This window comes from Paenibacillus glycanilyticus NBRC 16618, from assembly GCF_004000805.1.
GTDB lineage: Bacteria > Bacillota > Bacilli > Paenibacillales > Paenibacillaceae > Pristimantibacillus > Pristimantibacillus glycanilyticus.
In genome coordinates this window covers 1-57,671 of sequence record NZ_BILY01000031.1, presented here as the reverse complement: position 1 = coordinate 57,671, position 57,671 = coordinate 1, and the positions used below count along the sequence as shown (strand labels likewise).

General features: G+C 51.4%; 53 protein-coding genes (1 of these 53 running past the window's edge). 8 read left to right on the top strand and 45 right to left on the bottom strand.

Annotation, left to right across the window (positions count from 1 at the left end; translation table 11 throughout):
- From PGL01S_RS21910 to PGL01S_RS21875, 8 genes are all read right to left on the bottom strand, one after another.
- On the bottom strand, nt 1-425 hold the start of the coding sequence (locus tag PGL01S_RS21910; RefSeq protein WP_127496703.1) for a bifunctional 2-methylcitrate dehydratase/aconitate hydratase. The gene continues 1,018 nt to the left of window position 1, outside the view; 425 of the gene's 1,443 nt are visible here — the first part of the coding sequence; its start codon is at nt 423-425; the stop codon falls past the left edge of the window.
- Nucleotides 426-460: 35 nt separating this feature from the next.
- Nucleotides 461-1,579, bottom strand: coding sequence for a citrate synthase/methylcitrate synthase (locus PGL01S_RS21905; protein WP_127496702.1), 1,119 nt, complete (start codon nt 1,577-1,579; stop codon nt 461-463).
- A complete protein-coding gene (prpB, locus tag PGL01S_RS21900) occupies nt 1,580-2,488 on the bottom strand; it encodes a methylisocitrate lyase (protein ID WP_127496701.1) in 909 nt (302 codons plus the stop codon).
- Nucleotides 2,489-2,499: 11 nt separating this feature from the next.
- On the bottom strand, nt 2,500-3,624 hold the full coding sequence (locus tag PGL01S_RS21895) for an acyl-CoA dehydrogenase family protein (protein WP_127496700.1): 1,125 nt from the start codon (nt 3,622-3,624) through the stop codon (nt 2,500-2,502).
- Nucleotides 3,625-3,651: 27 nt separating this feature from the next.
- Nucleotides 3,652-4,515, bottom strand: coding sequence for a 3-hydroxyacyl-CoA dehydrogenase family protein (locus PGL01S_RS21890; protein ID WP_127496699.1), 864 nt, complete (start codon nt 4,513-4,515; stop codon nt 3,652-3,654).
- 33 nt (nt 4,516-4,548) lie between these two features.
- Nucleotides 4,549-5,727 carry an acetyl-CoA C-acetyltransferase gene (mmgA, locus tag PGL01S_RS21885; RefSeq protein WP_127496698.1) on the bottom strand — a complete coding sequence of 393 codons (1,179 nt, stop codon included), beginning with the start codon at nt 5,725-5,727 and terminating at the stop codon, nt 4,549-4,551.
- Nucleotides 5,728-5,740: 13 nt separating this feature from the next.
- Nucleotides 5,741-6,838 (bottom strand): acyl-CoA dehydrogenase family protein, encoded by a 1,098-nt coding sequence (locus PGL01S_RS21880; RefSeq protein ID WP_127496697.1) that lies wholly within the window; start codon nt 6,836-6,838, stop codon nt 5,741-5,743.
- A gap of 150 nt (nt 6,839-6,988) precedes the next feature.
- Nucleotides 6,989-7,756, bottom strand: coding sequence for a MerR family transcriptional regulator (locus tag PGL01S_RS21875; RefSeq protein WP_127496696.1), 768 nt, complete (start codon nt 7,754-7,756; stop codon nt 6,989-6,991).
- A gap of 154 nt (nt 7,757-7,910) precedes the next feature.
- Between PGL01S_RS21875 and PGL01S_RS30945 the strand changes: the two genes are divergently transcribed.
- Nucleotides 7,911-8,048, top strand: a complete 138-nt coding sequence (locus tag PGL01S_RS30945) for a hypothetical protein (RefSeq protein WP_164775555.1) — start codon at nt 7,911-7,913, stop codon at nt 8,046-8,048.
- A gap of 39 nt (nt 8,049-8,087) precedes the next feature.
- Here the strand turns inward: PGL01S_RS30945 and PGL01S_RS21870 are convergent, their stop codons facing one another.
- From PGL01S_RS21870 to PGL01S_RS21845, 6 genes are all read right to left on the bottom strand, one after another.
- Nucleotides 8,088-9,089, bottom strand: a complete 1,002-nt coding sequence (locus PGL01S_RS21870; protein WP_127496695.1) for an ABC transporter ATP-binding protein — start codon at nt 9,087-9,089, stop codon at nt 8,088-8,090.
- A 30-nt stretch (nt 9,090-9,119) separates the two neighbouring features.
- Nucleotides 9,120-9,896 (bottom strand): ABC transporter permease, encoded by a 777-nt coding sequence (locus PGL01S_RS21865; protein WP_127496694.1) that lies wholly within the window; start codon nt 9,894-9,896, stop codon nt 9,120-9,122.
- Nucleotides 9,893-10,702 (bottom strand): ABC transporter permease, encoded by an 810-nt coding sequence (locus tag PGL01S_RS21860; RefSeq protein WP_127496693.1) that lies wholly within the window; start codon nt 10,700-10,702, stop codon nt 9,893-9,895. The genes PGL01S_RS21865 and PGL01S_RS21860 overlap by 4 nt, the downstream gene beginning before the upstream one ends.
- Nucleotides 10,699-11,886 carry a serine hydrolase domain-containing protein gene (locus tag PGL01S_RS21855; RefSeq protein WP_164775554.1) on the bottom strand — a complete coding sequence of 396 codons (1,188 nt, stop codon included), beginning with the start codon at nt 11,884-11,886 and terminating at the stop codon, nt 10,699-10,701. Before PGL01S_RS21855 ends, PGL01S_RS21860 begins: the two co-directional genes overlap by 4 nt.
- A gap of 28 nt (nt 11,887-11,914) precedes the next feature.
- A complete protein-coding gene (locus tag PGL01S_RS21850) occupies nt 11,915-13,069 on the bottom strand; it encodes a serine hydrolase domain-containing protein (protein ID WP_127496691.1) in 1,155 nt (384 codons plus the stop codon).
- Between the two features lie 202 nt (nt 13,070-13,271).
- On the bottom strand, nt 13,272-14,843 hold the full coding sequence (locus PGL01S_RS21845) for an ABC-F family ATP-binding cassette domain-containing protein (protein WP_127496690.1): 1,572 nt from the start codon (nt 14,841-14,843) through the stop codon (nt 13,272-13,274).
- A 124-nt stretch (nt 14,844-14,967) separates the two neighbouring features.
- Between PGL01S_RS21845 and PGL01S_RS21840 the strand changes: the two genes are divergently transcribed.
- Nucleotides 14,968-16,401 carry a DEAD/DEAH box helicase gene (locus PGL01S_RS21840; RefSeq protein WP_127496689.1) on the top strand — a complete coding sequence of 478 codons (1,434 nt, stop codon included), beginning with the start codon at nt 14,968-14,970 and terminating at the stop codon, nt 16,399-16,401.
- Between the two features lie 74 nt (nt 16,402-16,475).
- On the opposite strand, the gene PGL01S_RS21835 is transcribed toward PGL01S_RS21840, so the two are convergent.
- The 4 genes from PGL01S_RS21835 to PGL01S_RS21820 form a co-directional block, all read right to left on the bottom strand.
- Nucleotides 16,476-16,781, bottom strand: coding sequence for a DivIVA domain-containing protein (locus PGL01S_RS21835; protein ID WP_127496688.1), 306 nt, complete (start codon nt 16,779-16,781; stop codon nt 16,476-16,478).
- A gap of 165 nt (nt 16,782-16,946) precedes the next feature.
- The gene (locus tag PGL01S_RS21830) at nt 16,947-17,273 is read right to left on the bottom strand and encodes an L-rhamnose mutarotase (protein ID WP_127496687.1); all 327 of its coding nucleotides are present in this window, start codon (nt 17,271-17,273) and stop codon (nt 16,947-16,949) included.
- A gap of 420 nt (nt 17,274-17,693) precedes the next feature.
- Nucleotides 17,694-18,944, bottom strand: coding sequence for a TolB family protein (locus tag PGL01S_RS21825; protein ID WP_127496686.1), 1,251 nt, complete (start codon nt 18,942-18,944; stop codon nt 17,694-17,696).
- Entirely contained in the window at nt 18,941-19,921 is a 981-nt protein-coding gene (locus PGL01S_RS21820; RefSeq protein WP_174806588.1) for a VanW family protein, read from the bottom strand. Before PGL01S_RS21820 ends, PGL01S_RS21825 begins: the two co-directional genes overlap by 4 nt.
- Nucleotides 19,922-20,030: 109 nt before the next feature.
- On the opposite strand from PGL01S_RS21820, the gene PGL01S_RS21815 reads away from it, so the two are divergent.
- Nucleotides 20,031-21,179, top strand: a complete 1,149-nt coding sequence (locus PGL01S_RS21815; RefSeq protein WP_127496685.1) for a hypothetical protein — start codon at nt 20,031-20,033, stop codon at nt 21,177-21,179.
- Nucleotides 21,180-21,237: 58 nt separating this feature from the next.
- Here PGL01S_RS21815 and PGL01S_RS21810 read toward each other — a convergent pair whose 3' ends face one another.
- The 4 genes from PGL01S_RS21810 to PGL01S_RS21795 form a co-directional block, all read right to left on the bottom strand.
- A complete protein-coding gene (locus tag PGL01S_RS21810) occupies nt 21,238-21,771 on the bottom strand; it encodes a LysM peptidoglycan-binding domain-containing protein (RefSeq protein ID WP_127496684.1) in 534 nt (177 codons plus the stop codon).
- An 83-nt stretch (nt 21,772-21,854) separates the two neighbouring features.
- Nucleotides 21,855-22,928: a glucosaminidase domain-containing protein gene (locus PGL01S_RS21805; protein WP_127496683.1), complete on the bottom strand. Its 1,074-nt coding sequence runs from the start codon at nt 22,926-22,928 to the stop codon at nt 21,855-21,857.
- A 299-nt stretch (nt 22,929-23,227) separates the two neighbouring features.
- Nucleotides 23,228-23,845 (bottom strand): PadR family transcriptional regulator, encoded by a 618-nt coding sequence (locus PGL01S_RS21800; RefSeq protein WP_127496682.1) that lies wholly within the window; start codon nt 23,843-23,845, stop codon nt 23,228-23,230.
- Nucleotides 23,846-23,850: 5 nt separating this feature from the next.
- Nucleotides 23,851-25,419 carry an MDR family MFS transporter gene (locus tag PGL01S_RS21795; protein WP_127496681.1) on the bottom strand — a complete coding sequence of 523 codons (1,569 nt, stop codon included), beginning with the start codon at nt 25,417-25,419 and terminating at the stop codon, nt 23,851-23,853.
- Nucleotides 25,420-25,606: 187 nt separating this feature from the next.
- On the opposite strand from PGL01S_RS21795, the gene PGL01S_RS21790 reads away from it, so the two are divergent.
- Entirely contained in the window at nt 25,607-26,440 is an 834-nt protein-coding gene (locus PGL01S_RS21790) for a sugar phosphate isomerase/epimerase family protein (protein ID WP_127496680.1), read from the top strand.
- A 55-nt stretch (nt 26,441-26,495) separates the two neighbouring features.
- Here PGL01S_RS21790 and PGL01S_RS21785 read toward each other — a convergent pair whose 3' ends face one another.
- Nucleotides 26,496-27,509, bottom strand: a complete 1,014-nt coding sequence (locus tag PGL01S_RS21785) for an SDR family oxidoreductase (RefSeq protein WP_127496679.1) — start codon at nt 27,507-27,509, stop codon at nt 26,496-26,498.
- Nucleotides 27,510-27,631: 122 nt separating this feature from the next.
- Between PGL01S_RS21785 and PGL01S_RS21780 the strand changes: the two genes are divergently transcribed.
- Nucleotides 27,632-28,663, top strand: a complete 1,032-nt coding sequence (locus PGL01S_RS21780) for a ParB/RepB/Spo0J family partition protein (RefSeq protein WP_127496678.1) — start codon at nt 27,632-27,634, stop codon at nt 28,661-28,663.
- Here the strand turns inward: PGL01S_RS21780 and PGL01S_RS21775 are convergent.
- Genes PGL01S_RS21775 through niaP form a run of 5 tightly spaced genes read right to left on the bottom strand, consistent with a single transcriptional unit; the run spans nt 28,660 to nt 33,959 of the window.
- A complete protein-coding gene (locus PGL01S_RS21775; protein ID WP_127496677.1) occupies nt 28,660-29,751 on the bottom strand; it encodes a GerAB/ArcD/ProY family transporter in 1,092 nt (363 codons plus the stop codon). The two genes, PGL01S_RS21780 and PGL01S_RS21775, sit on opposite strands and share 4 nt — an antisense overlap.
- Nucleotides 29,752-29,791: 40 nt before the next feature.
- On the bottom strand, nt 29,792-30,022 hold the full coding sequence (locus PGL01S_RS21770; RefSeq protein ID WP_127496676.1) for a hypothetical protein: 231 nt from the start codon (nt 30,020-30,022) through the stop codon (nt 29,792-29,794).
- Nucleotides 30,023-30,059: 37 nt separating this feature from the next.
- Nucleotides 30,060-31,265 (bottom strand): Ger(x)C family spore germination protein, encoded by a 1,206-nt coding sequence (locus PGL01S_RS21765; RefSeq protein WP_127496675.1) that lies wholly within the window; start codon nt 31,263-31,265, stop codon nt 30,060-30,062.
- Nucleotides 31,262-32,707: a spore germination protein gene (locus PGL01S_RS21760; RefSeq protein WP_127496674.1), complete on the bottom strand. Its 1,446-nt coding sequence runs from the start codon at nt 32,705-32,707 to the stop codon at nt 31,262-31,264. The genes PGL01S_RS21765 and PGL01S_RS21760 overlap by 4 nt, the downstream gene beginning before the upstream one ends.
- Nucleotides 32,708-32,735: 28 nt before the next feature.
- Complete coding sequence (niaP, locus tag PGL01S_RS21755; protein WP_127496673.1) at nt 32,736-33,959, bottom strand: MFS transporter; 1,224 nt, start codon at nt 33,957-33,959, stop codon at nt 32,736-32,738.
- 146 nt (nt 33,960-34,105) lie between these two features.
- Here niaP and PGL01S_RS21750 point away from each other — a divergent pair, with 146 nt between their 5' ends.
- Nucleotides 34,106-34,306, top strand: a complete 201-nt coding sequence (locus PGL01S_RS21750; protein ID WP_127496672.1) for a hypothetical protein — start codon at nt 34,106-34,108, stop codon at nt 34,304-34,306.
- A gap of 13 nt (nt 34,307-34,319) precedes the next feature.
- Here PGL01S_RS21750 and PGL01S_RS21745 read toward each other — a convergent pair whose 3' ends face one another.
- The 11 genes from PGL01S_RS21745 to PGL01S_RS21695 all read right to left on the bottom strand — a co-directional run bounded on the left by PGL01S_RS21745 (nt 34,320) and on the right by PGL01S_RS21695 (nt 46,349).
- On the bottom strand, nt 34,320-35,255 hold the full coding sequence (locus tag PGL01S_RS21745; protein WP_127496671.1) for a glycerophosphodiester phosphodiesterase: 936 nt from the start codon (nt 35,253-35,255) through the stop codon (nt 34,320-34,322).
- Nucleotides 35,256-35,424: 169 nt separating this feature from the next.
- Nucleotides 35,425-37,092, bottom strand: a complete 1,668-nt coding sequence (locus tag PGL01S_RS21740; protein ID WP_127496670.1) for a thiamine pyrophosphate-binding protein — start codon at nt 37,090-37,092, stop codon at nt 35,425-35,427.
- Nucleotides 37,093-37,118: 26 nt separating this feature from the next.
- Nucleotides 37,119-38,909, bottom strand: a complete 1,791-nt coding sequence (locus PGL01S_RS21735; protein WP_127496669.1) for a GAF domain-containing sensor histidine kinase — start codon at nt 38,907-38,909, stop codon at nt 37,119-37,121.
- Nucleotides 38,910-38,931: 22 nt separating this feature from the next.
- The gene (locus PGL01S_RS21730; protein ID WP_127496668.1) at nt 38,932-39,828 is read right to left on the bottom strand and encodes a GGDEF domain-containing response regulator; all 897 of its coding nucleotides are present in this window, start codon (nt 39,826-39,828) and stop codon (nt 38,932-38,934) included.
- A 21-nt stretch (nt 39,829-39,849) separates the two neighbouring features.
- The gene (locus PGL01S_RS21725) at nt 39,850-40,896 is read right to left on the bottom strand and encodes an HD-GYP domain-containing protein (RefSeq protein WP_127496667.1); all 1,047 of its coding nucleotides are present in this window, start codon (nt 40,894-40,896) and stop codon (nt 39,850-39,852) included.
- A gap of 123 nt (nt 40,897-41,019) precedes the next feature.
- Nucleotides 41,020-41,694 (bottom strand): DUF4166 domain-containing protein, encoded by a 675-nt coding sequence (locus PGL01S_RS21720; protein WP_127496666.1) that lies wholly within the window; start codon nt 41,692-41,694, stop codon nt 41,020-41,022.
- Nucleotides 41,691-42,608, bottom strand: coding sequence for a DoxX-like family protein (locus tag PGL01S_RS21715; RefSeq protein WP_127496665.1), 918 nt, complete (start codon nt 42,606-42,608; stop codon nt 41,691-41,693). Before PGL01S_RS21715 ends, PGL01S_RS21720 begins: the two co-directional genes overlap by 4 nt.
- Before the next feature lie 135 nt (nt 42,609-42,743).
- Entirely contained in the window at nt 42,744-43,373 is a 630-nt protein-coding gene (locus PGL01S_RS21710) for a response regulator transcription factor (protein WP_127496664.1), read from the bottom strand.
- A 15-nt stretch (nt 43,374-43,388) separates the two neighbouring features.
- Nucleotides 43,389-44,708, bottom strand: a complete 1,320-nt coding sequence (locus tag PGL01S_RS21705; RefSeq protein ID WP_127496663.1) for a sensor histidine kinase — start codon at nt 44,706-44,708, stop codon at nt 43,389-43,391.
- A gap of 3 nt (nt 44,709-44,711) precedes the next feature.
- Entirely contained in the window at nt 44,712-45,773 is a 1,062-nt protein-coding gene (locus PGL01S_RS21700; RefSeq protein WP_127496662.1) for a M42 family metallopeptidase, read from the bottom strand.
- A gap of 18 nt (nt 45,774-45,791) precedes the next feature.
- Nucleotides 45,792-46,349 (bottom strand): GNAT family N-acetyltransferase, encoded by a 558-nt coding sequence (locus tag PGL01S_RS21695; protein ID WP_127496661.1) that lies wholly within the window; start codon nt 46,347-46,349, stop codon nt 45,792-45,794.
- Nucleotides 46,350-46,492: 143 nt separating this feature from the next.
- Between PGL01S_RS21695 and PGL01S_RS21690 the strand changes: the two genes are divergently transcribed.
- A complete protein-coding gene (locus tag PGL01S_RS21690) occupies nt 46,493-47,710 on the top strand; it encodes a chloride channel protein (RefSeq protein ID WP_127496660.1) in 1,218 nt (405 codons plus the stop codon).
- A gap of 146 nt (nt 47,711-47,856) precedes the next feature.
- On the opposite strand, the gene PGL01S_RS21685 is transcribed toward PGL01S_RS21690, so the two are convergent.
- Nucleotides 47,857-48,735: a radical SAM/SPASM domain-containing protein gene (locus PGL01S_RS21685; protein WP_127496659.1), complete on the bottom strand. Its 879-nt coding sequence runs from the start codon at nt 48,733-48,735 to the stop codon at nt 47,857-47,859.
- Between the two features lie 100 nt (nt 48,736-48,835).
- Here PGL01S_RS21685 and PGL01S_RS21680 point away from each other — a divergent pair, with 100 nt between their 5' ends.
- Nucleotides 48,836-49,039, top strand: coding sequence for a hypothetical protein (locus tag PGL01S_RS21680; protein ID WP_127496730.1), 204 nt, complete (start codon nt 48,836-48,838; stop codon nt 49,037-49,039).
- Nucleotides 49,040-49,079: 40 nt separating this feature from the next.
- Here PGL01S_RS21680 and PGL01S_RS21675 read toward each other — a convergent pair whose 3' ends face one another.
- From PGL01S_RS21675 to PGL01S_RS21655, 5 genes are all read right to left on the bottom strand, one after another.
- Entirely contained in the window at nt 49,080-49,283 is a 204-nt protein-coding gene (locus PGL01S_RS21675) for a hypothetical protein (RefSeq protein ID WP_127496658.1), read from the bottom strand.
- 128 nt (nt 49,284-49,411) lie between these two features.
- Nucleotides 49,412-50,725: a stalk domain-containing protein gene (locus PGL01S_RS21670; protein ID WP_127496657.1), complete on the bottom strand. Its 1,314-nt coding sequence runs from the start codon at nt 50,723-50,725 to the stop codon at nt 49,412-49,414.
- Nucleotides 50,726-50,898: 173 nt separating this feature from the next.
- Nucleotides 50,899-52,695 carry an ABC transporter ATP-binding protein gene (locus tag PGL01S_RS21665; protein ID WP_127496729.1) on the bottom strand — a complete coding sequence of 599 codons (1,797 nt, stop codon included), beginning with the start codon at nt 52,693-52,695 and terminating at the stop codon, nt 50,899-50,901.
- Nucleotides 52,696-52,744: 49 nt separating this feature from the next.
- On the bottom strand, nt 52,745-54,493 hold the full coding sequence (locus PGL01S_RS21660) for an ABC transporter ATP-binding protein (RefSeq protein WP_127496656.1): 1,749 nt from the start codon (nt 54,491-54,493) through the stop codon (nt 52,745-52,747).
- Between the two features lie 34 nt (nt 54,494-54,527).
- Nucleotides 54,528-57,671 (bottom strand): Lhr family ATP-dependent helicase (locus tag PGL01S_RS21655; protein WP_127496655.1); only part of this gene is annotated, 3,144 nt, incomplete at its 5' end.

The following is a 57,671-nucleotide window of genomic DNA, read 5'->3' as shown; positions in this document are numbered from 1 at the left end:
CGCATGGCGAGCGGGGCTTTGCCCTCGGCTCTATTCTTGCGGCTGATATAATCGGCGGCAGCCAGAATCCCGCCAAGATTATCGGAGGGATGGCCCCATTCGGCGGCCAGCCAGGTGTCGTTGTAGTCAAGCCAGCGGATCATGCAGCCAATCTGGAAAGCGGCCGTAACCGGGTCTGTCGCAGTTGAAGTGCCCGGTACACGCGCGCCGTTTGGCACAACGGTTCCCGGCACAAGCGGACTAAGAAGCTTGGCGCATTCCGGATAACGGAGTGCTAAGAGTCCGCAGCCAAGGGTATCCATCAGGCATAACCTAGCCGTGTTGTAAGCTTCCTCGCTGGCGAGCTCTTTATGAAGAACATAATCCGCAATATCGACCAGCAGCGGATCGGGATCCGGTCGATTCGCACTATAGGTTACGGACATTTAAGTTGTGCACCTCCCTGACGGTCAATCTTTCATTAGCGCTGATCGAGCGGCAGCCACTCTTGCGGCTCAGGCCCGATATAATCGGCGCTTGGACGGATTATCCGGTTCCCTGCCCGCTGCTCAATGACATGCGCCGACCAACCCGTGAGGCGGGACAACACAAAGACGGGAGTAAATAACGGAGTGGGGATTCCCAAGTGGAAATAAGCCGAAGCGCTGTAGAAATCCAGATTGGGAAACAGCCTTTTTTCTCGGCGCATGACCTGTTCGATTCTCTCGGAAATCTCGTACAGCTTCCTGTCTCCTGCCTGTTCGGACAGGGCAAGCGCCCATTCCTTAATCACATCGGAACGAGGGTCAGAGACCGAGTAAACGCGGTGCCCAAATCCCATGATCAGCTGCTTTTGCCGGAGAGCTTCCAGAATACCCGCTTCTGCGTCATCCGGATTGTCGTATCGTTCGATGAGTGCCATCGCCGCTTCATTGGCGCCGCCGTGCAGCGGTCCGCGCAGCGTGCCCACTCCGGTCGTGATCGCCGAATAATAATCGGATAACGTAGAAGCCGTAACCCTTGCCGCAAACGTAGAGGCATTGAATTCATGCTCCGCATACAGCGTAAGGGAAACATCCAGCGCTTTGGCATGCTGCTCCTCCGGCTCTCTCTGATGCAGCAGCCCCAGAAAATGAGAAGACGTGTCGCCGCCGCTGCCTTCGGTATCAATCCGCTTGCAGCTATTGTGGTAGTGATACCAATACAGCAGAATCGATGACGTACAGCCAATCAACCGGACTGCAATATCCAAGGCGGAACGCCCTTCCTCCTCCGGCTCGAACGAAGCAAGCGCGGAATAGCCGGTCCGGAGCACATCCATCGGATGGGTGCTGCCCGGCAGCAGTTCGAGTATGCCGGTTAAGGCCGGCGGCAGCACCCGGCTGGCCGCAAGCTGCTTGCGGAATTGGTCAAGCTGCACGGCATCCGGAAGCCATCCGTACAAGAGTAAATAGGCAGTCTCCTCAAAGGCTGCGAATCGGGCCAAATCGTAGATGGAATAACCGCGGTACGATAATCCCTTCCCTTCCTTGCCGACCGTCGAGATTCGAGTCTGGCCGGCAATAACAGCCGCAAGGCCGCCTTGCTTTGGTTCCGGCATTTACCCCTCTCCCTTCTCCTCCTTCAGCTCCTTCTGCTCCATTCCAAACAACGCATCAAGTTTATATTCGTAATCATAATAGTGAAGAAAATCGTAAAGCTCCGCCCGCGTCTGCATCAGATCTACCACCTTCTGCTGCGAGCCCTCTTCACGGATCGTGCGGTACACGCGCAGCGCCGCCGCGTTCATGGCCCGAAACGCCGATAAAGGGTACAGGGCAAGGCTGACTCCCGCATCCCGGAGCTGCTCTATGGTGAACAGCGGCGTTTTCCCGAATTCCGTTATATTCGCCAGAATAGGTACCTGCACGGCATCGGCAAACCTTTTATATTCGTCCAGACTGCCAACCGCTTCGGGAAAAAGCATATCCGCCCCTGCTTCGACATACCGGCTGGCGCGTTCAACCGCGGCCTCAAGCCCTTCCGAAGCCAAGGCATCCGTTCTGGCCATAATGACAAAGCTGCTGTCGGTCTTTGCGTCTACCGCGGCTTTGATCCGGTCGACCATCTCATCGGTTCGCACCATTGCTTTATTCGGACGGTGCCCGCATCTTTTCTCCGCCACCTGATCCTCGATATGGACAGCCGCAACGCCGGCTCTCTGCATTTCCTTAATCGTTCTGGCGATCTGAAAGGCACCGCCAAAGCCCGTATCGATATCGACTAACAGCGGCAGCTCCGATACGTTCGTGATCCGGCGGATATCCTCCAGCACATCCTGAAGCGTGGTAATTCCAAGGTCAGGGAGGCCAAAGGAAGCATTGGCGACTCCCGCGCCGGATAAATAGAGCGCGCGGAAGCCAACCTGCTCCGCCATCATGGCGGCATACGCGTTAATCGCCCCCGCCACCTGAAGGGGCTGCTCCTCCTGGATCGCGTCACGAAGCTTAAGTCCGGGGCTACTTCTCATAAAAGTCACCTTCATTTCATCATTCTTCCGCTGATTACAAGGCGATGGATTTCATTGGTACCTTCGTAGATTTGCGTTACTTTCGCGTCTCTGAACAGCCGTTCGGCGGGATGCTCCTTGGATACCCCCTCTTCGCCCAACAGCCGGACGGCAGCTCCGGACACCGCAACCGCGGTATCGGAAGCAAACATCTTGGCCATTGACGCTTCCTTCGTGCATGGCCTTCCCTCCTGCCGAAGCGAAGCGGCACGGTAGACAAGCAGCCTGGCGGCCGCCGTTCGTGCAAGAAGCTCCGCCAGCTCGGTGTCACGGGACGTATACGGAGCGCCCTTTGACGATCCAAAACGCTCACGCAGAAGCTCAATCGAGGCTTCGGCTATTCCTAGCGCTTGCGCGGCAATGCCGATCCGCCCGCCGTCAAGCGAGCCTTTTGCAATCGCGAAGCCTTCGCCTTCCCGTCCCAGCCGGTATTCCTCGGGAATACGCAGCTGTTCGAGATAAAGCTCGCAGGTATTCGAGCCGTGAAGACCCATTTTCCGCTCGGGCTTGCCGATATGAAGCCCCTTCGTGCCTCCCGGCACAATAAATGCGGTAATGCCGCCGGCACGCTTCGTCCCGTCCGTAACGGCAAACACGACATATACCCCGGCCGCTCCTGCGTTGGTAATAAACAGCTTGGAGCCGTTTAGCTCATAATAATCGCCTTTCAGCTCGGCTGCTGTCCGTATAGCGGCAGCATCCGAACCGGCATGCGGTTCCGTTAACGCAAAGGCACCGATCCATTCGCCGGAAGCCAGCTTTCCGACGAAATGTCGACGCTGCTCCTCCGTTCCGTAGTTCAGAATGGGAAGTGTGCATACGGAGGTGTGCACGGATAAAATAACGCCAACCGCCGCGTTAACCCTCGACACTTCGTTAATCGCGATAATATAGGAAATAAAATCCAATCCTGCCCCGCCCCACTGCTTGGGTATCGGGATTCCCATCCACTCCCGCTCCGCCATCTTTCGGATGATATCCGCAGGAAAGCGCTCCTCGGATTCCATCCGTGGCACGGCTGACGCTATTTCCTCATTGGCAAACCGTCTTATAGCCTCCCTAATGGCTTGCTGCTCCTTCGTAAACCGGAGTTCCATGGACAATCGCTCCTTTCGGGTGCGATTCTATTCGTAGCTGTAAAAGCCCTTCCCGGTTTTCTTCCCTAACCAGCCGGCCGATACATAGTTGCGCAGCAGCGGGCACGGCCGGTATTTCGAATCGCCTAGCCCCTCATGCAGCGTCTCCATAATGTACAGGCAAGTATCCAGCCCGATGAAATCCGCGAGAGTAAGCGGGCCCATCGGATGATTCATGCCTAGCTTCATAATTTGGTCCACCGCTTCGGGCGAAGCCACGCCTTCATAGACGGCATACACCGCCTCGTTAATCATGGGCATGAGAATCCGGTTCGAGACAAAGCCCGGATAATCCTCAACGCGAACGGCCGTTTTCCCAAGCGATTCGGCAAGAGCAACCGTCGTTGCCAGTGTATCGGCCGAAGTAGCCAGACCCCGAATGACTTCCACAAGCGTCATAACCGGAACCGGATTCATAAAATGCATGCCAATCACCTGCGAGGGGCGCTTTGTCACTCCGGCGATGGCTGTTATAGAAAGCGAAGAAGTGTTTGTCGCCAGAATGGCATGCGGCGGACAGATCCGGTCCAATTCCTTGAACAGCTTCCGCTTAAGCTCCAGCTGTTCGGGGATAGCCTCAATAACAAAGTCGGATACCCGGCAGGCTTCCAAAGTAATAACCGGCGTCAGCTTCCGCATGGCGGCTTCCTGCTGCTCCTTCGTCAGCTTTCCCTTCTTGACAAATCGGTCAAGCGAGCTCCCAATCGCGTACATCCCGCGCTCAACCGCCGCTTCGGTAATATCGTAAAGCGCGGTCTCGTATCCGTACTGCGCCAAAGTCTGGGCAATGCCGCTCCCCATCTGCCCGGCTCCCAGCACGGTTACCTGGCGGATCTCCTGTACCTGGTCCATCCCCTTCACCTCGGTTCTCGTTCAACCATCCGATCACGCATCAACCTGAAGCAGAATCGCGTCGCCTTGCGCTCCGCCGCTGCAAATCGCGGCGATGCCTAGTCCGCCGCCCCGCCGCTTAAGCTCGTGAATCAGCGTCAAAACAATGCGGGCGCCGCTTGCTCCAATCGGATGCCCAAGCGCGATCGCTCCGCCGTTGACGTTTACTTTTTCGGGATCCCAGCCTATCATCTGCCCGCTGATCAGCACAACCGAAGCGAAAGCTTCGTTCACTTCGAATAGATCAATCTTCTCCAGCGGAACACCCGTCTGCTTCAGAAGTTTGCGGATCGCAAGCGCCGGGACGGTTGCCAGATACGCCGCTTCCGCGCCTGCCGAAGCATGCCCGAGTATGGTTGCTAGCGGCTTAGCGCCCAGACGGGCGGCTCCCTTCGAAGACATGACCGTCACCGCGGCGGCGCCGTCATTCACTCCTGGAGCATTGCCGGCCGTAATCGTCCCGGTCCGATCGAAGGCGGGCTTTAATTTGGCCAGCTTTGCCGCATCCGTATCCGGACGCGGACACTCGTCGACGCTAAGCTCCGTGCCGTCATCCAAGATAACGGGAACGATCTCCTCGGCAAAGCGCCCGCTCTGCTGTGCAGCTACCGCGCGGATGTGACTGCGGAGCGCCCAATCGTCCTGCTCTATACGCCCGATATTGAACTCGTCTGCCACCCGGTTGCCAAGCGAGCCCATCGGCACCTGGTGGAACGCGCAAAACAAGCCGTCATGATTCATCAGATCCACAAGCGCAGCATTGCCCATTCTAGCGCCCCATCTCGCCGTCGGAACGGCGTAAGGAGTGCGGCTCATGCTTTCCATTCCGCCTGCCACAACGATCTCGGCATCGCCGGAGCGAACCATCTGATCAGCCATCGTGATAGCCCTCATGCCTGATGCACAAACCTTGTTTATCGTCTCCGACGGTACTTCCCAGCTTAGACCCGCCAGCCTCGCGGCTTGCCTGGACGGAATCTGGCCGGCTCCCGCCTGAAGCACCATGCCCATAATGACGCCATCCACCTGCCCGGGCGAAATGCCTGATCTTTGCATGGCTCCCGTAATCGCGGCAGCTCCCAGCTGAACGGCCGGTACGGTTTTGAACTGGCCTCCATATTTGCCAAACGCTGTTCTTGCTCCGGCTACGATGACCGACTGACGATTAGACATCCGTCAGCTCCCCCTATTCCGCCTCCAGGCTTAAAATAGCCGAATACGAATGCTCCGAAGCTGCTTCCAGACTTTTGGCATCCCGCAAATAACGTTCAACGGGGTATTCGCGCATATAGCCGTATCCGCCAAAAATCTGTACGGCCTCAATAGCCGTCGCTACGGCGTGTTTGATCGCGTAAAGCTTTGCCATAGCTGCTTTCGCGCTGCTTGACAATCCTCTGTCCGTGGACCAGGCCGCATCATAGACAAGCCACCTTGACGCCTCTACATTTGCCGCCATATCCGCCAGCTTAAACGCTATGCCTTGCTGGCGTCCGATCGGTTTGCCGAATTGCGACCGTTCTTTCGCGTAGGCTAACGCGGCATCCAATGCTCCCTGGGCAATTCCCGTAGCTTGGGCAGCCGCACCAATATCCCGAATAACGTTAATGTCATTAAATACAACTTCCGCCCCTCGTTCCGAGTTTTCTTTAATCCCATTAAATAAAGAGAAATTTACCGATTGAAACCGCAGTTCCGCTCTTGGCATCGCCCGCAAACCAAGCTTGCTTTCCGAAGGCGCGCAGGTGAGACCGGGACTGTCACCCGAGATCATGCCGAGCGAGAATCCTCCGGCCCGATGCTTAATTAACCCTACGTAATGATCCGCTACGCCAGCCAGTTCGACGGACGGAAGAGATCCGTCAAGCTTATAGATGTCTTGGCCCATCCTTTTTCCTCTTAAAGTCGGATGGGAATAAGCAATGGTTCCAAGCTTTTTTCCTGTAGTTAACGGCATTAAATTTATCTCGCGCAAGCTATCGCTTCCATGCTTGGCGAGCACCCATGCCGCTGTCGTATGCATCCCCAGCATAACCGAGGTTGAAGCACATACGCGGGCAAGCTCCTCCAGGACAATCGAGTAGACGAGTAGATCGCTGCCCGCTCCGCCCCACTTCTCGGCAATCGGAATCCCCGTTAAGCCCATCGTCGCCATATTGTCGAACAAGCTGCGGTCAAATCGCTCAAGCTCATCTCTGTCAACCGTCCCCGGGGCAAGCTCGCTTTCCGCAAAATCCCTTACAGCCGCACGCGTCAGCTCGTATTCCTCGTCCAGCTGAAACCGCATCTCCCCCTCCCCCTTTCCGCAAAAGGACAACCTATTCGACGGATTCCGAGCCAATATCAATATATGAAGGAGCCTAACGCTAACATGCCGTAAGCCATAAAAAACCGCAGCCTGTATGGCTGCGGCAGACAAAATATGAGTGTTCGACGGTTACGGCTGCTTCACGCCCGTATAAATATGAATGGCATCCCTCAAAAAAGCGGCCGCTCCGGGCTGGTCGGCATCGTAGTAGGCGGTGAACCGTTCGTCATCCACATACATTTGGGATAATCCGGCATGTGCCTCCTTCGAATACTCCTTCCAATAAAACATCAGCCAACGTTTGTGCAGCTCTGCCGTTTTCTGAGCCAGCTCGCCTGCGGGATCACCGGTTTTGATAGCTTCCGCCAAGGCTGCTTTGATCTCTTCCCCAAGCTTCGTTACTTCGTCATACTGCTCCTGCGTCATATGGCTCAGCTTCGCGTTGGACGCATTAACGGCATCGTCGCCGTATTTTCCCCGGATTTCCTTGCCGTATTTTTTCTCGTTCTCGTCAATCAGCTTTTGTTTGAAGCCTTCGAATTTTTGTTTGTCGGACATGTTCATTCTCCCTTCCGCATGCTCGATGGATTGCTCGACATTCCGGATAAGGACATCCAGCTGCCGCCTTCTGTCGAGAAGCTGCTCGCGGTGCTCCTTCAGCGCGGCCCTCTTATCAAAGGCGGGATCTTGAATGATTTGCCTGATTTGCTCAAGCCCCAAGCCAAGCTCGCGGTAAAATAAAATCTGCTGCAGCAGATCCACCTCCGCCTGCCCGTAAATCCGGTATCCGGATGAACGGACTCTTGCCGGCTTTAACAGTCCAAGTTCATCGTAATACCGCAAGGTTCTCGTGCTTACGCCCGCGAGCTGTCCCAGCTTCTGTACGGTATATTCCATATCTGCTCACCTCCCGACAACCTTACTCTACACCTTGACGCAACGTCAAAGTCAACGGCAGATTCCCATTTTTCTCAGCTTTTTATTTCCTTCATTATACAATGCATGAATTAACCAAAGCCCGCTCAATCTAGAAGGGTTGGAGGTGAAAAACATGACAGGACGCAACAACAAGCCCGACAATGACGGACCCGCTGCAAGCCCTTCGCGCCTTGACCAATTCGGCGATAAGCTTGCCGACAATTCCGGATCGGTTCCGAAGAAGAACAGCAACAACAATACTTGCAAATAACTCAAAAAAAGGACTGCCGGCAAAGGCAGTCCTTCCTGCTTATGACTTAGCCGCAGCAGACTCTTCGGCCGCTTCCGCCATATACAGCTCCTTCATAATCGATTCGATCGGAATGGCGTCAATCGCCATGTCCACAATGCCATAAACCTCGTTAAACTCCCGGATAAAACGTTTCAAAGGCAATACGCTCGTATCAATCTCCAGCGCAAGCTCTAGAGGCCCTTTCCGCTCCGTAACCGTAATACCCTGGATACGGATATCCGGAACAACGGTTTCCATCGTCAGACGAACCGACTTCTTGTCGCCCAGCCTGCTTCTTAACATGGCAAGCGAATCATCCACCACAATCTCGCCGTGATTGATGACGATCACCCGCTCCGCAAGCAGCTCGACATCCTCCAGGTCATGCGTCGTTAGTATAAAGGTGACTCCCTGTCCGTTCATGCTTCGTATGAAATGGCGGATATTCTCCTTCGCAATCATATCCAGCCCAATCGTGGGCTCATCGAGAAACACGATTTCCGGACGGTGCAGCATCGCCATAATAAACTCGCATTTCATCCGTTCCCCTAACGATAGCTGACGGGTAGGCTTTCGGATAATATCGCCAACGCCAAGCAGCTCGGTGAGGTCATTTAACGTTGATTGATACTGCCGCTCCGGAACGCCGTATATCGCTTTGTTCATATAAAAGGCATCGACGGGAGGAATATCCCAGAGCAGCTGCGACTTCTGCCCAAAGACGGCGCCAATGCGGCCGACATACTGTCTTCTCTGCTTCCAAGGAACAAACCCCAGCGCTTTTACTTCGCCCGTTGTGGGGTGAAGGACACCCGTCAGGATCTTGAGCGTCGTTGACTTCCCTGCGCCGTTTGGGCCAAGAAACGCCAGCATCTCCCCTTGCGGAACGGTGAAAGACAAATCGTGAACGGCTTTGATTTCCTTCATCGGCCGTTTGATTAAATTACGCGTCACTTCGCGGAGCGTATGGCCGCGTTCATGAGTCATATACGTTTTCGTCAGATTTCTCACTTCGATCATGCTAACCCTTCTCCCCTTCGTCTTTCGCCTCTAGCCGCCGGCACTTGTATAACCTCTCAGCATCCGGTTCCAATATAATATCCCGAGCAGCAGGAAACCGGCAGCCGGCAGCAGCGCCCATAATCCTCCCCAGCTGGTCCGGCCAAGCAGCGCTTCAGCAGGAACAAAAGCGATCAGACCTACGGGAAGAACATAGGTTAATACGTTTTGCAGCGATTTCGAGAAGATGGTTCCCGGATACATGCCAAAGCTTGTGAAAGCGTCAAAAATATCAAAGACCCGGCTGCTTCCGACCCAGCGGAACAGCATGCCGGACAAGAACAGGGATACCGCGCCTAACATCGTGACTGACGCCAGGAACAGCAGTCCGAATTGCAGCCACGCCCAGCCGCCGGGCATCACCATCCCGTTTAAGGCGTAAACGAACAGAACCGTACCGCTGAACAGTCTGCCGAAATCATCCGGATCGAAGCCCGTGATCATCGCCATCAGCATAACGGGTCTAGGCCGGAGCAGCAGCAAGTCAAACGTTCCTTCGCGGACATGGCCTAGCGTTGTTCCCACCATGCCGAAGAAGAACGGAAAGGCGATTCCCTTCGACAGGGCAAACACGGCTTGAATGAGCAGTGCCTCATGCATCGTCCATCCGGGAAACGAAGCGCCGGATTTGTACACGAGCAAAGTAACGAGCGGAACAACCAGATCCCCGATAACGAGCATGACAACGCTAATAAAGAAATGGCTGCGATATGCCATCTGCTCCGCAAATTTGGTTCGCAGAACCGCACCGAATAAGGTCTCTCTCATACGCCCACCCCCGTAAATCTTCGCATGGCGGCGTTGTACAGAACAGTCATCGTTAACGCAGTCACCGAAACGGCAACGGCTTGCAGGCCTACCGCCTGTGCAAGCGACAGATGAATGCCGGCAAGCTCATATTCTCCTCCGTACACTCTAGTCGGCAAATAAGTAATGAACTGAAAAGGAAGGAAAAACAATACTTTTTGCATCGCATCCGGGAAGAAGGACAGCGGAATAAATACCCCTGCGCAAATATCCTTCAGGAGCAGGAACACCCGCCGGATTCCTTCTGCCCGGATCAGCCAGAAGGCGGTTAATCCAACGCAATAATTGACCATAAAGTTCATCAGGAAGCTGAAGGTAATGGACAAGACAGCCCAGCCCGGAGCCGCGGGCTGCAGATTTACTCCAAAGACAAAGATAAACAGAAGAAGAACAGGCAGCACTTCAACCCAAAGCGCTAGCGAGCGGTGTCCGATCTTCTGAGCCAGTGCGAACAGCCAATGCGGCAGCGGCCTTAGGGCAAAAGTGACAAACTTCCCGCTGCGCACCAGCATCTGCAGGTTCCAGTCCGCGAAATCAAACGAGATGTAATGGATAAGGCTGGCGACGCCATAATAAGTAAGCATCTGTTGGTAAGTCAGCCCGTTTAACGTCTCATGCCCTTGGTAAACGGCCTTCCAGATAAAAACCTGAACCAGGAACATGACAGGCCCAACTAGCAGCGAAGCCGCCATATGCGACCGGAACGCCGCCCACTCCTTGTAGGTAGCGAAGCCGATCGCGGAAATGACGGCGGTCAGCCGCTTCACAGCCAGCCGGAGCCGATAATGTTTTGCGTACCGTTAATCGACTCCGGACACCAGTCCAGATTGGAAGGCACAAAAAATACGACAACCGACTGATGCTGAGGATCAACAAGCAGCTTGCAGCGTCCCGCCCCTTCATGGCCGTAGGAGCCAACGGGCAGCCACTCGTCATGCCCGGTGAGGTTCGCTCCAAGTCCGTACGTAAAGCTCTTGACCCGCCCTCCCCAGCAAAAGCCTTCAATCCCGCTGTTCAGCACATTCGTGCTCATCTTCTCTACCGACTTGCGGGATAAGATTTTGACACCGTCAAGCGTGCCTTTGTTAAGCAGCATCTGACCAAAGCGGTACAAGTCATCCAACGTAGAGTTCATGCCGCCCCCGGCTCTTTGCGGACTGTATTTGCGGTCATGCTTCTTCGTATCCCGATTCTTCTCATGCTCGTTAATCCAGCACACCTCATTCAGCAGCTCCTCCGGAATATCGAAGAACGTACGGTTCATGCCAAGTGGCGTTACAATCCTCTCCATTACGTACTGCTCAAACGGAATTCCGCTTGCGCGGGATACAATCTCGCCCAGAACGTTAAATCCGGCTGACGAATAGCTCCATTCTACGCCAGGCGCCGATAAAGGCTGACCGGATAAGAGAGAGCGAATCCACTGGCTGCGACGCTGCTTTTCCAGCTCCTCCGGATCGGTGACGGCATCCGGCCCTTCCGTCTCCGGCTCGAAGGCGAACAGCATATCCCACCAGCCTCTCGGATAAGGCTCCTGGAAGTAGCCGGGATCCGCCTGAAGGCCCGAAGTATGGGTCAGCAGGTGCCAGATTTGAATTTTTTCGTACGTGGCGTTTTTGAATTCCCCGATCCATTCCGAGACCGACTGCCGGAGAAACAGCTTGCCCTGCTCGACCAGCTGAAAAATCGCCGTCGCGGTGAACAGCTTGGTTACCGACGCGATTTTGCGGATCGTATCGTCCTGGCAGACCAAATCGGGATCCGTGTACTTGAGCTGTCCAAAGGCGGCTTTTGCAAAAACCTTGCCATTTGCGGAAAGAAGATAAGACGCGCTTTGAATTTGTTTCTGTTCGATAAGCGACTTGAAATGCTCCTCCAGCCGAAGCCGCGCATCCGGATCGAATCCGGTCTCCTGCGGTTGTATTGCCGTATTTACACCCGATGTTGACATGGGCATCCCTCCGTTAAAAGACTGATTATTATTCCAATCCCGACCAGACGATAGCCCGCGGGGTAACCACCGATTCATTCGTGAAGCCTTTATGGCTTGGAACCAGGAACGCGAATACCAATTCCTCGACGGGATCCACATACAAGCCGCAATGGCCGTAGCCTTCATGCGAGAAGGTTCCTTTGCTCGCCAGATCAAAATGATCTACCGACCAGCCTAGCCCGTATTTGAAATCCGCGTGAAGATTGCCCCAGCCCCTGCTCGTTACACCATGCAGATGATTGGCCGTTTGCAGCTCAACGGAACGTTTGGACAACACGCGGCTGCCGTTGCCGATTCCGCCGTCCAGCATCATCTGTCCGAATTTCCACAAGTCCTCAAGCGTCGAATAAAGACCGTTGCCTGCCACGTTTGGCATGTCCGCCGTCCGCTCTCGCGGCTCGTAGATTTCTCTTTTCTCCCAATCATTCGTGCAGCAGACTGCGTCCCGTTGCTCCTCGGGCACCTTGAAGAAGGTATTCGTTAAGCCGAGAGGAACCAAAATCTCATCGTGTATGTACTGTTCGTAGGTCTTGCCGGATACCTTGGCAATAATTTCGCCCAGTATGGCATATCCGCTTGAGCAATAGATCCATTCCTTTCCCGGCATGCGCTGCATGGGTCCAGAGATGACAACCTGCAGCCAATTGATATGCGGATAAGTTTTCTTCGCTTCGTGCGCCATCCATTCGTACCACGGAAGTCCGTAAGGCTCCAGGTAAAAACCGGGATCTCCCTGAAGACCGGAGGTATGGGTGAGCAGCTGGAAAATCGTAATGTCGCGGTGCTTATCGTTGTCGAATTCGGGCAGGATCCGGCTGACGGATTCCGTCAGAAAGATTTTCCCGCGATCTATTAGCTGATGGATAGCAACTGCCGTAAATACTTTGGTGATCGAATAGATTTTCCGAATGGAATCGGGAAGAAGATCCGCGCTGCCGTCTTCATGGCGCAAACTCCCTAGCGAGCGCTGTGCGAATACCTTTCCTTTTCTTGCGATGATGTAGCTTGCGGCTTGAATCGTACCGTTTCCGATAATGGAAGCATAATGATCGTCGAGACGCCGGAGATGCTCTCTATCGAATCCGACTTCCTCCGGACTGGCATTGGTCCAGCCCTCATGAATGTGAATCATGTCCTGCATTTAAGTTGACCCCTCCCTGAATTGGAGAATCATGGAAATGGAAATACATCCCTATTCTAAGGGCACGAATGTTCGCATGTCTATGCCTTTTTCGAGTAAAAACAAAATATATTTTGCGATTTGTTTAAACCTTTGCACTTTTTCCGTAATAAAAAAAGCAGGACATAAGCACATACGCGCTTTGTCCTGCCTTTGCGTTTCTCTACAAGCTCAGTTCGCTTACCCCGGTATCCGGATCGAAGGTCAGCATTTTTGTTCCGATTTTATCGATAAAGAATCGATCATGACTGACAGTGATAACCGCTCCCGGGAAATGAATCAGCGCCTGCTCCATCACTTGAATACTCGTTAAATCAAGATGATTCGTCGGTTCGTCCAAAATAATAACGGCGGCACCGGATAGCAGGCATTTGGCAAGCGCAACCCGGGCTTTCTGCCCGCCCGACAGATTACCGATAAATTTGCTTAAATCCGCTTCTGAGAATTGCAGCATGGAGAGGAACTTATTGACCTTTTTCCGCGGCGCATCCAGGCCAAGCCCATACGTATTCACCGCATGGCTGACCGTGTCCTTCGGATCAAGCTCCTCCCACATCCGGTTGAAATAAGCGTAGCTTACCCCTCTCTCCCAGACGACTTCGCCGGACTCCTGCTTCTCCTGCCCCGTCAACACTTTGATGAGAGTGGATTTCCCGCTCCCGTTAGGGCCAACGATCACAAGACGATCTTCCTTTTGAATGTCAAAGCTGATATTCTCGAAAATCCGTCTGCCGTCATACGTTTGGCTGATTTGCTTCACTTCGCATAATTTGTCCGGAAAACGCAGCTTTTCGTAAATATCGGTGATCAGCACATTAACGGGATGAGGCTCAATCCGTTTCTTGTTATCCGCTAGTTTACGGGAAAGACGGTCTTTCGACGTCTTTTTGCTGCTTCGGCTGTCTATGGCTTCAGCTTCCATCAGGAGAAGCTCCTCTTCCCACTCGAACTGGCGGTCCAGCTCCTTCTTGCGCAACTTCTTCTTGCGGACATAATCGGTGTAATTGCCGTCGTATTCCTGAAAATGATAGTTCTCGATCTCGATCGTTCTCGTAACGACTTTATCGATGAATTCCCTGTCATGGGACACCAGAATCATGGCCCCCTTGAACCGGAACAGCCACTGCTCCAGCCAAGCAATCCCTTCCATATCCAAATAGTTCGTAGGCTCGTCGAGCAGGACGACATCCGGCGTTTGGATGAGCATCTTGGCTAGTGCCGCGCGGTTTCTCCAGCCTCCGGACAACTCGCCGACCGGCTGATGACGCGAATGATCGTTGAATCCCAGCTTCGTAAGCACGGTGTTAATCTCGACAGACACATTCCAGCCGTCCAGATGCTCCATCTGCTCGAACAATTCCGCTTGTCTAGACAACAGCTTGTCCATCTCGCCGTCATCCGTCACCGATCCCAGCTTCTCCGCAACCTCCTGAAGCTCTCGTTCGATGAGTGCAACTTGCTCAAAGCACATCTCCAGCTCCTGCTGCACGGATAAGCTGCCGCTAAGTTCCGAGAACTGCGAGAAGTAGCCGATCTTCGCTTGCGGATCGATCTCGACCTTCCCGGACGTAGGCTCTTCCTTGCCCATAATGAGCCTGAATACCGTAGACTTGCCCGCGCCATTACGGCCAATCAGTCCAACGCGTTCCCCTTGACTCAGGCGAAAATAAATATCGCGAAAGATCATAGCGTCTTCATATTTTTTCGTTACGTTCTCAAGTCTAATTACGCTCATCGCTATCATCCTTTCATTCTTCTAACGATTATAACACTATCAATCGCGATTCCGGGTATAATGAACAAGTATAAGCTAATATGTACGGCCTAGTATGGCGAATATCATGCAGAAGAGGTTTAAGATGACGGTATTTAAAGGATTAAGCAAGGAAATTACGACAGCTCTGAGCAGCTTGGGCTTTGACACCCCTACGGAGGTGCAAGCGAAAGTGATCCCCATTGCGCTCGAGAAAAGGGATCTGGTCGTCAAATCGCAAACCGGCAGCGGAAAAACAGCCGCTTACGGCATCCCCCTCTGCGAGCTTGTGGAATGGAACGAGAATAAGCCGCAAGCTTTAATCTTGACGCCAACCCGCGAGCTTGCGGTTCAAGTCACGGAGGACATTACCAATATCGGCCGGTTTAAACGAATCAAAGCAACGGCCCTTTACGGGAAATCTCCTTTTCATATTCAAAAGGCCGAGCTGAAGCAAAGGACGCATATGGTAGTCGGAACGCCGGGACGCGTGCTTGACCATATTGACCGAGGTACGCTTGCGCTCGACAAACTCGCTTATCTGGTCATTGACGAAGCCGACGAAATGCTGAATATGGGATTTATCGAACAAGTCCAATCGATTATTCAAGCCTTGCCCGGCGATCGGGTAACGATGCTGTTTTCCGCCACCTTCCCCGAGGATGTCGCCAAGCTGTCTCGACGATATATGGACAATCCCGCGCAAATTGAGATTCAGGCAAGCGGACTAACAACCGCAACCATTGAACATTCCCTTATTGAAGTGAAGGAAGCGGATAAGCTGGCCTTGCTGCAGGACGTTCTAGTTGCGGAGAACCCGGACAGCTGTATTATTTTCTGCCGGACCCAGGAGAATGTCGACAAGCTATTCCGGTCGATGGCCGAGCTCGACTATCCATGCGATCGCATCCACGGCGGTCTGGAGCAGGAAGAACGCTTCGAAGTGATGAATGCGTTCAGAAGAGGCCAATTCCGCTATCTGATTGCGACGGATGTTGCGGCAAGGGGGATCGACATTACGAACATCACCCATGTCATTAACTACGATATCCCGTTAGAGAAAGAAAGCTACGTGCACCGTACGGGACGTACCGGACGCGCCGGCAAAAACGGAAAAGCGATTACCTTCCTCGCCCCTAACGACGGCAGACGGCTGGCGGAGATCGAAGATTACATCGGCTTCGCGATTCCGAGAGTGCCGGCTCCTTCTGAAGAAGAGGTTAACCGCCGCCTCGAAGATTTCCAGCGCAAAATAAACGTTGGAGTTGAGCTGAAAAAGGACCGCCGCGAGCAATTAAACAAGCAAATCATGAAGCTTAACTTCAATGGCGGGAAGAAAAAGAAATTCAGGGCGGTAGACTTCGTCGGGACCATTGCGAAGCTTGACGGGGTAACGGCTGACGATATCGGGATCATAACGATTCTCGACCATGTGACCGATGTCGAGATTCTTAACGGCAAAGGTTCGCTTGTTCTTGAGCTGATGAAGAATACGACGATAAAAGGCAAGCAATTAAAGGTACGCCGAGGAAACAAATAAATTTTTCTGATAAAACGAAAAGCCGCTTCCGCTCTATCCGACATAGAGCCAAGCGGCTTTTTAACATGCAACGATTAGAATACGCGCGGGCGAAGCGTTTCTCTCTTTTCCCCGAATACGCGCTGCTCCAGGTCTTCCAGACGGCGTTTGATCATGAAGTAATCGAAGGCTTCCTTGTCCTTCATCAGTTCCATATGTATGTTCGCCAGGTCAGCTTCAAACTTCACGATCAGCTCCTGCATGCGGCTGTAGTCCTTGATAATCTCGTCGAGGAACTCATCCACCTGCTCTTGGCTGTAGCCTCTCATCTTTTTCTCGAATTGCTTAGCATGTATGATTTGTGCTGTTAATTGAATACCGTATTGACTTAACTCGCTCATGGTATAAATGCTCCTCTCAAAACTCGATAAAAATGACACCTAGTCTCTATAATACGACGATTTTCGACTTTCTGCAAAGCCGCTCTCTTCCAGTTAACAAAAAAGGACCGCTTAACGCCAATTCGCGTCAGGCAGCCCTGGATAAATTCAACTTGTTATTACGGCTTATTTCAGGTAAAAGACTTCTCTTAACGGACGAATCGGCTCGGCTTCGCGGAAATCGAATGAGCCCTCCACCATTTGCGAGGTAATGGCGTTCCAGCGGTTGCACGGCTCGCTCTCGGCGATTATGCCGAACGCCTTCTCTACATCATCGCATTCGAAGCAGTAGAAAAACTGGTTGCCGTTCTGAAAGATCGAATAATTCCGGATCCCTGCGCGCGAATGCTCTTCCATAATTTCAGGCCAAGGGGCCAGATGCATGGCTACGTATTCCTCAAGTTTTTCTTCTTTGATTTTCCAGGTCCAAGCGAATTTATTGCTGTTCTCCATTTGCTACCTCTCCTTCTCTTTCCTTCATTGCCGAACGTCAATCATGCCCTTCCTTATGAAGACGTTTACAAAAATGCTGACAGGATCAATATAGGCTATCCATGTCATGGTGTAAAGAGAAGATTTTTCGCGCGATATTCGAATCGGCCTGCGGGCAATCTAATGTCGCCACAGGTTGTAGGCGCCATTCTATCGCAGGGAGGAATAACAAACATGTCGCATAATAAACGACGCTCTTTCCAAGGTAAAATGCATGCACTGCAGTTCAACTCGTTAGAAGCTGAAAATAATGTGGCGGGGTCAACGGACCGGAACCGCAACCAAAAAGGCCATGTTCCGAACAGCCCTTCGACAGGCTAGATGTTCCGTTAGACCAATGAAGCAATGAATGAAGGAGCTCCGTCATTGGAGCTCCTTCGTTCACTTGTTCAAATAACCAATCATGTCGCTCCAATTCGCTCTGCCGTAATAATCTTCGGCAACGGTCAGCTTCGTAATCCAGGATAAGGACCGTCTTGCGCCCGGTTTGATCAGCTTGACCTCCGCGGAGCCTTGACCGGACTGCACAAAGGCAATCATCCCGTTCCTCATGATTGTTGGCGCATAATCGCCATAGCCTTCGATGCCTCTCGTCACATTTTTGCTCTGCCCTGTTCGAAGATTAACCTTGGCAAGCAAAGGCAATGTTCTGTCTTCTTCATCGCCCGACCATGCCGACTCTTTCCTCCGGGACACGATAATCGCTTCATCGCGGTCCCAAGTAAAGTCATTGTCGGCATAACCTCGAGGCGTCAGAACGCGCTTCTTAACCGAGAGAATGTCCTCGAGAACAGCCAGCTTCTTGTTTGATGTCGCTTCTCTGCCTGTACCTTCAATAAAGGCAAGCTGGCCGCTCGACGGCGCCCATTGAAACCAATTGGCATAGCCCAGCATCTGACCGGCCTTCACAAAGCTCCGGCCATCCGAAGACAACAGGATTAACGTGTTGGCATCGGAAGATAAGGAAGCGGTTGGCTTGGCAATAAACGCAATCCATTTTCCGTCCGGCGACCATTTGAACGGGCTTGTCTGAATCGCGAAAAAATCATCCGATTGGGCAGGCAGCCGGTAAAACAGCTGCTTTGACCAAGCCCCACCCGCACCGTCAGGCTTAAGTACATACAGCTCAATCGGAGCCCAGCCGCCTTCCGGCAGCAGCTCAGCCGCAGTAGATGCAAGCAGTCCGCTTCCGTCCGGAAGCCACGAGAACTCCCCTGCATTGTCCATAATACGGTCCTGCGAATGGTCGCTTGGCCTGTCAGCCGACATGACGCTAAGCGTTCTTCCGGACAAGATGGCTAACCGGTTGTCATTGGGAGCCCATTTGGCATTGCTGCCTTCCCCCAGCCTTCTCATGCCGCCGGTTGCAGCTTCATAGGTCCACACTTCCGGCCTGTTCTCACCCCGAAGGAAGGTCATCCAATTCCCGTCTTTTGACCATTGAGGGCTTCGAATATATTCCTCCTTCGTCAGCGGCTTCTGTACCTCGTCAACCGCCAGCCATAAGTTATTGGTCCGGATAAAAGCAGCCTGCAGCGCTTCCCGTTCCCCTTCCGCAGCCGCGCTTGTAAGAGCCAGCAATGAAGAGACGACAACAGCGGCCATTATCAAAGCAGTTAATTTTTTAATCACGGAAGCAACTCCTTCCCTTCATTAAGGTCATGCTGTTGGGCTTTGAAAGCAACTTCCTCGGGCAGTTTTTTCGACATGCTTGGAATGTGGCGGTGTTTGTATTCAATCAGCTCTGAAGAGTACACGGACACAAATACACGCCCGCTTCCGGCGAAAGCACGGATCAGAACCGGTTGATTGTATTGATTCTTGAATACGAAATCCGGTCCGTCCCAGCTTACCGTAGCATCCCGTCCGGGCATCACGTAAGGCACATGCCGGCTATGCGAGTATCGCTGGATGATTGTGAGTCCCGCGCTGTCAATGGCATTAAACAAAGTGGAGGATACTTGGCAAATGCCGCCTCCCACTCCCTCGGAGAGCTCCCCGCGGACGATTATCGGAGCACTCAAATATCCTTTCTCCGGCGTTCTTGGCCCCACGGTACGGTTAAACGAAAACGTCTCGCCGGGGAAAACGACCGTATTGGAAATCGCTTTTGCAGCTAAGGAAATGTTATGGGAGCGGTTCTTATTGTTGCTGTTGTAATAAGTAACATAGTTGCCGATCGCTTTTTCCTTAATGCTGGCAAGCAATTCGCTGTCCACCCTCGCGTGCACATGTGTTAAAGGCACCTCAATGGCCCAAGGCTTGTTATTAAAGAAATAGCTGTAAAATTGCGTGGCAAATTGATCGCGGTCCAGTTGATAACCAGACTGTTCCGGAACGATCGTCCCCCTATCGCCGATATAAGCGTTAACGGGGGGCATATTGATCTTTTTCTCCAGCTTGGACTGCAGCTTATCGAACTTCCCGATATCCAAAAAGGACGTTCCCGGAAGATCGTAATCGTCCCGCTTGATCTGGGCAATCGGTTGTCCGCGGAACTCAATGGTCAGGTGTTCAGGTACAATATAAGGCCGCTCGGGCTGTACGGGCTGTACAGGCTGCTGCAGCAGGATAGCAAGTCCGGCTATCCAGATTCCGTTAAATCCCATTCTTCACTTCTCCTATCGTCACATAAGCACTAATTCAGCCGAGAATAATAATGGACAAGGGATAGTATGGTTCGCCGAAGCTTCAATTATTTAGTAACAGGAGGAAAATATGCTTTTTCATCGATTTAAGCGTATGAAGGCTTGCAGAATGATCGTGCTTGCACTCGCCCTTGCCTGGCTGCCGGAAAATAATCTCCATGCCAGATCTGCCGTGACGAAAGAAGAAATGAACGGTCATTCCGGTCTGCAGTTAATGGTCAAATCAAGCCCTACCGCCATCTTCGAAGACCATGACGTGATTAAAGATCCGGATATCGTAAACGCCGTTCATTCACCTAATTGGCAAGCATCCGATGAAGTCCCGCGATTTTCCGATCTTTATATTTCCCGGGAAGGAGTCTCTGCTCCGTCCTTTCGCGTAGATGCCAGCGGACGCATATGGGATGAGACGCAGTCGAAAATGCTTGTTCTGCCGGGCAAAGCGGCGGCAAAGCTGCAGCAGTCCGCCGAGACTTTGCGGGCGAAGCATTACGGACAATTACTGGATTGGCAGGAAGCGGAAAAGCTATTTTCCAGAAAAGCTTATTTTGTCATCAAGGATATGGAGACCGGGTTATCGTTCCGCGTACAACGAAGAGCCGGACATGATCATGCGGATGTTCAACCCGTAACGAAGACAGATACCGAAATTATGAAGCAGATTTACAACAAGGGCTGGACCTGGGACAGAAAAGCGATTATCGCGGAAAAGGATGGCAAGCAAATTGCGGCTTCCATGAACGGAATGCCTCATGGCGGAGACGGAATACCGGAGAATGGCTTTTCGGGGCATTTTTGCGTACATTTCCTGAACAGCTCTACCCATAAATCCGAGAACCCGGATTTGCCTCATCAGCTAATGGTTCACAAGGCTGCGGGAAAGCTGCGGAATTATTTTGCGGACTCTTCTCCTTTCCTGCTTGGTCAAGGATTAATTGAAGCCATTCACCACGAAGAGCCCGAGATGATCCGCCTGCTAACGGAGGGAATTCCCAAAGAGCAGTCGGAGGCGCTGCTTTCGCAGCAGCAGGATTGGCGTTCTATCCGGCGGAAAGACGGACGTGAACTCCCCCAGGAGGAATCCTGGTTGTCCGAGGTACGGATGGAAGCGGAGACCTTGCACGCAACCCGGGGCAAAAGACTGATGCGATTCCATTCCATGTTCGTGCGAATGAGTCCGATCAGCCCGTGGGAGATGAAAGAATTAATCGTTTCTTAAAAACGAATAACGTCCGCTTCCTTCTTATGGGGAAGGAGCGGACGTTATTATTTCTAGCTTAATATGGGCCATTAACGGATGTCCCGTGGATATGAGGATTTGCCATATTCGGACTTACCATACTAGGGCTCACCATGTTTGGGTTGGCCATGTTTGGACTAGTCATGCTTGGGCTCACCATGTTTGGCTGCACGTTTGGCTGGGTATTACTTTGTTGAAGCGATTGCGTTGCCGGAAGATCCATGTAGGTTTTATGGCAATACATATTGGAGATTCGCGGAATAACAACCGTTTCGCCATGCTTAAGGGATTTTGGATTCGCGATATGCAGGTTGGCTTCCTCCAGCAGCGTGTTTGGAATGTTGTACGCATGGGCGATTTGCTCCATCGTATCTCCCGCTTGCGCTTGGTGATGAGCGTAATAATAGTTGCGGTCATCCTCCCGGAAGAACGGGAAGAAAAAAGGCGAGAAGAAGAAAAACGGGAACAGGAAACGACCTGGGAAGAAAGGATGCGGGAAAGGCCGGAATGGTGGACGGAATCCGCCTCCAAAGCCGCCGCCGCCAAAAGGAACAAAACCACGATTATCCATCTTGATACCTCCGTCATATAGTCATTTGACTATATAACTTATTGAATCCTGGGCAAAAAGGTTCCAGTTCCCCGTTAAGTAATTTAAAGCTTCTTATAGTCGCGTTTCATAATATTCATAACCAGACTTGACCATTTCGGATTGGCCGGACAATACTTACTAGCTACTTTATCAATCGTCGTGTAGCCTTTATCGATATAATTCTTTGCCAGCAGCTGGCCGAACTTGCGGACGCTGTCTCCCTTCGTCTCGAAGGCAAATGCTTTATTATATTTGTCGCTGTCTAATGCATTAAGGCCAAACAAATTGTTTTTCTTCTTGGCCAGCGTACTCTTGCCGTTGCCGCTTTCCAGCTTCATGACGGCAATCGTAAAGTATGCGTTAATGCCGTATTCCTCTTCGACTTCCAGAATGGCTTGCTCTAGGCCGTGATCAGCAAGAGCCGTTTTCTCAAACAGCTTCGCAATATGTTCTTCCGTCAATCCCGAGTCCGATTCCACAACGGATGTTGGCCTCTCAGGGTCGGAGGGCAGCGGTATTGCTGTTGCGGGTTTAATCTCTAACGTATCGTTAAGAGGCGGTGCCGCCTCCGCTTTTGTATTCGCTTTCGCCAGAATTTTGACCTCAAGTGACTTATCGGCTACCGGAGCCGCTTTTTCTTCAATCTGCTTGGCATAACGTCCATGAACGAAGCCTTGATCCTTTAGAGCCAACCATCCGTTATCAGTCGCATGATCCACCTGGATGATGTCCCCTTGCTTTAGCACTTGAATAATATCGGAGTCTGCATCCGGCTTCTCGCGGACGTTGAGGTAAAATGCGGTCACAGCGTATGTAAGAATAGGCGATTCTTGCACGGAGGGTTGCGCGGCTGCGCTATGTATTTCGGGGATAATATTGGGCTCAGGTTCCTGCAGCGCAGCTTCTTGCCTCTCTACGGGCTTTATTTCAGCGGCTTCCGGCAATTGCGGCGTGAACAGCTGTAAGGCGTCGCTTACCACGATACTACCGTCAGCGATGGATAAATGAGCGATCGACAAGTCATGAGTTACTTCAGCAGACACTTTATTTGAAGGTAAAAAACGCGTGCTCAAGGTCATGAACAAAGCTATACAAAGTACATATACGAGCACTTTTGAATTGATTTTTGTATGCATCGTTACACCTCTTCCCTCGTTTTTGTAAATCAGACATACCTGCTGTGGTATAGGTTAGATTGTACATAGGAGGATTTGAAAAACGTGTCAAATATCCTGCGCGGCTCACTTGTTTCTTTGTCGGAGCTTCATGCCAAACTTTGGCTGAAAAAGCGGATTTTGAACAGATGCCGTAATTTCGAATCGCTTTGACCAAAAAACGCACGAAAAAGTTGCCTCCATCTGACTCGATCCGCGAAAATTAGTAAAATAAAAACAAAAGAACCGCACCCGGGTGCGGTTCTCTAGCTTTATTTGTACTATTCTTCCGGCATTTGAGGTCCGGGATGGGACTTCAGATACTGCTCGATCTGCTCAAGCGTCCAGCTTGGCCCTTGAAGAAGGCTGCCGCTCCTTGCCATGTCCAGCAGCTCCAGCAGCCACTCCTTCTCCGCCTCTCCGAATATTTTGATTCCGTTAATCATCATTTGGGAGCCGGTCGGAAGAAAAGTTCCTTTTATCTCCAACACCGCCTCCATGCGTTTAATACGCTCTTCGCATGCGGCCAGCTGCTTCTGCAGCAGCTGCTCGATCCGGCTCTGATCTCCGTGACGAATGAAAGGCAGCGCAAGGAATGCGGGATGCTGCGGATAAGAAACCTGGCTTAGCTGCTCGTACAGCAGTTTGTGGAAGGCTTCTTTGCCGGTTTCCGTTATCCGGTAAATCGTCTTGTCCGGCCGGTTATCGCCCGGAACCGCTACAATCTCCGCCGTTTCAATCAGCCCGTGATCCCGAAGCTGGTCTACCGCGTAATACAAAGAACCGTCTCGAAGCCTAAACGACTCATTCCAGTTCCGCTGCTTAATCGTTTGTCTTATATCGTAAGGATGTCTGTCTCTTTCCATAAGAAGCCCCAATATTAACAGCTTCATTGACATGTTCCTTATCTCCCCGAGAACGATGGCTCCGGCTTGCCTGCATCATCTTTGGCTGGAGCTTGATTCGATTTTGGAGGAAGCTCAAGACGAGCGCGGCCCATCAGAATGGCGAAGACAAACGCCAATACCGGCAGGATGACATTCCATTGGAAAATAAACAGAATGGAATCGGACAGCTTGCCAAGCAGAAGCGTTACGAAATCTGCAGGCAGCCCCATTTTAGCTTGAACCGACGGATCAAGCAGCGCCTGTCCGCCTTTGATCTGTGCCGCCATTTCCGGCTTAATGCCTTGCACGTCCTGCAGCGAGTTTTGGAAATGCGTTTTTTGCATTGCGCCGAACACGGTAATGCCAAGCGCGGAACCAATTGTGCGGAAGAACGTGATCAAGGACGACGCCGAACCCTTGTATTGCGGAGGAACGGAGTTCAGAGTCGAGATATTCAGCAAGGAGAAGGATACGCCAATACCGAGGCCAATGATAACCATAAATACGGTGATCAGAGCACGGCTCGAGGAGGTATCCATCACATAGCCGAGCAAATACGTTCCGACCATCAATACGATCGAAGATACGATCATGACGTCGCGGAAACGGACTTTGTTCGCAATCCGGCCGCCGATCTGCGCGCTGACGACAACCCCGAGCATCATCGGTGTCAGAACCGTACTTGTGCTGGTCGCCGACAGATGGAATACGCCTTGCATGAACAACGGAATATAAGTAGCGACAGCAATCATAATGCCGCCGTATAGAAGGCTGATCATCATGCTGCTGGTGAACAGCTGCTTCTTGAACAAGGTCAGCGGAATAATCGGATCCTTCGCCATTTTCTCAACAAACAGGAAGACGACAGCCAGAATGCCCGCACCGGCTAGAAGCGAGATGGTTTTGAACGAATCCCATGCCCAGCCGTCGGTACCGCCAAGCTCGAGTCCAAACATCAGGAGCAGGACAGCCGCCATCAAAATAACCGCACCGGCCCAATCGATTACTTGCTTCCGGTGATTCTTCGATTCCTGATAGCCTCTCATGATAAAGATCAAAGACAAGATGCCAATCGGAACGTTAATGTAGAAAATCCAGCGCCAGCTGATATTGTCGGTAATAGCACCGCCCATAATCGGGCCAAATACGCTGGAGATGCCGAACACGGCGCCAAACAGACCCATCATTTTGCCGCGCTTCTCCGGCGGGAACAAATCGAAGATGATGGTGAAGACAATCGGCATGATCGCGCCGCCGCCGACGCCTTGAATAGCACGGTAGATAATCAACTGATTCATGTCAGTTGCCGTACCGCACAGAATGGAACCGATCAGGAAAAAGATCAGGCCTGAAATAAAGAACCGCTTCCGGCCGTACATATCGGACAGCTTGCCGAAGATCGGCGTTGCGACCACCATTGCGATCATGTAAGCGGAATAAACCCATACGAATTTATCCATGCCGCCCAGCTTCTCGATGATCTTCGCCATCGCCGTCGATACGATCGTCTGATCGAGCGCCGACATAAACAGGCCAAGCAGGAGGCCTGCAATTACTAATTTGACACTACTTTTTTTCGCGTCCATAAGAACTTCCCTTCTGTAGTCATATATCCGTACTCAAATTTGAATACCCCTTGCTTATTATACTCAAATTTGAGTGATGTTCAATCCCTAAAATGAATAAATTAATCCCTAGATTGAATAAATTAATTGTTAACCTATCTGTTGTATAATGGCAGAGAAAACAATCGATAAGGTGGGATTTGTACATATGTCATATTTGTCGTTAAGTACTTGGAGCCTGCACCGTAATCTGGGACCGCTCCGCTGGACCGTATGGAATGAAGAAACCGGCAATCACGATACGGCCGTTCAGGAACAGCCGTTACTGCATTCTCTTCTTGAGCTTCCCGCCGAAGCTGCCAACCGCGGTTATCAAGCCGTAGAGGTCTGCCATTTCCATTTCCCGTCCACCGAACCAGACTATCTCGCACAGGTGAAGCAAGCCTTTGCGTCAGCCGGCATGTCCTTTGATACCTTGCTCCTTGATTACGGCGATATCACTTCCTCCGACCCCGCCCGCGCAGAAGCGGATATGGCCTATATCCGCCAATGGATTGAAGCTGCTTCCTTAAGCGGCGCGAAGCAGATCCGGGTTGTGGCGGGCGAAGCTCCTCCTACGGATAACGAGGCTATTTCGCTGTCCGCAGCCAGATTGGCCGAGCTCTCGGAATATGGCCGCACGCTTGGCGTAAAAGTAATCACGGAAAACTTCAAAGCACTCACCTCCACTGGCGCAAGCTCCATGAAGCTGCTCGATCAATGGGGCGAACATGCTGCGACGATTACGGATTTTGGCAACTTTAAAGGCCAATTGAAATATGAAGAGATTGCTCTTACAACTCCGCTTAGCGTATCCGTCCATGTCAAACCTCAATACGATGCCGACGGAATTCCGGATGAAGCCGAGCTTCGCCGCTGTCTGGACACCGTTGCTTCCGCCGGATTCAATGGCGCTTACGTATTGATCTACGACGGTCCCGGCGATATGTGGGAGGGCATGGAACGCGTGAAAAGGATCGTCTCCTCTTATCTCGCTTCCTAGACGGCAAAAAAGCGATGCAGTTCAACCCTGCATCGCTTTTTTTTGTGCAATATTACTACCTATCAACGTTCATTCCGGATGAATGCGCCGCAATAATGCGGTCCATCTGCTCGTTCCAGGCTTCGTCCTCCGAACATTTCTCCGGATGGGCTTCGAACCATTCAACGGTCCGTTTAATCCCTTCCGCAAATGGCACAGTGGCCGCAAAATCCGGTACAAGCTTTTTGATCTTGCTGTTGTCAAATACAGCGCTTACCGCCTTATCGCCAAGCAGGCCGCCTTCCAAATCCGGATCATAGGTGATCAGGAAGTCCGAAGATATATGTATCAGGTTCGGTTTAACTCCGGCAGCTGCGCCAATCGCCTCGTAAATCTGATTCCAGGACAATACTTCGTCCGATGTAATATGGTACGCTTCCCCAATCGCTTTCTGCTCGCCAAGCAACCCCACAAAACCTTTCGCAAAGTCCGAATTATGTGTCATCGTCCATAGGGATGTTCCGTCGCCGTGAACAATTATCGGCTTGCCCTTGCGCATACGGGCAACAAGCGAATAAGGGTGAGGCCAGCTGTTCAGAGATGCCGGAATCATCGTATCCCCGTAGGTAAAGGAAGGACGGACAATCGTAACCGGGAAGCCGGTTGCGGCATGTTCCTTCAGAAGAAGCTGTTCGCAGGCGATTTTATCTCTCGAATATTGCCAATAAGGATTTTCAAGCGGCGTTGCATGCTCCGTTATGATATAATGCTGCAGCGGCTTCTGATAAGCCGATGCCGAGCTGATAAAGATATATTGCTTCGTACGTCCCCGGAACAAATCAATGTCGGTCTGAACATGCTCCGGCGTAAAAGCGATCCAATCTACCACGACATCGAATTGATAGTCTTCCAGCGCTGCCGCGGCGGACTTGGGATCTCGAATATCCCCGGTAATGATCTTCGCGCCTTCGGGCACAAATCCGTCCCGGTTCCCCCGGTTGAACAAATAGAGGTTGATTCCTTTCTGTACAGCTAGCTTGGATACAGCCTGGCTGATCAAGCCGGTACCGCCGATAAACAATACATTCATGTCTTATCGCTCCTCCAACCAACATTAATGGCTTACCTCAGTAATAGTGTAAAGCTTAAAAGCAACCGGAGCAATGTTTAAGGTATAATAGAAAGATAGAACAATAGAATAGGAGATAAGTGATGGATATTGTACAACTCCCACTAACCCAAATCGACGAAGATACGGACCAGCCCCGCTACCAGTTCGACGAAGAAGCTTTGGTCGAGCTGATGCGTAATATTGAGGAAATCGGGCTTCTCTCCCCCATTAAAGTAAGAACGATCGATGGAGGAAGATATAAGATTATTTACGGCAACCGCCGTTACAAGGCTTGCAAGCGGCTTGGACTAGCCACGATACCTTGTATCGTGACGAACATGACCGATGAGCAGGAAATCTACTTGGAGCAAATCGCCGAGAACCTGACGCGTCAAGGCTTCTCCCCGATTGAAGAAGCGGAGGCTTTCAACAAGCTGATGACCGACCCGAAATTTAGCCGATCGGTTAAATTCCTTGCCAGCAAGTTCGGCAAACCGGAATCGTACATAAAGAACAAATGCGAGCTGCTTAAATTCGGCAATTCGGTTCGGAAGCTTATCATTGGCGGCACGGAAATTCGCAAAGACCGTCTCACGGAGGACCAGTTGCTGCCGCTGAAGGACCTGCCGATGGAGCATCGGGATCCGTTGGCCCTCATTATGGCAAGAGACGAGATGCCGCCTTCGGACGTGAAGAAAATCGCCAAGCTGTTCAAGGACAAGGATATCTCTGCCGCTACTAAGGACAAGCTCCTGTACAAATCGGGTCCCGGATTGCTGGAGACCTGGTCGGTGCAGCAGCATAACAAGGCGGAGAAAGCGAAGCCGGCCGAGCCAAAGGCGCCTAAAGCGGAAAAGAGCAAGCCGGCCGAGGTTACCGAGACAGCAACAACGGTAGTCGAAACTGTGCCGGCACCGGTTAGTCCCTACGAAGCCATGGACAAGAAGCTGAATCAGCTCTTGACTGCCCTGCCCTCTTTCTCTCCGCTGCCCAATGAAGCGGCTTTATCCTTGCAGGAGCTGAATGCCGAGGAGAGAGCGGAACTGATTAGGAGAATGGAAGCCTTGCTGGAGCAATTGCGCTGCCATACCGAGGAATGGGACAAGCTGAAAAAAATCGCGGCAGCCAATTAATTCGATACGCTTTGCCTGATTTGCCCCGCTATCCAGATTAGAATCGGACAGATGATCCCAAAGATCATCGCATAGAATGGCCAAATGCGGAAGGTCGTAAACAAGGCAGCCGTGTTTGGCCATACTGTTCCGGCAATGACATAAGCGATAAGGCCAATCGGTATTAATAAAGACCGGTAATCCTTCATTTTAAACACGGTCGAGAGACCTTTTGCGCTTACGTACATGAGCAAGGACATGCGAAAAAAAATCGCGATAAACCAAATAACCGACACTGCGATCTCGAAACGTTCGAAGAAATCGCTGAAGCTGATCGTCCGGACGGCAAAATAACTCGAGAAGCCTACGGTGGAGACGACTCCCTGACTCAGGACGGAAATAACGATAACCGTTACGCACATAAACAGGGACCCGGAGAACAGCGAGCTTTTGATGACAAGCCTTCTCCACTCTTGCGGCTTTTTCGTATGCGTGGCGAAGTACAGGAACAGTATGCTCTCAATATAGGGAAAGGCCATGGTCGTAAAAGAAGCATGAACAACCGGCTTCCAGCCAAACTCGAATACCGGGAGCAAATTGTCCAGATTCATCTTGGGGATCAGAGGAACATAACCTAAAGCAAGCAGCCCCATAACCAGGAAAAACAGCACTTCCGCCGCACGGCCGATTGTTGTTACCCCGCAATATACCACGTATATGACTACGCCTAGCATGAGGACAAAGATTGCCGACATTGGCGTTTCCGGCAAGATCAACGTCGTTATGTAATCCGCAAGATCTCGCAACACAAGGCTAAGGATAAGAAATGGATACATCAACGTGAATAACAGCAAAAATAGCCTGCCTAGCCATTGCCCAAGCAGTGTCTGTAAATATTGTTCAAACGGGACACCGTGTAGTTGTTTTGCGATTCCCCCATATACCATAATCATCAATAACTGAACAGTCAACACCACGCAAAGCGATATCCAGGCATCCTGCTTGGCAATCGACGCAAGATTGGAAGGCAGAACAAGAAATGCGCTGCCCAGCTGGTACAGGATAAACCACATCGTCATCTGCCTGATCGTCAGCTTCTCATTATCCATGCTCTGCCCCCTTCTTCTTTCTTCATTAATAAACTACGAACTACTTAAGCAGCCTCGACATAAACAAATCAATTGGCTTGAACAGGACGTTGATCCCCATCATTGGACTCGGCAGATTCACTTGAAGCTGTCGAAGCAATACAAGCGCAACTCCCACGCTAAGGAAACATGCGCTGACTACAATATCCCGAACTTGGCGTTTTTTCATCAGGACGCGATACTCCATAAAAGCCCCTGCCAGAAAGATCAGCAGAATAATCAGATGATCCATTACAGCCGCCTCCCACACGAATAGACTCTCATTACAGCTAAGGCTGCTTGTGAATCGTATTTAAGATCTTGCCTGTTTTGTGCAGCTCGGTTGTGATTACAACTTCAACCTGAAGATCATTTTTGAATATTTCCGGCCATTGCTTCTTCCATTTGTTCCATTGCCTCGGATATTTCCGGTGGAAAGCCTCGCCAAAGCCGTAAATATCCGCACCGTATTTCCGCTGAACATGACGGATACTGTGCTCAAGAGTAGTCCTCTGTTCTTCCCTCGCTACCTGCTGCATTTGACTGAATACCTTTTCATCTCCAAGATCCGCACTGCAATGATATTCGCCGATGTTGGCATCGCTCTTCATTTTAACCTTCACATGAGGCTTGCCGTCTTTTATCGAAGGAATAATCTCGGCATGCGATTTATAGATCTCTACGACAAAGTTATCCCTGCCGTTTGGGCATCTCACATGACCAACCGTACTGCGCACATTGTTAGACACATAACTGTAGCCTTTACTGTCCGATTCACCTAGCCACCCGACAATACGGTCGTCGAGAAGCACGCCAATTCCCGTATATTTGTATTCGGCATATGCTTTGGGCTGCTTCACATTATCTATTTTCATTCCTTTGTTTCTGTTACCGATAAGCGTAATTCCCGTTAGAACCGGTTCGATTCCATCCTTCGTTACCTTCTGCATCATATCAACAACATTGACCGCGGAAGTAGGCGCCCAGGAACTCTCGGACACTTTAAGCGATTTGTATAAATCAATGGCCGGCAGCACCTCCATTGGCGTAACGAACGCTAGAATATCTTTGGCGTCGCAGCCTTTCGCAACGGCCATGAAAAAGTCCGGACGGACCTCGTGATCCCGGAATAAAAAATCAAGAGGATTCCGCAGCCCCCGCTCCGCTATCTTTTCATTAATAATGACGATCCGCATATGGGATAAATACATCCTTCGCGAAGCTTTGGTCGTAATTTTGCGCAATGCTTCAAAAATAGTTGGCGCCCGTTCCGAGAAAATAATGGCAGGTGATCGCTCGCCTGAACGATTTATCGACATCTGGGACGGGTCTGATACTTGAACCGTCAATTGATACTGTTCGTCTACCCAATCAATTCCCATAGCCAGCACAACGGAAATAGCATTCAGCTCCCGCCGGTTCCAGCATCCCGTCAAGAGCGATGCCATCAATATGAAGGCTGTAAAAGCCAGTCCAATCCTTTTGCAGCCGCTCATGAGGATCGCCCCTGCTTCGTTTGCCCTTTCGTCGATTTCCAATAAGGCATGCGGAAGATGGCGTCATTTTGCTGGCTGGCATGGAACGGAGCGCTTGGACTTAAGTACGGAATGCCGGCGGAACGAAGATGGCACAGATGCACAACCAGGACAATAATGCCGATAGTCAGTCCGTAAACACCAAAGGAAGCCGACAAAACCATAAACGCGAAGCGTATGATCCGAATCGGAATCGACATGGCATACGCCGGAATGACAAAGCTGGAAATGGCGGTAATCGATACGATAATAACCATTGCCGCCGAGACGATACTAGCCTCTACAGCGGCCTGGCCAATCACAATCGTTCCTACAATCGATACCGCTTGGCCAATCGTGCGCGGCATCCGTATTCCGGCTTCCCGCAATATCTCGAACGTGCCTTCCATAAGCATCGCTTCAATAAAAGCCGGAAGAGGCACCCCTTCCCGTTGGGTGGCTAGGCTTAAGAGCAGCTGAGTTGGCAGCATATCCTGATGAAAAGTTGTAAGAGCAATATAGACAGACGGCGCGAGTAGACAGATGGCAAGCGCCACGTAACGAAGCAGCCGAATCAGGTTGCTGTAAAAGGGACGCTGGTAATAATCCTCTGCCGACTGTATGAAATCTACGAACAATGCAGGCGTCAGCATCACAAACGGAGTACCGTCTACGAATATCGCAATTTTGCCTTCCATAATTCCCGCGGCAATCGTATCAGGCCGGTCCGTATTGTACATGGTTGGAAATATGGTCAGCTGTTTTTTCTCATGCAGGAACTCTTCCAGGTATTCACCTTCGAGAACCCGGTCTTGCTTGCAGGCTTGCAAACGTCCGATTAGTCTGCGAACCTGTTTCTCATCAGCAAGCGTGTCCATATACATAACCGCTACATCCGTTTTGGTCATTTTGCCGACTTTAAGCGAGACGATCCGAATTCTTGTATCTTTAATTCTGCGTCTGACAAGGGTTGTATTGGTGCGCAGGGTTTCCGTGAAGGAATCCTGAGGACCACGGACAACCGATTGGGTTTTGGATTCCGTAATGGCACGGTCGTTCCAGCCAGGCAGCGCTATGCTTAATCCGTCCACAACCCCATCCATCATAATAAATAAGCTGCCGGAGAACAGTTGCTCCAAAGCAGCCTCAAGCGTACGGGTAACGCATACCTCCCCTGCATCCAGAACATGATCCTTCAGCTCCTGCAGCGTAACAGGCTCCTCCGGCGTCCGGTCAAGCAGTGCGGAAATAACACTGTCCTGAAGCTCCTTCTTGTCTACCATGCCGTCCAGATAAAAGATAGCCGTCTTCTTATTGCCGGGCAGGATCAGCTCACGGACGATAAAGTCCGAGCTGTATCCCAACATCAGCTTCATTCTTTCTATGTTGGCATGCAGCAATGGGGAGAAGCCATCCTCTTTCATCCTCATGTCCTCCTACCTGCAGACCGTTCTACGCGCGGTCTGGATCCATACCTTTTGTTTCCCGGCCAAACAGCATCACCGTTAACGCACCAATAACGATCGCAACAAAGAAAACAACGAATACGGCATTAATCGTTGTGCCGTTGTCAATCAGCAAGCCTACCAGATACGGTCCGATAATCCCGCCAATCCTCCCGAAGGCTGCAGCAAAGCCTACTCCTGTTGAGCGAACGCTTGTAGGATACAGCTCCGGCGTATAAGCATACATGGCACCCCATGCCCCCAAATTGAAGAAGGACAGGAAAATGCCCGCGGCGAGAAGCATACCGGCTGTACTGGCATTACCGAACCAAATGGCACATATGGCCGTCATAAGCAGATAAACGCCGAGCACCGCTTTTCTGCCGACCCTTTCAATTAAATAGGCAGCCGTAAAATATCCCGGTAATTGGGCTAATGTAATAATAAGCACGTATTGAAAGCTCTTGACGAGCGTAAAGCCTTTCAATACCATAACGGTTGGCAGCCACAGGAACATCCCGTAATAAGAAAAGACGACCGTGAACCATAGAATCCACAACGTTACGGTAGCCCGTTGATAGGGACCTGACCATAAGGAAGCCACACGCTCGCCAAAGCGAAGCCTTCTTCTGTCGGCCTGCTCTTTATAACGCGGGGAATCCTCGATTGCCCGTCTAAGGAACAACGCATACACCGCGGGAATAGCGCCGATAACGAGTGCCATTCTCCATCCGAAATGCGGAATAAAGAAATAGGAGATGAGAGCAGCAACAATCCAGCCGCCTGCCCAGAAGCTTTCAAGCAGAACAATCGCTCTGCCTCTTACTTCAACGGGCACCGATTCGGATACTAACGTGGATGCAACCGGAAGCTCCCCGCCTAAACCAAATCCCGCAACAAAACGCAGCATGGCCAGAACCATTAAATTGGGCGCCAGGGCAGATAATCCGCTAGCTACGGAAAACAGCAGCAAAGTCCATAGCAGAACGGCTTTTCGGCCGTAGCGATCGGCCAGCGATCCGGATACCGCTGCGCCAAACGCCATTCCGGTAGAGTTTATCGCGGCAAGCAGACCAATCTGCTGGGCATTGAGGCTCCAATCGACGCTTAAAGCCGCTGCGATAAACGAGACAAGCCCCACATCCATGGCGTCAAATAACCAGCTGAATCCGGCGCTGAACAGCAATTTGCGGTTTTTGGACGTACGCAGTAACGCTGCAGCTTCACTCATCTGCACAAAGCCTCCATTCTTAGCTTCCTTGTTATTTACAATGTGCCCTGGAACGATTGCCATTATGTAACAGGTAACCCGAATGGGACAAATATACTCTGCAATAGGATGGGAAATAGAGATTATCGGAGCTGGAGGAAGCCGAAATGGGAAATAAACAATCGATTGTTATCGTGGTAATTCCAATAGCGGAGGTGAGAAAATTCATTCTTATCGATATCGTTATCAGTACGGCCGCATACTACGCCCTAATCATTCCCTTTCATTCGTTTATAGCAGCAACGGCCGGAAGCATGACCTTACCCATGCTGATCCGGCGTACGTTAAAGCTCCGCAGCGGCCGATAGCTGACGGATTCGGTCAGTTATTCAGCCACTGTGCGAGTGTATGGCGAAGCAAGTAAACATAACTGCTATTCTGCCGCAGCACTTCGCGGAACCGGTCCGGATAATCCGTGTATATCCCGTCAACCCCCCAGCTTAATGCCCGGTCCATGTTTAATTGATAATTAACGGTATACGGGTAAATGCGAAGACCTGATTTTTGAACCTTATGAACGTAAGCCGCATTGATTTTCGGAAAATTAGGGCTGATTCCCGTTGCGTATTTTTTGATCTTATTTAATGAAAGGCTGCTGATCCGCGCTGGCGTGTTGTACCACATCAACTGCAGCAATTCGATTCTGTCGTTCATCATGTGGATTTTCTTTAAGCTCTTTGCGTCAAAGGACTGGATGATCACGTAATCCTCAAGCCGGTATTGGTAGATGGTCTCCAGCAGCCTTTCTTCAATTCCCGGATTGTAAGGCGAGTCTTTAATCTCCAGAATATAATGCGTTTCCCGGCCAAAAGCGGTGAATATATCGGATAGAGAAGGCACTTGCTGCCTCGCATACTCTTCTCTGGCGTACATGGGATGATGCTGATTAAACCAGGAGCCGGCATCCAGCTGCTTAATGGCATCCAAGGTCATAGCCCCCACCTTGCCTTTCGCGTTTGTGGTACGGTTAACCGTATTGTCATGCATCGCGATGATTTGACCGTCCTTCGTAAGCTGAAGATCAATTTCAATGTAATCCGCCCCTGCTTCAATAGCGCTTCGAAAAGCCGCAAGGGTATGCTCGGGAGCATAACCGGATGCACCGCGATGGGCAATAATAGCTGCGTTCTTCGCAAACCGTTGACCGGCTGACACAGCGGGATGCTCCGCTAAAGACAAGACAAGGACAAGAACTACAGCAATAAGCAAGCCATGCAGTATATAGAAATAAAAGGACGGAATTTCTTTCCTTCGCATTGCTGAACGCCTCCCTTCCGTTGCCCTTAACGTGTCACGGCTTTTCCCTTTTTATGCGATTTTCGCCCAGACCAAGGTGAAACGGCTTCGCCGTCCTTAGGTGGGGAGGCGCGTTGAATTGAAAAAAGCCGCCTCCGCATGTGAATGGAAGACAGCTTTTCGGTTTCAATTAATAAGTTGCGCCCTGCAAAAACTTCACGCGCTCACCCATCGGCGGGATTTCGTTCCCCTCGACATTAATCTCGATGACGATAGGTCCCTTCGATTGGTCGAACCAGTCTGTCGCAAGCTCTGGGCGGAGCTCGTCCAAGGATTCAGCCTGCGCGTACCGGACGCCAAGCGCTTTCGCAACATCCGCGATGCTTGTACGCTGTTGGGAGAAGTCGTCCAGGCAGCGTCTGTACTGCATCATGTGTCCATGATAAACCATGCCAAGTCGGGCATTGTTAATGACGACAAATACGATCGGGAGATTGTATTCCTTAGCCGTCAGCACTTCCATGCCATGCATAAAGAAGCAGCCGTCACCGGTAATACTGATGACCGGACGAGCCGGCTCCGCAAGCTGAGCGCCAAGAGCACCGCTTATTCCCGATCCCATTCCGCCGAAGTTAATGTTAATATCGAACTCTTGCTTCTCGCGGATCACGATATTTTTAATCGAGTAGGTCATAAATTCGCCGATATCTACATAATACCGAGCATTGTCAGGCGCAAGAAGATTAAGCTGGCGGATGGCGGATCTTGTATTCCAGTCCTCTGTACCCGGACCAGCTGCTTCCAATGCGGCAGCCGCTTCCTTGTAGGCGCTTGAGATTTCCTCAAGCTGTTCTTCTTGCACGCCTGCGGACAAGCGGTCAATCAACTGCCATACGGCTAGCTCGATATCTCCGTGTACCGGGTAATCGGTATCGAAGTTTTTGCCCAATTCCCGTTTATCATGATCGATGTGAATGATCTGTTTGCCGTTCACGAGCCGCTCATCCCAGCTGCTTGTTGCCGATTCGCCTAATGCGGAACCAACAATCATTAACAGATCATGGTTATCGCCGCGAAGATAGTCCACCGCCGAATCATTGCTCGCCAATCCGTATACGCCTAAGGCAAGAGGATGATTTTCCGGGAAGGCGCCTTTGCCGCGCGGCGTTGTCGCAACATGCCAACCGGTCAGCTCGGCGAATCGACGAATCGTATCTTTAAATTCCTTGGAGCCGTGTCCGAGCATTAACGCGCCGCGGCGCCCCGCTTTTTTGATGGCTGCTGCAGCGGCTTCAATCTCATCCGCGTTCGGCTGGACGGGTTGTGTCTGAACCGCCGTTAACATTTTCGGCTCGCCAATCTCCGTCATTTGCATGTTGATCGGAATCGTAATATGTACCGGTCCGGGAATTCCGTTAATCGCGGTATTGTAAGCTTCGGCCAAAACACGCGGCAGATCCTCGGGATTGGTAACGGTCTTGCTCAGCTTGGTGACGGAAGAGAAGATCGGATCAGCGTTTAGTTCCTGACCGCCGCCTTTTCCGAATTTCGTAGTAGGGATTGCGCCTGTCAGGAAAATAACCGGAAGCTTCTCGCGCCATGCATTTGCGGCAGGTGTAACCAAATTTGTTGCGCCGGGACCGCTGGAGCCCACGCAAACGCTTGGAATACCCGTAATTCTAGTATAGGCTGCTGCCATATAACCTGAACTTGACTCATGCTTGGCTACAATGGATGTTAATTCTGGAAGTTCATGCAAGCAATCATACAATGCGTTGATAGAGCCCGCCGGGACTCCGAAAATGTACTTGACCCCTTGACTAACCAAAAATCTTAATCCAGCTTCGATTGCTCTCATCTTATTCTCCTTCTATTCTCTTTCTCTTATTTCTTAACGGTAAATTTGAATACGGAGCCTTCCCCTTCGGTCGATTCAAACGAAATTTTGCCCCCGTGCATTTCAATCAGCTGTCTCGATATGGCAAGGCCAAGGCCGGTACCGTTAATTTGATTGTTCACCTGATAAAACTTCGTGAAAATATTTTTTTGCTTTTCCACAGGAATTCCAATGCCGGAATCAATCACTTCGATCGTCATCTCATTGTCTTTCATGTATGCCTTAATCGTAATTTTGCCTCTCTGCGGGGTAAACTTGATCGAATTCGATAAGAGGTTCAGCAAAATTTGCAAAATCCGCTCGCGGTCCGCCCGCATCGTTCTGTTCGCGCCCGCGTGAATTTCAACGTCAAGCTCCAGCTTCTTCTTATTGATCAGAGAATCTACGATATGGGTGGCTTCCCGGATCAACTCTTCGAAATCGAACTCCGAATAAGTCAGTTCGAATTTCCCGTTCTCCATCTTGGCGAAATCAAGCAGCTCATTCACCTGATTCAGCAGACGCTCGATCGATTTACCCGCCGTCTCCAGCAGATCGAGCTGGGAATCGTTCAGCTTGCCAAGCACTTCCTTGCGCAAAATATCAACGGTACCTTTTACGGCCGTGATAGGAGTACGGAGCTCATGGGACAGCGTCGCGATAAAATCGCTCTTCAGCTCGTTCAGGTACTCGAGCTCCTTCACCAATCCTTCAAGCTTGAAGTTCGCCTGCTGCAGCTCCATCGAGCGTACGTTGACCGAATAATCCAGATGCTCGGTATGGATGGCATTCGCGAGAGCGGTCGCCGTTACATCCGCAATGGACTGGCAGAATTCGATCTCGCCAGGCTCGTATTCGCGGCATATGTTCATGGTTGGGATGACGACGTCGCCAAACACGCGGTCCTTTGCGACAAGCGGAATGAGCAGCAGGCTTTTGATGCCGAACATCTCGCAAGCCCGGTGATCCGGCCGGGGATCCGCGTAAACATCCGAAATCGCTATCGCTTTTTTCTCCGTCACAACCTCATAGAACAGTTTGTCCTTGTCAATGCTCAGCTTGATATCTTCGCGATGCCTGTTCTTCCATTCCTCTTCCGTTACGCTGACCGAGGAAATATGATAAGGCTCGATCGTACGGTCCTTCTCGTTGTATAAGTGGATACCCACTTCATCCGAGCCGGTTGCCCGTTTCATATAGTGGAAACAGGTTTTTAATACTTCGCGGACGGACAGCGACTTGGACAATGCCTTTGTCGCATCAAGCAGCAGCTGCTGCTTGTCCACAAGATTTTTCGTATTCTCGAACATCTGGATATTATGAATCGCAACGCTGACCATATTAACGAAGGCTTCCGTTACTTCAATCTGTTCGCGGGTCAGATTCATCGGTTTTCCGAAATCATGGACAAATACAACGCCAAATACCGAATCATTCACGATAACGGGAATACCCAAAATGGATTTGATCTTCATCAGCAGCTTCTTATCGTCGTCAATGCGCGGGTCGAGATTAGTGTCGTCGATATAATCGCTTGCTCTTCTTTCCAGAATATCGCATACAAAGCGGTCCTTCTGAGGATCAATCAGGAGCTCCGTAATATCGATCGACATTTTGTTCCCCTTGTACCCGATAAAAGTGCCGTCAGGCTGCTTGAGGAAAAATCCGACCAGATCCGCCTGCGTAATCTCGCTGGCGATGGCATCAACGAATACTTGCAAAATATCGGATAGCTCAAATTGCGAATTAATTACTTTCGTCATCAGAAATAATTTTTTAAAGCTCTTTAATTCCATCATTAATATTCACCTATCCATCCGTTTAATAGATCGTGATCTGATTTTTGCCGCTTTGTTTGGACCGCAGCAAGGCCCGGTCGGCAAAGCCAATGATTTGTTCAAAGGAATAATGGTCAGAACTCTTCGTAATTCCGATGCTGACTGAAGCTTTCGCACTCTGTTCCACCAGCGAGCCGATTGCAAGTTCGTTTACCGCCCGGATTATCTCCTGCGCAGTCTCCATTGCTCCCTGCTCCTGCTGCAGCAAGACAAGGAACTCGTCCCCGCCGAAGCGGAAGGCAAGATCATTCTCCGGAGAGATCGCCTTCTGAATAATGGAAGCAATCGCTTGCAGAACTTGATCCCCTACTAGATGGCCAAATGTATCGTTGATATATTTGAAGTTGTCCATGTCGATCATCAGCATCGCGCCGTAATCCGCCAAGCTAACCGATGATTCCAGGAGTACCTCGTTTAGATACATCCGGTTGTATAAGCCGGTTAAAGCATCCGTATTCGCTCTTTCGGACAGCTTTTCTTTGTCGCTCATCAAACGTTCCAGCTTCTGCTTTTGTCCCAGAGCATAGCTGACCTTCATTTCAAGCAGATCAAGATCGTAAGGCTTGGTCAAATAGTCAAAGGCACCAAGCTGCAGGCCTTGCAAAATATCCTTCTTCTGCACATTGGCAGACAAAAAGATAATGGGTGTATCAAATTCTTCCCGGCTCATCCATTGCTTGCAGACGTCAAAGCCGGACATGTCAGGCATCATCACGTCCAGTAGTATGAGATCCGGACGAATCTCATCGTACAACCTTAATGCCTCAGAGCCGCACTCTGCCGTATGTATGCTGTAATTTAAGGAGTTCAAAAATATACGAAGAATTTGTACATTATGCGGTTCATCGTCCACGATGAGTATCTTTTCACGCAATGACATACTCCAACTCTCTTTCCGATTTCATTCACCTGTAGATAAGGTTCTCATCGTCATTTGCTCATCGATGATCTCAAGGAACAGCGTGACGAGCTGTTCGTCAAACTGCGTATTCACGTTCGTAATTAACTGCTTTCTGACTTCCTCCACATGAAGGGAGCTTCGGTAAACCCGGGTTGAAGTCATCGCATCGAAAGCATCCGCCAGGCTGACGATCCGGACAAGCAGCGGGATTTCGTCCCCCTTTAGGCCATCCGGGTAACCTCTTCCGTCAATACGCTCATGATGCCATCTTACGATTGGCAGGATGTCCTTCACTTCCGGCAGATCCTTCAGAAGCTGGTAGCCGATAGCCGGATGCTGGCGTATAACGTCAAACTCGTCATCGGTAAGTCTGCCGGGCTTCATCAATATATGATCCGGAATAGCCAGCTTGCCGATATCGTGCAGAAGAGCGGCCAGCTTCAGCAGCTCGAGTTCGGCCGGACAAAGACCAAGCTTTTCTCCAAGCAACGAGGAATAAAAGGCGACGTTATAGCAATGGTCCACCGTGAAGCTGTCCTTCATCCGCAGCGTGTTAAACAGGCTCTCGAAAGACTGTTCCTTCAGAAATTGCTTGCGGAAATAGATCTTGTCGATGAGCTGATCCATATGCAGTTTATTCATTCGGCAAATTTGAAGCTCTTCGGGTGTTAATGATCGCTGAGATTGAAAACAGAGCAGGAGTGTGCCATACGTTGCATTACGTTTGATATGGAAGGGATATATCGTGTGGAAAGACGTCTCCGAAAGGGAGATTCCGTCTATCGTATCATCTAGTCGCAGTGGTCTTCCATCTGGAATACGCTCGAAAAAATCAGCCTGTACAGCAAGCTGTTGAAGCTGGCTGGTATCCACCTGCAGCATATTGTACGAATACGCTGCCGGCTCCTGACGCTGTGAATCCTCCATTAGAAATAAACAAATTTGCTCGCAGCCGATCGTATCTTTTAAAAAATGGCCAAGAAGCCCCATTGAATCAAATATGGAGTTTGAGTTAATGACGCTCTTGAAAAATACCGAATTATGCATGCTTCAACCTCTATTTCTCATGAATACATGAAGCTTTAATCCTTATTTCATTCGACATATAGTCTTTTTTTCCTTCCTTTGTTTAGAAAAATTTGTCGTTTCATGCGAAGCTAATATTTAACATCACTCACGCGCTTCTTCCCTTAGCGGCTTCGCATCTAACGGGATATGTCTCATGGGAATCAATTCTGCGTCAAAACTCCCTTCATAATGGAAAACCGTACCCAAAACGGGGCTGCTGACAATCACGCTAATCCGGTACTTTTCCCGTTCATCGTCATACCATTCGGTAACATCTGCCGTTCCTGTGAGCTGCGCCGGCCAGGTAAATCGAAGGAGTCCCTCGTAGAACCTCTGATCCCCCGAACGAATCCTTATCCCCCCATTGCTTGAAGCCGTAATATCCAGATCCACCGCCAAATGCTGCTTATTACCCAGGTAGTCCACGATTCCCTTTCTATCAGCGCTGTAAATCATCGTGGCGTCAAAATGCCTAATGGACCGCTTGAACTGAAATTTGCGGATCCAGGTTACCGTCTCGCGGCCAAATCCGTCCCGATAAGCATAATTTTCAATCGTAAACGGGATGCCGCTTCCACCCTGAGGGAACATAATATGCCTCGATGCTCCTAAGGCAAGCGGCAATGCCGCCCACTTATTAAACCAGATCCGGTCCATGACCCCTTGGCCGATAGAAGCGATTTGGTCCTTGCTGCTGAACCCGAATCGCTCTTGAATGCGAGGATGGAGCTTCTTAAACTCCTCTCCCAATGCTTGTTCGTAGATGGATCTCGTCATTTCTTCATTTCCCCTTTCTTGCGGATGCAATTGGCGGCGTCAGGCAAGTCCTTGGAAGTCCATAGGCCAATCAGGCATAGCCCTGTCATTGCCGCGCTTAACACAAAAGGATTAAACGGCTGCTCCAACAGCGATGGCGCATAAGCCAAAGCTCCTCCTGCAAGCGCCAATAATCCCGCTGCCTGAAGGTAGTAAATCCATTTCTTCCGGTGACATGTCAGAAGCAGCAAGCCTAGTAAAATCTCCGCGGCTCCAAGCCATTTCAGAGCTTGCTGTTCCATTCCCGGGAACATATTCATGCTTTGCATGATGCTTAGCTCTCCCGCTTCCGGGTACATCCACTTCGGTACGAGACCTTCATACAGCCAAAGCAGGCTTAATAGAACCGTGCACATATAATGAATCAGCGTACGCTGCAGGCTGACTGCCGGCGGGATCCGCTTCTCCAGCCACAACCGCAAAACATCAAAGCTGAGAGCGGTAGCCCAGCCGAATAAAGGACGGAACACTAAGCGGTCGAACCATTGCCCAAGCCGGCCGAACCGGGTGACATAATCGAATTTCGTAAGGAAGGTAATCGAGTCCGCGTTCGGGCGATACTGCCAATATCCCGCTCCATGACGGATTAATGAGAACGGCTGCTCCGAGCCGAAGGCAAGGGTAGACAGCCTGCCTCCCGCCCCTTCGCGCTGCGAGGATTTCGTCCTGCCCGTTCCGCTTATCCGAAGGCCAAAGCCAATACGCGTCTCATAAAGAAAAGCTAACGTGTTCCTCTCCGATTTGCGGGGCAGATAGGTGATGCTTGAAAACCGCAAATCCCACTGCTCATGCAGCTCGGCGGTCTGGGTATAGGTCCACAGCTTTTCCATATCGGTATGAATGTTCAATTCTACGTAAATCGGTTTTCGTTTCATTGTGGCAATCCAGCTCCTTTCCCCTACATTCTAGGACGACTGGCCGGAAGACGGCAGTTCTAAGTTTTTTAGAACCCTGCTATGCAGAAAAAAAAGGACGCTGCTTTTCAAAAGCAGCGTCCTTGCCTTATTGCGTTATTTGGGCGGAAGCAAGCCTTTGCGCCGCACCTTTTCCACGGCTTCCTTGCGGCTTGTTACCCCCAGCTTTTTAAGCATTTTGTTCACCTGATTCTTCAGGGTGCTCTCCGTCTTGTACAGCTTCTTCTCCATCTGCGGCTGCGTATAACCCTGCTCGATCAGCTCAAACACCTCGCGCTCCGCGGCAGTCAGCTGCCTCAGCTGCTCCTCCCGTTTCAGCCTGGCGTAATCCTTAAGCAAGGCATCCATTGCACGCGGATGCTGATGCGCGTTCCTTATGACATGGGGAAGCTCCTTGTAATTCGTCTTCTCCACGTAATTAACCGCCCCCGCCGTAAAAGCCTGCATGATGATGGATTCGTCCTTCATCGACGTCAGCATGATGATCTTAGCCGGATGAATATCATGAAGCTCGATAGCGGTATGAATGCCTTCTTCCTCGTAGTCCGTCAGCTGGATATCCAGCAGAACGACATCGAAGTCAAGCTGCCGTGCCTTTTCAATCGCTTCCCGGGAAGAAGTGGCGAAACCGGCAACCTCCAGATCGGGCTCGCTGTTCAAATAAGCGGTCATTGCCCGGATCCAATCCGGATCATCCTCGACGAGAAAGATTCTAATCGTTGCCATGATGGGCTCCTCCTGTCAGCCGAAGCGGATGTTCTTAGCGGCAAAATGCAAAATAACGGTCGTCCCTTCATTCTCCCTGCTTAACACGTCAACAGAGCCTCCGCTCTTTTTCATCACATTGTAGACGTAAGACAAACCTAGTCCAAAGTTGCTCGAGCGGTTTTTCGTGCTGAAAAACGGTTCGAATACACGCTCCAGCTGATCGGCCGGTATCCCTTTTCCATCATCTTTGATGGTTAACCGCACGGACTTTTTTTCTCGGTCCAAGCGTATCGCTAATGACCCGCCGGCGTCCATGGCTTCAGCCGCGTTAATCAATGCGTTGCCGATCGCCTCCGATAAATGAACGGGATCTCCAATCGCGATTGGCCGGCAGTCATAATCTTCCCGAACATGGATTTCCTTCTGCTCAAACAGCCCCTTATGTTTAGCCAAACAGCTTTGCACAAGATCGTCAAGCTTGAAAGGCTTCTCAACAAGCACGATGTCCCGCATCTGGCTGTGAATCCGGTTCACCATGCCCAGCATATGCTCCGAGGCTGACGTTATGATGGCAAGATGAGATAACGAATCCGGCGACCGGTCTGCCAATTCCCGCTTCAGGTTATCCGAGCTGAGGGCAATTTTACCGATTTCGTTTTTGATGGAATGATTGAGCTGCACCGCCCCTGAGCTGACCGCCTTCATCGTCCCTTCGAGCGGATCCTTCTCAAAACGCAGCCTTACGCCCAGCACGCCGTAAATAAACGTGCAAATCAATGCAACGGATAACGAATAAATAATGAACAAGGACACGTAACGGAATGCTTCCAAATCCGGAGCGACAACTGCCGCTATGTTAATAAAGAGCAGCACCGCCAGAATAGTCGGCACGATAATAACAGTTGCGATAAAACGGTTCCGTCTCTTGCGGCGGTTCGTCTCCCTCCATAAGGAGACGATAAGCAATAGACAGGCAGCGATGTAATAAAAGGCTGCCCAACCTAGCAAGAATCGGTAATTCATCCGAATTTCGGGCATTAGCGGCGTCGTCAGCATCATCCACGCAGGAAGAACAAGCAGAGCCAGCTTCCAATACAGCCTTACTCTTTTTACCGGTACAAGCTCGGAATAAACGATGCTAAACACAAGAATGCCGTAAGGCGATAACGTATGGTTCAGCAGCTGCTCGATGTTCGCCCATTCCTCATAGCCATAGAGGACCAATACATCCGTCAAGCCGCCTATCGCGGCCGCTCCGAGGAAAAAAGCCGCCCAGCGGTTCATCTCGCTGCGGGGATTGTTCACCAGCAAGATGACCGCGGCTGTCAGCAGCGCGAAGAAGTAATAAATCATCCGTTAGGAAACGGATAATCCCAGGTACGCAAGCAGCAGAGCTGCGGTATTTACGATCGCATCGGCGTGAGTCCGTTCCATCGCATGCGAGGCGTGAACGCCGGGTCCGATTAATGCAGCGCGAATGTTGCTTCCTCCCCGCAGCGCAGCAGAAGCGTCGGAGCCGTAATGCGGATAAATATCGACGGCATAAGGCAGCTGATGCTGCTTCGCAAGCTCGATCAGTCTCGAAGTCATCTCGTAATCGTACGGTCCGGAAGAATCCTTGGCGCAGATCGATACATCGCGCTCCGTCGTGGATAAATCGTCGCCAATCGCCCCCATGTCAACCGCGATTAGCTCCGTAATGTCGGCCGGCATATAAGAATTGCCGTGTCCTACCTCTTCGTAAGTGGAGAAAATAAGCTTGAGCGTCCGCTCCGGCTTTTTATCGGCCCGCTTCATCCATTCCAGAAGACCAAACAACGCCGCAACGCTTGCTTTGTCGTCCAGATGCCGGGATTTCACCCAGCCTTGCGGCGTAATCCGCACTCTAGGATCCCACGACACGATATCGCCTACCGCGATGCCAAGAGACTCCGTTTCCGCCTTGCTGGACGTATTTTCGTCGATTCGGATCTCCATGTTGGCTTCGTCCCGCTTCCATTCCCTTGCGTCCGAATAGACATGAACGGAGGTTTTGGTAGACAAAACCGTGCCCTCGTACTGCCTTCCGTCCCTGGTATGAATCAGGCAATATTCACCTTCAATCGTCTCCATGTTGTAGCCGCCAATGGGAGTAATGCGCAGCATGCCGTTTGGTTTAACGGAACGGACCATAGCGCCAAGCGTATCGACATGGGCGGTATAGGCAATCGCATCAGCCGAATCGCCGCTGCCCGCAATCGTGATCATTCCGTTCCCCTTAGGCGTGCGCTCCATCGTATAACCAAGCTTCGCCGCTTCCTCCTCGAGTCGGTTCATAATGTTCATGCAATAGCCGCTAGGGCTCGGAATCTGAAGAAGCTCCTCCAGAAAGCGTAAAATATATCTCCGGTTTAATGTTTTATTTAACTGATTTTCCATTTCGCAATCTCCTCCTGCCTATTTCTTGGAATATGCCTTTTCGTGAAAGGACGTTATGTAACGGAACAGCTTTTTCCCGCTCCCGTCACTAAGCCAGGCGTCTTCCTGACTAAGCTGTTTGTACATCGCCCGGTAAGGCTCCGGCACCCAGATATAAGGATGCTCGTAATCGGTAATCGTGAACCCGTTCCGCTCCCAGAACCGGATGCGACGCTCATTTGTTGGCGTATGCTCCGACTCCACCTCGATAAGCAGTCCATCAAGCAGCATCACCTTTTGCGCCCATTCCGCAATGGCTTCGATCAGTTGAGAGCCGACTCCCTGTCCTCTGCGCCGCCCGGAAACCGCGATATAATCGATAAGCAGTATTTTTCCTCCGCCCGTCAGACCGGATATCGCCATTGCTTCGACCTTGTCCACATCGGAGAGCGTATGGAGAAAACAAGGCATTTTCCGGAACATCCCGTTAATGATCGCATCGGGCTTCCGCCCTTCCTTCGGAAAGGACTGCTCGTACAGCTTCCTCGCAAGCGGCCACAGGGTATTGTCGAGCTCATTCAAGGTCGTAAACAGCATTTGCAGCGCTGACTCCTTTTCGCCTATACTTATCTGCTTCTAGTGTACCACTTCTGCCGGTTATTGACGTAATTTTCAAAATGTACGATAGTAATTAAATAATTGTTCGAGCGATTTTTTTCAGTTAGGAGCTAATTGGGTTTATGGCTATTGTTATGAAAACATCCCTAGTCCGGCTGGCCGTTGCGGCTGTCGTCGGCATTTGTGCCGGATCGGCATCCGCCCTGTTCCTGACAAGCCTGGAATGGGCAACGGAAACATCCATGTCGCATGCTTGGCTGCTATGGCTGCTTCCACTAGGCGGAGCACTGGTCAGCTGGCTTTATATGCTTTACGGAAAGGATGCAGCAAAAGGCAATAATCTGCTGCTTGACCGGATCTATGGCGGAGAGACGGCTGTTCCTCTGCGCATGGCGCCGCTTGTCCTATTCGGTACGATTGTTACCCATCTGTTCAGCGGCTCTGCGGGCCGGGAAGGAACAGCGGTTCAAATGGGCGGCAGCTTGGCGGAAATGATCAGCAAGCGCTTCAAGCTTAGCGGCGCCGAACGCAAAATCATCCTGCTATGCGGAATCAGCAGCGGATTTGGCTCGGTCTTTGGCACCCCTGCTGCCGGTGCTATATTTGCCCTTGAGGTAGCCGCGCTTGGCGCCATTTCACTCGAGTCCATCCTGCCAATTTTCCTTGCCAGCTACGTGGGCCATTACGCGACGTTAGCCTGGGGCGTACACCATCTTCATTATTCGATGGGGACAGTCCCTCCGCTAAGCGTTATTCTTCTAGTCAAAATAGCCGCGGCCGCCGTATTATTCGGGCTTGCTGCCCTCTTGTTCGTCACGTTAACCCATAAGCTTAAGGCCTGGTTCACGAAGCTGCTCCCGAATCCCGTGATCAAAAGCTTTGTTGGCGGCCTAATCGTTATCGGGTTGGTCTATCTCGTTGGCTCCCGGAATTATTTAGGCCTTGGTCTTCCATTATTGCAGCATTCTTTCGAGGAACCCGCAGCTCCGCTAGCCTTCTTGTGGAAAACGATTTTCACTTCCATTACCCTTGGATCCGGATTCCAGGGCGGCGAGGTTACGCCGTTATTCGTGATTGGCTCGACGCTTGGCAGCGCGCTTGCCAACCTGCTTGCCGTATCGGTTCCCCTGCTTGCCGGAATCGGCTTAATCTCGATCTTCAGCGGGGCAACGAACACTCCGCTTGCCAGCTTTATTCTTGGCCTGGAGCTGTTTGGCATGCAAGGCTACGGCTGGCTCTATATGCTGATCGGCTGTGCAATCGCTTATCTGTGCTCGGGAGCGCCGGGCATTTATTCCGCGCAGCACGCGCGGCGTTATTTCAAAGAAATGTGGCACTGAGCACCTTTAGGCGTCTATCTTCATAGGATGATGAAGCGGATGATAGAAATTGCGTACGATCACTGATCCTGTTCGCGATCGGCTAAGATAAACATAAAACAGCCGTAAACGTATAACGTTCACGGCTGTCCGTATGTCTAATTCCCTTATTTGCCGAAGCGCTGGCGGTAGCCGCATTTGCGGCAAAGCTCTTCAACCGCTTCCCGTCTCGAGAAGCCGTCAATGAGATTTGTCGCTCGCTCGCCCTCGATAATATCCGAGAACCTCTGCTCATTCATATTGCCGAGATTGATAACACCCTCGCCGTCGAGGCAGCATGGCACTACGGTACCGTCAATAAGTATGCCTGCCTGATTCCGCATTCCGTAGCAGAAGCCTTTGCCGTCGTCCTCCTTCGCCCTCAGGTCCGGCCATTCGAACTCATAGTCTTGATTCAGATAGACACGATCGGCGATTTTGACTCCGCTTCCTGGCATAACCTTTTCTTCGATAAGATAATCCAACTCGAACTCGTTCTCAATCATCGACAAAATCTCACGGTTCCGCTGTCTCTCCGCATTCGTCATATTATCCTGCGTCAAATTCCACAAGCGGAACGAAGTAATCATGTTCGTCTGTTCCATGGCTTCGCGGACGAAAGAAAGCACACCGCTGATATACCCTTCCTTGTCCTTGGAGCCGGCATGGCCGTCAAAGCTGTGAAGCGAGAAGTTCATCTGCCGGAGCGCCGGCTTGGACAGCAGCTTATGTTTATTTTTCTGAAGCAGCGTTCCGTTCGTCGTAATATTAACCTTAAAGCCCTTCTCGTGACTGATATCCAGCAGCTGGTCAATCTTAGGATGGAGGAGCGGCTCGCCCTTCAAATGAAAATAAATATAGTCCGTAAACGGTTTGATCTGATCCAGCCGCTCCGTAAAGTCCTCTATGCTTATAAAACCTTTTGCGCGTTCGGTTGGTGGACAGAAGGAGCACGCCAGGTTACAAATGCTCGTAATCTCGATATAAAATTTCTTGAATCTCTTCATTCTTCCAAGCTCCATTCTCTCGCGTTGCTAATCGTCTACCCACCATTATACCATTAAAATCAATCAGAAGGTTGATTGGATTATGTTTATGCAGGGTCAAATGTCCATTCAGCAAAAAGCAATGATGCTGATCGGACGCCCGGTCGGCATCTCTCTCCGCAACGGTCAAGGCGTATCCGGGGTCATTTGCAACGTGCAAGGCGGCCAGGTTTACATCATGCAATATATGTACGCCACGCAGTTCGCTACTTTCCATTACAGCTTTAATGATATTAACGATATATTGCCGTATCCGGCTTGCTAACACAAAAAACCGCGGAATTTTTCGCGGTTTTTTGTTGTCCTTAGCGGACAATTACGGCTATAATTTTGTTCAATGCCACATAAATCTTCGCGTTGAACGCTTTAAGGACAACGACTCCTTTTTTCACCGCTACTACCCGTCCTACAATTTCTTCACCGGAAACCGTTTTAAGCACAACAAGCTTGCCTTTCTTTTTTGCGGCTTCAATAATTTCAGGAAGCTCACTCGGAAACATCACTCCCATGTCGATCCCCCCTTTCCACTCTGCTACTCTAGTAATATGAAAGGGATAGGAGAGGGTTCGGGCTTTTCCAAAAAAAATCAGCGGCAGATTGGGAACGATATCCCATTCTGCCGCTGTTGGCCTTAAAACTATTCTTTTATAACGGATTTATTAATGGCCGGAATCATATCGGGCGAATATTTGCTATACAAGCCCAAGCGCCACAGCGCAGCTCCCTTCAACTGGTAACGCTTGGCTAAGCCAAGCTTATCGTCGATGGATTGCGGCGTTTCCGCACTTAGATCGATGCCAAGCAGAAGCTTGGATTTGGGAACGCCTGCTTTTAAAGCCATTTGGATGGCTTCGTTTACCTTATTATTGGGATTCGGTACTTGAGATGCCGTGCCTGAAGGATTGTATTTGTAAGCCATGAGAACAAGGTCGTCCGCTAGGCTTGCCAGCGTCTTGTAATCATAGCCTTGATATGCGCTGTTTGGCGCATGCACAACCAAGGACAATGCAGCATCCTGCGGAAGCGCATCCTTCAGCTGCTTCACATAGTTATTTAGAAGCTTCTGCTGCTCAACCTTGTCCATTTGGAAGCCAAGCCCTTCAAAGTCCAGAACCACGCCGCCAAAGCCGTAATCCGATATGGCCTTTGTAATGCCGTTGATCGAATTGGCGCGAAGCGTCTCGCTGCCCATCATTGTCGTGAGCTCGTTTTGCCCATCGAGGGAATAGACCATCAGGTAGGGCTTAATGGACTTGTCTGCGGCATCGCTTACTAACGATTGCGGCGTGACATCGCCATTAGGCTCCGGGACCCGGTATTCGGAGCCTTCGAGCGTAAAATTGCCGTCACGGTCAATTCGGCTCCAGCCATAGGCAACGGAGTTCGCCGAATTCACGAGATCGCGCTCCGCGAAAGAGGATAACGCGTAGAATGCACGCAGATGCATTGCTTTTTGCGGCGATTTGATCGTGACGGTATTGGTTGATTGACTCCAGCCGACTTGAGCGCCGAATTGGGTGCTGAAGAAGCTTAACGGGATAAGCACGCGATTACTTCGCATCATCGGCGCTGCCGGCAGCTTTACATTCGCCCCGTTTACAACGGCTGTTCCGCTGCCAATCTTCATGGACAGCTTTACCGCCTTGCCTTGCTTGATTCCTTCCGCCGTGACCGTCTGCGTCTTCTCGTCCCAGACGACCTTCTGTAGCCCAAGCGCTTCGCCGATAGTGCGGAACGGAACAAAAGTAACGCCTTTTACGATAATTGGCGGGCTATCGAAAGGCAGCTCTACATCATCTAATAGAATCGTAGTCTTGGCAGGAACGGCAGACGTCGCCGTTGCCGTCACGGCTGCTGCCGATTCGGCTTTTCCTTCGGAGACGCCGCTCGTTAACAAGGCAAGCGCCAGTACGGCGGCGGCAGATTTAATTCCCCATTGATTAATCACCATAAACCTCCCATGCTCTACCCTTATTCTTCCAACAAGTGGAAGCGGTATAGCAACGGCCCTAGTATATCAAATTTTTGCTAGTGAGCACAAATGATAGAATAGTCATGAGAGAATGACGGGAAAGAAAAAAAGGACCGAACGGGATTCCGGGCAGAATCCGTCCAGTCCTTCCTCTATACCGTTAAATTCCGGTGCATGCCGTAATAAAGGCCTTCCTTCTCCATCAGTTCGCTGTGGGAGCCTTGCTCGGCAATCGTTCCTTTGTCGATGACGAGAATCGTATCGGCGTTCTGAATCGTAGACAGCCGGTGGGCGATGATAAAGCTGGTGCGTCCCTCCATCATTTGAAGCATCGCTTCCTGAATCCGGAGCTCGGTCCGGGTATCGATACTGCTGGTTGCCTCATCCAGAATCAGAATGGACGGCTCAGCGAGAATAGCCCGTGCAATGGCAAGCAGCTGCCGCTGCCCTTGGCTCAGGTTGCCTCCATTCTCCGTAAGCGGAGTATCATACTGCTGCGTCAAGCGCCTGATGAACCCGTCGGCTCCCGCCATACGCGCCGCTCTCCGAACTTCCTCGTCGGTTGCCTCCGGCTTGCCGTACTTCAGGTTTTCCTTCACCGTGCCGGAAAATAAATACGTATCCTGAAGCACAATGCCAAAGGTCCGGCGAAGGCTGTCTCTCGTGTAATCCCGGATGTCCCTCCCGTCAATGAGGATCCGCCCTCCCGTTACATCATAAAAGCGGCTGAGCAGATTGATAACGGTTGTTTTCCCCGCTCCGGTTGGTCCGACTAAGGCCGTGCTGCTGCCGGCTTCCGCCTTGAAGCTGACGCCTTTCAGTATTTGCACGTCGCTGCGGTAGCCGAACTGTACGTTTTCAAACACAACCTCGCCTTTGGGAGAAGCAAGCTCGACAGCATTGGGAGCATCCTCTACTTCTTCCTTCTCGTCAAGCACTTCGAATACCCGCTCCGCTCCTGCAATCCCCGATTGAAGGACGTTATACGTATTGGCCAAGTCCATCATTGGACGGACAAATTGCCGGGAGTAGCTCAAGAAGCTTGCGATAATTCCCACCGTGATCATGCCGTGAACGGCCATAACCCCGCCGACGATCGCTACGGCCGCAAAGCCGATATTGTTGATTACACTGAGCAGCGGCATCATAAAGCCGGACCAGATTTGCGCCTTGGTGCTTACTTTGCACAACTCGTCATTGTCTCTGCGGAAATCGGCAATCGAAGTTGCTTCATAATTAAAGGCTTTGACAACCTGGAAACCGGTGATCGTCTCCTCGACTTGACCGTTTAATCTCCCCAGCTGCGCTTGCTGGTTTTTGAATAAGGCGCTGGTTCGTTTCGTAATGGTTCGGGCAAGCAGGAAAACAAGCGGTACCGTAATCAAGCTTGCCAGCGTTAACAGCGGACTGAGAACAAGCATCATGATCAAAGATCCGATCAACGCGATTGAACCGGTCATCAGCTGCGCCGAAGTCTGCGAGACGGATGTACTGACATTGTCGATATCATTCGATAGTCGGCTCATTAGTTCGCCATGCCTGCGGGTATCGAAATAAACAAGCGGCAACCGCTGCAGCTTCTCGAATAAGGTGCGCCGAAGCCGGCTGACGATCCGCTGGGAGATCCCTGCCATCATCCAGCCCTGCAGGAAGCTCAGCGAGGCATCCGCCAAATAGGAAGCGACAAGCGCAAACAATACAAGATGCAGCAGACTGAAGTCAACTGCGCCTTCGCCTCCTACCATTGCGTTGACGGCAACTCCGATTAAATAAGGCCCCAGAAGCATGATAGCGGAATCGATCAGAATAAAGCCGAATACCAAGGCAAGCTGCTTGCGCTCGCCACTCAAATAACCCCAGAGGCGCATTAAAGTCGCCCGAAAGTTTTTCGGCTTTTGCTTGGGGCCGCCGCGTCCGCCAAATCCGGGGCCGCCTGGGCGGCCTCCCATGGGCACATTAACCTCGGAACGCGCTGTTCCGTTGTTGGAGTTGGTTCCGTTAGGCTGAGGCATGGTTATCCACCTCCTTGCCGATCTGGGAGCGATAGATCTCCTGATAAACCATGCAATCCCGCATCAGACGGTCATGATTGCCCATGCCTACGATTTCCCCGTCGTCCATCACGATGATGGTGCTCGCATCCTTCACGGAGGAAATCCGCTGGGCAATGAGCAGACAGGTAACATCCTTTGCGTATTCGTTGATCGCGCGTTTGATAGAGGCCTCCGTCGCACTGTCGAGCGCGCTTGTGCAGTCGTCGAGTATAAGAATATCCGGCTTCCGGATAAGCGCTCTCGCAATCGAGATCCGCTGCTTCTGTCCGCCGGAGAAATTCACTCCGCCTTGTCCAATCATCGTATTGTACTGCTCCGGAAGTTCCGAGACAAACGAATGAGCCGAAGCCATTTTGGCCGCATCCACGACCTCCTCCATAGACGCGTCCTGCTTCCCGATCCGGATATTGTCCACTACCGGTCCGGTGAACAGCACCGATTTCTGCGGAACGATGGCAATCTTCTCTCTCAACTCATGAGTATCAGCCTCGCGAATATTGATGCCGTTAATTCGGACTTCCCCTTCCGTAACGTCGTAGAACCGAGGGATCAAGTTCACCAGCGTGCTTTTTCCGGAGCCGGTTGAGCCGATTATGGCTACGGTCTCCCCGGGCTGGCAGCTAAAGCTGATCGATTTGAGAACGGGCTCTCCCTCGGGACCATCATAAGAGAAGCTGACATTGTCGAATTCGATAGCGCCCTTGCCCTTCAGCTCTTTCACGGCAGATTGCCGGGTGAGGTTCGTCATTGGATTAGTCTCTGCCAGCACTTGCACAATCCGGCCTGTTGAAGCCTTCGCGCGAACGAACATGTTGAAGATCATTGTCATTGTTGTCAGCGAGAACAGAATTTGGGTCATGTAGTTAACGAACGCGATAATATGACCAACCTGGGTATGCCCGTTATTAACCCGGATGCCGCCGAGCCAGATAACAGCCACAATCCCGATGTTCATCGTAAGCGTAACGGCGGGCCCAAACACAGACATGACCCTTTGCGCGGAAGTAGACCGCTCCTCATATTGCTTGTTAATACCGTTGAATTTATCGACCTCGAGATCAAACCGGTTGAAGGCCTTGACCACTCTGACGCCCGACAGATATTCGCGCATAACGCCGTTTAACCGGTCCAGAGCATTCTGCACCTTCAGGAACAACGGCAGACCAACCTTCATATTGAGCACAATCATTAATCCGACGATCGGAATTACAATCATAAGAACGATGGATAAGTACGGATTTAGCCGGAAGGCCATAATAAACCCTCCGATGCAAAGCATGGGAGCTTTGACAAAAATCCTCATCATGCCGTTGACGAAGTTTTGGACCTGCGTCACGTCATTGGTAAGCCGCGTAACCAGCGATGCACGGTCGAAGCGGTCTACGCTTTCGAAGCTTAACCCTTGAATTTTCTCGAATAAATCCTGACGAAGCTCTGCCCCAAAGCGTTGGGACACGATGCTGGAGACAATATTGCGGCCGGATGCCGCAATAGCGCCTCCCAGCGTAATCAATAGCATGTAACCCCCGAAATGGAGAACCTTATCCATCTCTTTGTTCGCAACACCCTCGTCCACGATATGAGACATCATGGTCGGCTGAAGCAGATCCGCCAAGGCCTCAACGCTGACGAGCAGGACGCAAAAGGTGAACAACAGGCCGTATTTTCTAATATATTTCGTCATGTGCTGCACGCGAAGATCCCCTTTCCAGTATACGAAAGCACATCTATTTCAATTGGCTTTGCCATAATACAAGCGATTTCTGATCGCTCTCCGCCCCAATCTCCTTCAGCAGCTTCCCTTCATCCGTCAGCGCCACCGTATCCCCGTTCCAGCGCTCCACCACAATCTTCGAGAGATGCTGGCGGCGCAGCAGCGTCATAAACATCCGCTTCAGCTCCTCTGTCGACGGTTGATTGGCTGATTCCAACGGTTCCATCGTATGGATCCGTTTGCCGTTGTTTTCCATCCAGTACAGCCATTGATCTCCCCGCAGCACGAGGAAATGCCCCGGTTTCCTGGCAAAGGAGCAATCGTAACCTCCCGGCCACTCCATCAGCAAGCCAAACGGATTAGCAGGATCCACTGCAGACAGCAGCGTTAGCGATTCTTTTGCCGAGGTCCCCGAAGGAAACGGCTTCCGAATGAGCTCTGCGATCTCCGGCGTCGTAAACTGCATCGTTATCGCTCCGTCGATAAACAAACCGCGCGTCAACGTGCCCCATTCCTCCAGCTTTCGAAGTACCGGCTGCAGACGATCCCAGCTGTAAGGCGTTACGGAAGCAGCCAGCTCCTTGGTCACAATCCCGTACGTATCCAGCAAATGGCGGATCCAATACATCTCGGGAGGATCCGCGTCCGGAGATGTATGGCCGGAATTCCCTGCATCCTCGAAAGCCTCCGCCAGACTGCCTGTCCAGTACCATCTGCCAAGCCCCGACCCGGTCTTTGCCCAATCCTTGCCCTTCTTCAGCGTTAATAGCCGCAGGGGGGCGAACTGGTCATTTGATGCATGACCTTCCCAAGCGAGCTCCAATAGCGCTGTTAAAACCTCCGTCGGAAGCTTTCCCGTGTCTCTAGCCAGCCGGGTTAGGAAGCTAGCCCCGCTCCGCTTCAACAGCTCGAGCAGCTCCGGGTGCGAAGCGGTTTTCTCTCTGCTCTCCGCCAGATAAGGCTCATAGATCGAACGGCTGCCTGCCAGGAAAAAGGCTACTTTCCCTTCCTTTTCCTCGGGCTGCTTCTTGCCGATCCAGACGACCTCTCCCGTTGCGCACAAAAGATCAAGCTCATCCTTCCGGTAATCCGTTACGCGGGACGGGAAAATAACCGACTCCCAATGAGATAGCGGCAGAAAAATGCCCTGCAGGCGCTCGATAACAAGCTTGAGACCTTCGCTGCCGCGAAGCTGCGCGCCTTGGAGCGCATGCTGGCGCAGCGCAATCTGCGCGCACCAGCGAATTGGTGATGCCGGCTGGACCTGCTTGCGGGCTTCCCCGATCGATAGACGGATCATGCGCTCAGCTGCGCGCCGGCTCGACCAGATTCGTTCCTCCGGCGATGCGGCAAAAGGCGCCTGATCGAGGCTGCCTTCCTCACGCAGTTTATCGATTAATCTCTTTGCTTCGATTAACGACAGCTTCGGATAACGCTCGCATAGCTCAAGCTCGGTAAAGGCGATCCGGTTGTCGGCAAATCGGCGGATGATAAACGCAGCTGCTTCATCCGACTCCGGAAAAGCTTCGTAGATTTCCCGTTCATCACGGCAAATCCATCGGTATTCTTCTTCCGGCGTATCAGGCGACGGCTGATAGACGGCCAGTTCTCCGGATTGCAGAAGCTGCTCCGCCCATTCCAGTGGTCTCGTATCCGACAGCTGGATCAGCTCGTCCGGTGCAAGATCGCCCCGGCGCTTCAGCAAGCGAATAACATCGCCCGGTTCACGAAGCTCCGGCTCCGGCTCGGAGAGCCTTTGCCGCTCCGCTTCCAGCACCTGCTCGGGAATTACGCTGCGAATAGCCTGCTCGCCGAACAAACGCCCTGCCATCTCCCTGCTTACATTCATCAACTGCATTTGAATGGCCGGATCCAGCCCATCGCCTTCGTAAATTCGCATATTTACGTAATCGGCCAGGAATTGGGTCGCCATCGGGGACGGAAATTCCGTCTCCTTGACCACTACCTCAATCTCGCCATCCTGAATGGCGGTTAACAAGGTTCGCAAATCTTCCAAAGATAAATACTCGTGCAGACATGCCTTCATCGCTTCCGTCAAATAAGGAAAATGCTCGGCATACGGCAAGGCGGAACGCAGCAATTCCTCGCTCCTCAGCCGCTTCTGCCAGAGGGGCGTCCTGCTGAAGCTTCGGGATAACAGCAAAGAAGTCTCGGCAATATGACGGAAGGCTATCGCCAGCAAAGGCGAGCCTGTAATCGCTTCGGTAAGAAGCGGCTCAATATTAGCCGGCGTAACTCCCCAAATCGTCTGCAGCCAGGAGGAATCCCATTCCGGAAGCACGAATTCGATGCCGTTGTCTTTGGCATTGCCATAGAGCCGGTAAGGCAGAAGCAGCTCGAACTGCCGCTCGATCGCCAGCAGCCAGGTCCGGTTAAGCCGCCTGCCAAACGGATTATGCATAATGACATGCGTCTGATTCATCAGATCGCGGTAGGTCTCAATGACGATGCGTTTGTCTGTCGGGAGCTCGCAGTTGGATAACTGGGAGCGAATTAACGACAGCAGCTGCTGCGCCGTATAATCATCCATCCGATATTGCCCGGCAAGCCAGCTGATCAACTGATTTTCATCTTCCCGTTGAAGACGCTCTTCGATTTCCCCGATAAACGCCCCGACTTTTTGGCCAAGCGAATAGGTCCGCCCAAGTCCTTCAGCACGCCAAAACGGTATTTCGCTAAAGCGATTTCCCGCCTCGGATACATAGACCCGGTCCTTATCGATTCTGCGGATCATCCAACCGTTCATTCCAAGCTGAAATACGTCTCCTACGCGACTCTCCTGTACAAATTCTTCGTCAAGCTCGCCCAGATGAACCCGGCTGTCCACATGATGCACCGGGTACGCCGAGCTCGACGGAATCGTTCCAGCCCCGGTCAAGGCGCCAATCATCGTATTCCGCCGCTTCACAAGCTGATCCGTGTCGCGGTTCCAATCCAGTAGCGGCCGCATGAACGGGTAAAAGCCAGCCAGCACCTGCAGCATGCCCCGAAGCTTGCCGACGGGGAAGCTTCTGTAGCTGTCGCTTCTGGCGATCAGCCTATGCAGATCGCTTACCGCCATGTCCTGCGCAGCAACGATGGATATCGTCTGCTGCGACAGGACATCCAGCCGATCCCGCGGGATCCGGATCGGCTC

Bases quoted from the DNA above. Each gene is read 5' to 3' on its own strand.
- PGL01S_RS21850 (WP_127496691.1), bottom strand. From the start codon at position 13,069: ATGCAGGACATGATTCACATTCATGAGGGCTGGACCAATGCCAGTCCG.
- PGL01S_RS21680 (WP_127496730.1), top strand. From the start codon at position 48,836: ATGTCCATTCAGCAAAAAGCAATGATGCTGATCGGACGCCCGGTCGGC.
- PGL01S_RS21775 (WP_127496677.1), bottom strand. From the start codon at position 29,751: ATGGATAATGAGAAGCTGACGATCAGGCAGATGACGATGTGGTTTATC.
- prpB (WP_127496701.1), bottom strand. From the start codon at position 2,488: ATGAGAAGTAGCCCCGGACTTAAGCTTCGTGACGCGATCCAGGAGGAG.
- PGL01S_RS21795 (WP_127496681.1), bottom strand. From the start codon at position 25,419: ATGGACGCGAAAAAAAGTAGTGTCAAATTAGTAATTGCAGGCCTCCTG.
- PGL01S_RS21770 (WP_127496676.1), bottom strand. From the start codon at position 30,022: ATGGATCATCTGATTATTCTGCTGATCTTTCTGGCAGGGGCTTTTATG.
- PGL01S_RS21870 (WP_127496695.1), bottom strand. From the start codon at position 9,089: ATGATCGAAGTGAGAAATCTGACGAAAACGTATATGACTCATGAACGC.
- PGL01S_RS21745 (WP_127496671.1), bottom strand. From the start codon at position 35,255: ATGCGAAGGAAAGAAATTCCGTCCTTTTATTTCTATATACTGCATGGC.
- PGL01S_RS21685 (WP_127496659.1), bottom strand. From the start codon at position 48,735: ATGAAGAGATTCAAGAAATTTTATATCGAGATTACGAGCATTTGTAAC.
- PGL01S_RS21805 (WP_127496683.1), bottom strand. From the start codon at position 22,928: ATGCATACAAAAATCAATTCAAAAGTGCTCGTATATGTACTTTGTATA.
- PGL01S_RS21800 (WP_127496682.1), bottom strand. From the start codon at position 23,845: ATGTCAATGAAGCTGTTAATATTGGGGCTTCTTATGGAAAGAGACAGA.
- PGL01S_RS21820 (WP_174806588.1), bottom strand. From the start codon at position 19,921: ATGGGATTTAACGGAATCTGGATAGCCGGACTTGCTATCCTGCTGCAG.
- PGL01S_RS21700 (WP_127496662.1), bottom strand. From the start codon at position 45,773: ATGGAAAATCAGTTAAATAAAACATTAAACCGGAGATATATTTTACGC.
- PGL01S_RS21710 (WP_127496664.1), bottom strand. From the start codon at position 43,373: ATGGCAACGATTAGAATCTTTCTCGTCGAGGATGATCCGGATTGGATC.
- PGL01S_RS21690 (WP_127496660.1), top strand. From the start codon at position 46,493: ATGGCTATTGTTATGAAAACATCCCTAGTCCGGCTGGCCGTTGCGGCT.
- PGL01S_RS21880 (WP_127496697.1), bottom strand. From the start codon at position 6,838: ATGCGGTTTCAGCTGGACGAGGAATACGAGCTGACGCGTGCGGCTGTA.
- niaP (WP_127496673.1), bottom strand. From the start codon at position 33,959: ATGAGTGAAGCTGCAGCGTTACTGCGTACGTCCAAAAACCGCAAATTG.
- PGL01S_RS21785 (WP_127496679.1), bottom strand. From the start codon at position 27,509: ATGAATGTATTGTTTATCGGCGGTACCGGCTTGATCAGCCAGGCTGTA.
- PGL01S_RS21750 (WP_127496672.1), top strand. From the start codon at position 34,106: ATGGGAAATAAACAATCGATTGTTATCGTGGTAATTCCAATAGCGGAG.
- PGL01S_RS21730 (WP_127496668.1), bottom strand. From the start codon at position 39,828: ATGTCATTGCGTGAAAAGATACTCATCGTGGACGATGAACCGCATAAT.
- PGL01S_RS21705 (WP_127496663.1), bottom strand. From the start codon at position 44,708: ATGATTTATTACTTCTTCGCGCTGCTGACAGCCGCGGTCATCTTGCTG.
- PGL01S_RS21675 (WP_127496658.1), bottom strand. From the start codon at position 49,283: ATGGGAGTGATGTTTCCGAGTGAGCTTCCTGAAATTATTGAAGCCGCA.
- PGL01S_RS21855 (WP_164775554.1), bottom strand. From the start codon at position 11,886: ATGTCAACATCGGGTGTAAATACGGCAATACAACCGCAGGAGACCGGA.
- PGL01S_RS21835 (WP_127496688.1), bottom strand. From the start codon at position 16,781: ATGAGCGAGTTAAGTCAATACGGTATTCAATTAACAGCACAAATCATA.
- PGL01S_RS21845 (WP_127496690.1), bottom strand. From the start codon at position 14,843: ATGAGCGTAATTAGACTTGAGAACGTAACGAAAAAATATGAAGACGCT.
- PGL01S_RS21765 (WP_127496675.1), bottom strand. From the start codon at position 31,265: ATGAGCGGCTGCAAAAGGATTGGACTGGCTTTTACAGCCTTCATATTG.
- PGL01S_RS21875 (WP_127496696.1), bottom strand. From the start codon at position 7,756: ATGGAATATACCGTACAGAAGCTGGGACAGCTCGCGGGCGTAAGCACG.
- PGL01S_RS21735 (WP_127496669.1), bottom strand. From the start codon at position 38,909: ATGATGGAATTAAAGAGCTTTAAAAAATTATTTCTGATGACGAAAGTA.
- PGL01S_RS21780 (WP_127496678.1), top strand. From the start codon at position 27,632: ATGGATATTGTACAACTCCCACTAACCCAAATCGACGAAGATACGGAC.
- PGL01S_RS21715 (WP_127496665.1), bottom strand. From the start codon at position 42,608: ATGAAACGAAAACCGATTTACGTAGAATTGAACATTCATACCGATATG.
- PGL01S_RS30945 (WP_164775555.1), top strand. From the start codon at position 7,911: ATGACAGGACGCAACAACAAGCCCGACAATGACGGACCCGCTGCAAGC.
- PGL01S_RS21840 (WP_127496689.1), top strand. From the start codon at position 14,968: ATGACGGTATTTAAAGGATTAAGCAAGGAAATTACGACAGCTCTGAGC.
- PGL01S_RS21760 (WP_127496674.1), bottom strand. From the start codon at position 32,707: ATGAAAGAGGATGGCTTCTCCCCATTGCTGCATGCCAACATAGAAAGA.
- mmgA (WP_127496698.1), bottom strand. From the start codon at position 5,727: ATGTCTAATCGTCAGTCGGTCATCGTAGCCGGAGCAAGAACAGCGTTT.
- PGL01S_RS21790 (WP_127496680.1), top strand. From the start codon at position 25,607: ATGTCATATTTGTCGTTAAGTACTTGGAGCCTGCACCGTAATCTGGGA.
- PGL01S_RS21815 (WP_127496685.1), top strand. From the start codon at position 20,031: ATGCTTTTTCATCGATTTAAGCGTATGAAGGCTTGCAGAATGATCGTG.
- PGL01S_RS21720 (WP_127496666.1), bottom strand. From the start codon at position 41,694: ATGACGAGATCCATCTACGAACAAGCATTGGGAGAGGAGTTTAAGAAG.
- PGL01S_RS21905 (WP_127496702.1), bottom strand. From the start codon at position 1,579: ATGCCGGAACCAAAGCAAGGCGGCCTTGCGGCTGTTATTGCCGGCCAG.
- PGL01S_RS21890 (WP_127496699.1), bottom strand. From the start codon at position 4,515: ATGGACCAGGTACAGGAGATCCGCCAGGTAACCGTGCTGGGAGCCGGG.
- PGL01S_RS21665 (WP_127496729.1), bottom strand. From the start codon at position 52,695: ATGGGAGGCCGCCCAGGCGGCCCCGGATTTGGCGGACGCGGCGGCCCC.
- PGL01S_RS21740 (WP_127496670.1), bottom strand. From the start codon at position 37,092: ATGAGAGCAATCGAAGCTGGATTAAGATTTTTGGTTAGTCAAGGGGTC.
- PGL01S_RS21695 (WP_127496661.1), bottom strand. From the start codon at position 46,349: ATGCTGTTTACGACCTTGAATGAGCTCGACAATACCCTGTGGCCGCTT.
- PGL01S_RS21670 (WP_127496657.1), bottom strand. From the start codon at position 50,725: ATGGTGATTAATCAATGGGGAATTAAATCTGCCGCCGCCGTACTGGCG.
- PGL01S_RS21895 (WP_127496700.1), bottom strand. From the start codon at position 3,624: ATGGAACTCCGGTTTACGAAGGAGCAGCAAGCCATTAGGGAGGCTATA.
- PGL01S_RS21810 (WP_127496684.1), bottom strand. From the start codon at position 21,771: ATGGATAATCGTGGTTTTGTTCCTTTTGGCGGCGGCGGCTTTGGAGGC.
- PGL01S_RS21865 (WP_127496694.1), bottom strand. From the start codon at position 9,896: ATGAGAGAGACCTTATTCGGTGCGGTTCTGCGAACCAAATTTGCGGAG.
- PGL01S_RS21725 (WP_127496667.1), bottom strand. From the start codon at position 40,896: ATGCATAATTCGGTATTTTTCAAGAGCGTCATTAACTCAAACTCCATA.
- PGL01S_RS21830 (WP_127496687.1), bottom strand. From the start codon at position 17,273: ATGGAGAACAGCAATAAATTCGCTTGGACCTGGAAAATCAAAGAAGAA.